Annotated in this window: 51 protein-coding genes and 6 pseudogenes (1 of these 57 cut by a window edge); 31 read left to right on the forward strand and 26 right to left on the reverse strand. The window is 66.7% G+C overall.

Annotation, left to right across the window (positions count from 1 at the left end; genetic code table 11):
- Positions 1–327: 327 nt before the first annotated feature.
- Positions 328–458: pseudogene (locus ACTWQO_RS25675) on the reverse strand (IS5/IS1182 family transposase); the annotation flags it as partial.
- Positions 459–608: 150 nt separating this feature from the next.
- On the opposite strand from ACTWQO_RS25675, the gene ACTWQO_RS25680 reads away from it, so the two are divergent.
- From ACTWQO_RS25680 to ACTWQO_RS25690, 3 genes are all read left to right on the forward strand, one after another.
- Entirely contained in the window at positions 609–2,396 is a 1,788-nt protein-coding gene (locus tag ACTWQO_RS25680) for a hypothetical protein (RefSeq protein WP_443239717.1), read from the forward strand.
- A 132-nt stretch (positions 2,397–2,528) separates the two neighbouring features.
- Positions 2,529–3,287, forward strand: a complete 759-nt coding sequence (locus ACTWQO_RS25685) for a hypothetical protein (protein WP_443239718.1) — start codon at positions 2,529–2,531, stop codon at positions 3,285–3,287.
- 656 nt (positions 3,288–3,943) lie between these two features.
- Positions 3,944–4,513: a hypothetical protein gene (locus tag ACTWQO_RS25690; protein WP_443239719.1), complete on the forward strand. Its 570-nt coding sequence runs from the start codon at positions 3,944–3,946 to the stop codon at positions 4,511–4,513.
- 109 nt (positions 4,514–4,622) lie between these two features.
- Here ACTWQO_RS25690 and ACTWQO_RS25695 read toward each other — a convergent pair whose 3' ends face one another.
- On the reverse strand, positions 4,623–5,927 hold the full coding sequence (locus ACTWQO_RS25695; protein WP_443239720.1) for a helix-turn-helix domain-containing protein: 1,305 nt from the start codon (positions 5,925–5,927) through the stop codon (positions 4,623–4,625).
- 7 nt (positions 5,928–5,934) lie between these two features.
- A complete protein-coding gene (locus tag ACTWQO_RS25700; protein ID WP_443239721.1) occupies positions 5,935–6,087 on the reverse strand; it encodes a hypothetical protein in 153 nt (50 codons plus the stop codon).
- Positions 6,088–6,864: 777 nt separating this feature from the next.
- On the opposite strand from ACTWQO_RS25700, the gene ACTWQO_RS25705 reads away from it, so the two are divergent.
- Positions 6,865–7,227, forward strand: coding sequence for a hypothetical protein (locus ACTWQO_RS25705; protein WP_443239722.1), 363 nt, complete (start codon positions 6,865–6,867; stop codon positions 7,225–7,227).
- Between the two features lie 146 nt (positions 7,228–7,373).
- On the opposite strand, the gene ACTWQO_RS25710 is transcribed toward ACTWQO_RS25705, so the two are convergent.
- Positions 7,374–7,958, reverse strand: coding sequence for a DUF4760 domain-containing protein (locus ACTWQO_RS25710; protein ID WP_443239723.1), 585 nt, complete (start codon positions 7,956–7,958; stop codon positions 7,374–7,376).
- A 239-nt stretch (positions 7,959–8,197) separates the two neighbouring features.
- Between ACTWQO_RS25710 and ACTWQO_RS25715 the strand changes: the two genes are divergently transcribed.
- Positions 8,198–8,389: a hypothetical protein gene (locus ACTWQO_RS25715; RefSeq protein ID WP_443239724.1), complete on the forward strand. Its 192-nt coding sequence runs from the start codon at positions 8,198–8,200 to the stop codon at positions 8,387–8,389.
- A gap of 186 nt (positions 8,390–8,575) precedes the next feature.
- Positions 8,576–8,689, forward strand: a pseudogene (locus ACTWQO_RS25720) (zinc finger domain-containing protein); the annotation flags it as partial.
- Between the two features lie 113 nt (positions 8,690–8,802).
- Here the strand turns inward: ACTWQO_RS25720 and ACTWQO_RS25725 are convergent.
- Positions 8,803–11,022: a hypothetical protein gene (locus tag ACTWQO_RS25725; protein ID WP_443239725.1), complete on the reverse strand. Its 2,220-nt coding sequence runs from the start codon at positions 11,020–11,022 to the stop codon at positions 8,803–8,805.
- Positions 11,023–11,175: 153 nt separating this feature from the next.
- On the opposite strand from ACTWQO_RS25725, the gene ACTWQO_RS25730 reads away from it, so the two are divergent.
- On the forward strand, positions 11,176–11,340 hold the full coding sequence (locus tag ACTWQO_RS25730) for a hypothetical protein (RefSeq protein ID WP_443239726.1): 165 nt from the start codon (positions 11,176–11,178) through the stop codon (positions 11,338–11,340).
- A 219-nt stretch (positions 11,341–11,559) separates the two neighbouring features.
- Positions 11,560–12,117 carry a telomere-protecting terminal protein Tpg gene (gene tpg, locus ACTWQO_RS25735; protein ID WP_443239727.1) on the forward strand — a complete coding sequence of 186 codons (558 nt, stop codon included), beginning with the start codon at positions 11,560–11,562 and terminating at the stop codon, positions 12,115–12,117.
- 97 nt (positions 12,118–12,214) lie between these two features.
- On the opposite strand, the gene ACTWQO_RS25740 is transcribed toward tpg, so the two are convergent.
- Positions 12,215–12,463: a hypothetical protein gene (locus ACTWQO_RS25740; protein WP_443239728.1), complete on the reverse strand. Its 249-nt coding sequence runs from the start codon at positions 12,461–12,463 to the stop codon at positions 12,215–12,217.
- A 654-nt stretch (positions 12,464–13,117) separates the two neighbouring features.
- Between ACTWQO_RS25740 and ACTWQO_RS25745 the strand changes: the two genes are divergently transcribed.
- From ACTWQO_RS25745 to ACTWQO_RS25770, 6 genes and pseudogenes are all read left to right on the forward strand, one after another.
- A complete protein-coding gene (locus ACTWQO_RS25745; protein ID WP_443239729.1) occupies positions 13,118–13,861 on the forward strand; it encodes a hypothetical protein in 744 nt (247 codons plus the stop codon).
- A gap of 452 nt (positions 13,862–14,313) precedes the next feature.
- Positions 14,314–15,089: pseudogene (locus ACTWQO_RS25750) on the forward strand (Stf0 family sulfotransferase).
- 102 nt (positions 15,090–15,191) lie between these two features.
- A complete protein-coding gene (locus ACTWQO_RS25755) occupies positions 15,192–15,863 on the forward strand; it encodes a DUF6192 family protein (RefSeq protein WP_443239730.1) in 672 nt (223 codons plus the stop codon).
- 3 nt (positions 15,864–15,866) lie between these two features.
- The gene (locus ACTWQO_RS25760; RefSeq protein WP_443239731.1) at positions 15,867–16,277 is read left to right on the forward strand and encodes a RacP protein; all 411 of its coding nucleotides are present in this window, start codon (positions 15,867–15,869) and stop codon (positions 16,275–16,277) included.
- Positions 16,278–16,352: 75 nt separating this feature from the next.
- Entirely contained in the window at positions 16,353–17,210 is an 858-nt protein-coding gene (locus tag ACTWQO_RS25765) for an IS5 family transposase (protein WP_443239732.1), read from the forward strand.
- A gap of 589 nt (positions 17,211–17,799) precedes the next feature.
- On the forward strand, positions 17,800–18,003 hold the full coding sequence (locus ACTWQO_RS25770) for a hypothetical protein (RefSeq protein ID WP_443239733.1): 204 nt from the start codon (positions 17,800–17,802) through the stop codon (positions 18,001–18,003).
- A 49-nt stretch (positions 18,004–18,052) separates the two neighbouring features.
- On the opposite strand, the gene ACTWQO_RS25775 is transcribed toward ACTWQO_RS25770, so the two are convergent.
- Positions 18,053–19,147, reverse strand: a complete 1,095-nt coding sequence (locus tag ACTWQO_RS25775) for a sugar transferase (protein ID WP_443239734.1) — start codon at positions 19,145–19,147, stop codon at positions 18,053–18,055.
- 110 nt (positions 19,148–19,257) lie between these two features.
- Positions 19,258–19,686, reverse strand: a complete 429-nt coding sequence (locus tag ACTWQO_RS25780) for an RNA polymerase sigma factor (protein WP_443239735.1) — start codon at positions 19,684–19,686, stop codon at positions 19,258–19,260.
- Between the two features lie 1,944 nt (positions 19,687–21,630).
- Here ACTWQO_RS25780 and ACTWQO_RS25785 point away from each other — a divergent pair.
- Positions 21,631–23,418 carry a helix-turn-helix domain-containing protein gene (locus ACTWQO_RS25785; protein WP_443239736.1) on the forward strand — a complete coding sequence of 596 codons (1,788 nt, stop codon included), beginning with the start codon at positions 21,631–21,633 and terminating at the stop codon, positions 23,416–23,418.
- A gap of 62 nt (positions 23,419–23,480) precedes the next feature.
- On the opposite strand, the gene ACTWQO_RS25790 is transcribed toward ACTWQO_RS25785, so the two are convergent.
- From ACTWQO_RS25790 to ACTWQO_RS25805, 4 genes are all read right to left on the reverse strand, one after another.
- The gene (locus ACTWQO_RS25790; RefSeq protein ID WP_443239737.1) at positions 23,481–25,667 is read right to left on the reverse strand and encodes a tetratricopeptide repeat protein; all 2,187 of its coding nucleotides are present in this window, start codon (positions 25,665–25,667) and stop codon (positions 23,481–23,483) included.
- A 38-nt stretch (positions 25,668–25,705) separates the two neighbouring features.
- A complete protein-coding gene (locus ACTWQO_RS25795; protein ID WP_443239738.1) occupies positions 25,706–25,948 on the reverse strand; it encodes a hypothetical protein in 243 nt (80 codons plus the stop codon).
- 565 nt (positions 25,949–26,513) lie between these two features.
- Positions 26,514–27,161 carry a hypothetical protein gene (locus tag ACTWQO_RS25800; RefSeq protein ID WP_443239739.1) on the reverse strand — a complete coding sequence of 216 codons (648 nt, stop codon included), beginning with the start codon at positions 27,159–27,161 and terminating at the stop codon, positions 26,514–26,516.
- 323 nt (positions 27,162–27,484) lie between these two features.
- The gene (locus tag ACTWQO_RS25805) at positions 27,485–27,628 is read right to left on the reverse strand and encodes a hypothetical protein (RefSeq protein WP_443239740.1); all 144 of its coding nucleotides are present in this window, start codon (positions 27,626–27,628) and stop codon (positions 27,485–27,487) included.
- A 385-nt stretch (positions 27,629–28,013) separates the two neighbouring features.
- Between ACTWQO_RS25805 and ACTWQO_RS25810 the strand changes: the two genes are divergently transcribed.
- Positions 28,014–29,024: an aldo/keto reductase gene (locus ACTWQO_RS25810; RefSeq protein ID WP_443239741.1), complete on the forward strand. Its 1,011-nt coding sequence runs from the start codon at positions 28,014–28,016 to the stop codon at positions 29,022–29,024.
- 449 nt (positions 29,025–29,473) lie between these two features.
- On the opposite strand, the gene ACTWQO_RS25815 is transcribed toward ACTWQO_RS25810, so the two are convergent.
- Positions 29,474–30,130: a response regulator gene (locus ACTWQO_RS25815; RefSeq protein WP_443239742.1), complete on the reverse strand. Its 657-nt coding sequence runs from the start codon at positions 30,128–30,130 to the stop codon at positions 29,474–29,476.
- The gene (locus ACTWQO_RS25820; protein ID WP_443239743.1) at positions 30,127–31,278 is read right to left on the reverse strand and encodes a sensor histidine kinase; all 1,152 of its coding nucleotides are present in this window, start codon (positions 31,276–31,278) and stop codon (positions 30,127–30,129) included. The genes ACTWQO_RS25815 and ACTWQO_RS25820 overlap by 4 nt, the downstream gene beginning before the upstream one ends.
- Positions 31,279–31,490: 212 nt before the next feature.
- Between ACTWQO_RS25820 and ACTWQO_RS25825 the strand changes: the two genes are divergently transcribed.
- From ACTWQO_RS25825 to ACTWQO_RS25840, 4 genes are all read left to right on the forward strand, one after another.
- Positions 31,491–32,021, forward strand: coding sequence for a peptidoglycan-binding domain-containing protein (locus ACTWQO_RS25825; RefSeq protein WP_443239744.1), 531 nt, complete (start codon positions 31,491–31,493; stop codon positions 32,019–32,021).
- Between the two features lie 73 nt (positions 32,022–32,094).
- Positions 32,095–32,283, forward strand: a complete 189-nt coding sequence (locus ACTWQO_RS25830) for a hypothetical protein (protein WP_443239745.1) — start codon at positions 32,095–32,097, stop codon at positions 32,281–32,283.
- 34 nt (positions 32,284–32,317) lie between these two features.
- Positions 32,318–33,022, forward strand: coding sequence for a peptidoglycan recognition protein family protein (locus ACTWQO_RS25835; protein ID WP_443239746.1), 705 nt, complete (start codon positions 32,318–32,320; stop codon positions 33,020–33,022).
- Between the two features lie 1,032 nt (positions 33,023–34,054).
- Positions 34,055–34,783 (forward strand): HNH endonuclease family protein, encoded by a 729-nt coding sequence (locus ACTWQO_RS25840; protein ID WP_443239747.1) that lies wholly within the window; start codon positions 34,055–34,057, stop codon positions 34,781–34,783.
- A gap of 187 nt (positions 34,784–34,970) precedes the next feature.
- Here the strand turns inward: ACTWQO_RS25840 and ACTWQO_RS25845 are convergent, their stop codons facing one another.
- Positions 34,971–35,213 (reverse strand): DUF6207 family protein, encoded by a 243-nt coding sequence (locus tag ACTWQO_RS25845; protein ID WP_443239748.1) that lies wholly within the window; start codon positions 35,211–35,213, stop codon positions 34,971–34,973.
- 649 nt (positions 35,214–35,862) lie between these two features.
- Here ACTWQO_RS25845 and ACTWQO_RS25850 point away from each other — a divergent pair.
- Positions 35,863–36,474 carry an SMI1/KNR4 family protein gene (locus tag ACTWQO_RS25850; RefSeq protein ID WP_443239749.1) on the forward strand — a complete coding sequence of 204 codons (612 nt, stop codon included), beginning with the start codon at positions 35,863–35,865 and terminating at the stop codon, positions 36,472–36,474.
- Between the two features lie 67 nt (positions 36,475–36,541).
- On the opposite strand, the gene ACTWQO_RS25855 is transcribed toward ACTWQO_RS25850, so the two are convergent.
- From ACTWQO_RS25855 to ACTWQO_RS25865, 3 genes are all read right to left on the reverse strand, one after another.
- Positions 36,542–41,041, reverse strand: coding sequence for a golvesin C-terminal-like domain-containing protein (locus tag ACTWQO_RS25855; RefSeq protein ID WP_443239750.1), 4,500 nt, complete (start codon positions 41,039–41,041; stop codon positions 36,542–36,544).
- 112 nt (positions 41,042–41,153) lie between these two features.
- Positions 41,154–41,663: a hypothetical protein gene (locus ACTWQO_RS25860; protein WP_443239751.1), complete on the reverse strand. Its 510-nt coding sequence runs from the start codon at positions 41,661–41,663 to the stop codon at positions 41,154–41,156.
- Positions 41,660–42,613, reverse strand: coding sequence for a hypothetical protein (locus ACTWQO_RS25865; RefSeq protein WP_443239752.1), 954 nt, complete (start codon positions 42,611–42,613; stop codon positions 41,660–41,662). The genes ACTWQO_RS25860 and ACTWQO_RS25865 overlap by 4 nt, the downstream gene beginning before the upstream one ends.
- Positions 42,614–42,820: 207 nt before the next feature.
- On the opposite strand from ACTWQO_RS25865, the gene ACTWQO_RS25870 reads away from it, so the two are divergent.
- Positions 42,821–43,309, forward strand: a complete 489-nt coding sequence (locus ACTWQO_RS25870) for a hypothetical protein (protein ID WP_443239753.1) — start codon at positions 42,821–42,823, stop codon at positions 43,307–43,309.
- A gap of 109 nt (positions 43,310–43,418) precedes the next feature.
- Here the strand turns inward: ACTWQO_RS25870 and ACTWQO_RS25875 are convergent, their stop codons facing one another.
- The 3 genes and pseudogenes from ACTWQO_RS25875 to ACTWQO_RS25885 all read right to left on the reverse strand — a co-directional run.
- Positions 43,419–43,790: a hypothetical protein gene (locus ACTWQO_RS25875; RefSeq protein ID WP_443239754.1), complete on the reverse strand. Its 372-nt coding sequence runs from the start codon at positions 43,788–43,790 to the stop codon at positions 43,419–43,421.
- 207 nt (positions 43,791–43,997) lie between these two features.
- Positions 43,998–44,780, reverse strand: coding sequence for an integrase core domain-containing protein (locus ACTWQO_RS25880; protein ID WP_443239822.1), 783 nt, complete (start codon positions 44,778–44,780; stop codon positions 43,998–44,000).
- A gap of 209 nt (positions 44,781–44,989) precedes the next feature.
- A pseudogene (locus tag ACTWQO_RS25885) lies at positions 44,990–45,199 on the reverse strand (tetratricopeptide repeat protein); the annotation flags it as partial.
- 423 nt (positions 45,200–45,622) lie between these two features.
- Between ACTWQO_RS25885 and ACTWQO_RS25890 the strand changes: the two are divergent.
- Entirely contained in the window at positions 45,623–45,778 is a 156-nt protein-coding gene (locus ACTWQO_RS25890; protein WP_443239755.1) for a hypothetical protein, read from the forward strand.
- A 229-nt stretch (positions 45,779–46,007) separates the two neighbouring features.
- Here ACTWQO_RS25890 and ACTWQO_RS25895 read toward each other — a convergent pair whose 3' ends face one another.
- Positions 46,008–46,982, reverse strand: a complete 975-nt coding sequence (locus ACTWQO_RS25895; RefSeq protein WP_443239756.1) for an ArsR/SmtB family transcription factor — start codon at positions 46,980–46,982, stop codon at positions 46,008–46,010.
- Between the two features lie 160 nt (positions 46,983–47,142).
- Here ACTWQO_RS25895 and ACTWQO_RS25900 point away from each other — a divergent pair, with 160 nt between their 5' ends.
- Both ACTWQO_RS25900 and ACTWQO_RS25905 read left to right on the forward strand, forming a co-directional pair.
- Positions 47,143–47,418: a hypothetical protein gene (locus tag ACTWQO_RS25900; protein WP_443239757.1), complete on the forward strand. Its 276-nt coding sequence runs from the start codon at positions 47,143–47,145 to the stop codon at positions 47,416–47,418.
- 396 nt (positions 47,419–47,814) lie between these two features.
- Complete coding sequence (locus ACTWQO_RS25905; RefSeq protein ID WP_443239758.1) at positions 47,815–48,186, forward strand: hypothetical protein; 372 nt, start codon at positions 47,815–47,817, stop codon at positions 48,184–48,186.
- Between the two features lie 28 nt (positions 48,187–48,214).
- Here the strand turns inward: ACTWQO_RS25905 and ACTWQO_RS25910 are convergent, their stop codons facing one another.
- A complete protein-coding gene (locus ACTWQO_RS25910; RefSeq protein WP_443239759.1) occupies positions 48,215–48,361 on the reverse strand; it encodes a hypothetical protein in 147 nt (48 codons plus the stop codon).
- 439 nt (positions 48,362–48,800) lie between these two features.
- Positions 48,801–49,151: pseudogene (locus ACTWQO_RS25915) on the reverse strand (BRCT domain-containing protein); the annotation flags it as partial.
- A 347-nt stretch (positions 49,152–49,498) separates the two neighbouring features.
- On the opposite strand from ACTWQO_RS25915, the gene ACTWQO_RS25920 reads away from it, so the two are divergent.
- Together ACTWQO_RS25920 and ACTWQO_RS25925 are read left to right on the forward strand one after the other, a co-directional pair.
- Entirely contained in the window at positions 49,499–51,655 is a 2,157-nt protein-coding gene (locus tag ACTWQO_RS25920; protein WP_443239760.1) for a DnaB-like helicase C-terminal domain-containing protein, read from the forward strand.
- On the forward strand, positions 51,655–52,227 hold the full coding sequence (locus ACTWQO_RS25925) for a hypothetical protein (RefSeq protein ID WP_443239761.1): 573 nt from the start codon (positions 51,655–51,657) through the stop codon (positions 52,225–52,227). The genes ACTWQO_RS25920 and ACTWQO_RS25925 overlap by 1 nt, the downstream gene beginning before the upstream one ends.
- A 550-nt stretch (positions 52,228–52,777) precedes the next feature.
- Here the strand turns inward: ACTWQO_RS25925 and ACTWQO_RS25930 are convergent.
- Positions 52,778–53,212 (reverse strand): Rrf2 family transcriptional regulator, encoded by a 435-nt coding sequence (locus ACTWQO_RS25930; RefSeq protein ID WP_443239762.1) that lies wholly within the window; start codon positions 53,210–53,212, stop codon positions 52,778–52,780.
- Between the two features lie 128 nt (positions 53,213–53,340).
- Here ACTWQO_RS25930 and ACTWQO_RS25935 point away from each other — a divergent pair, with 128 nt between their 5' ends.
- From ACTWQO_RS25935 to ACTWQO_RS25945, 3 genes and pseudogenes are all read left to right on the forward strand, one after another.
- Positions 53,341–54,090, forward strand: a complete 750-nt coding sequence (locus ACTWQO_RS25935; RefSeq protein ID WP_443239763.1) for an SDR family NAD(P)-dependent oxidoreductase — start codon at positions 53,341–53,343, stop codon at positions 54,088–54,090.
- 189 nt (positions 54,091–54,279) lie between these two features.
- Complete coding sequence (locus ACTWQO_RS25940) at positions 54,280–54,624, forward strand: transposase (RefSeq protein ID WP_443239764.1); 345 nt, start codon at positions 54,280–54,282, stop codon at positions 54,622–54,624.
- A gap of 123 nt (positions 54,625–54,747) precedes the next feature.
- A pseudogene (locus tag ACTWQO_RS25945) lies at positions 54,748–55,098 on the forward strand (transposase); the annotation flags it as partial.
- A 4-nt stretch (positions 55,099–55,102) separates the two neighbouring features.
- Here ACTWQO_RS25945 and ACTWQO_RS25950 read toward each other — a convergent pair.
- On the reverse strand, positions 55,103–56,083 hold the full coding sequence (locus ACTWQO_RS25950) for a winged helix-turn-helix domain-containing protein (RefSeq protein ID WP_443239765.1): 981 nt from the start codon (positions 56,081–56,083) through the stop codon (positions 55,103–55,105).
- Between the two features lie 89 nt (positions 56,084–56,172).
- Between ACTWQO_RS25950 and ACTWQO_RS25955 the strand changes: the two genes are divergently transcribed.
- On the forward strand, positions 56,173–56,479 hold the beginning of the coding sequence (locus ACTWQO_RS25955; RefSeq protein ID WP_443239766.1) for an MFS transporter. It continues 1,010 nt past the right edge of the window; only the first 307 of its 1,317 coding nucleotides appear in the window; it begins with the start codon at positions 56,173–56,175; the stop codon falls past the right edge of the window.

Here is a 56,479-nt window from a genome sequence, read left to right on the forward strand (position 1 = left end):
CGGCGGATCTCCGCCCAGTCCTCCACGCTGATCACCCATCCTCCCGGCCTGACTCAACGAGTCAGGCCGCCCAGGAGGGCCACAATTCATCCGGTGGAAGTGGTCTCAGATTGAGCCGTTGCCGACATGCGAGACCCCAGCGGGTTTTCACGGCCACCCAGTCGGTGGCATACGTGCAGCGGTAGCAACCGGCCGGCGGCTGCCAGGTGGCGGGGTCCTCATCGGCCTTCGAGCGATTGAAGGCGCGCAGGTTCCGAGAATCCTGGACGCCAGGCCACAGGAACTCGTACGCGAGTCCACTAATCATGGAGCCTCGCATGCGGGTTGGAGAGGCAGTCCGTTCGCGTCCGACAGCACGTTCATCTTGAAACCCGGCCTACTTCGGTCCACGGGGCTCGGATCCGTGTGTTTGCCTCCTTTGTCGCACTGACGTGCGTGGAGTCCCGCACCAGGCGAGTCGACGCAGTTCACCAGCGGCTGTGACCGGCACCGCCGCCATGCTCAGCCAAATGGATCTGTCGGCTGGCTTGGGTGACCGCAGCGAGACATGCTCAATAACGCTGCCCCGCCGTACCGGCTGGCTTTCTCGAGCGCCCTGGAGACGAAGAGTGATCGACTACTGCGCCCACGTTCTCTCAATTGCCGCGACAGTGGAGACCCTCGACTCCGTTGCTCCGTCCTCAGAGCATGGCGAAACATGGTCGGAGACGAAACAAGCTCTCCAGGAGGAATCCGGCTATGCGCTGCTGGGTGCTCTCTTCGACCACCTTCTTGAGCGCACCACCGAAGGCGAAAGCGAACACGAGATCTTGGAGGAGGCAGCTTCAATCTATGCTTTGGCCATCGAGGCCATGGCTAAGATGGATACGTTTAGGGCCGAGTTTGAAGCAATGGCGAAATCGCCCGCCAGTGCTACCCCGCAGCAGTTCACGAATCTGCTCGTACGCATGAAATCCCTCAAGAGCTTCATGGAGGGCCAAGTCGATCGCGTGAAGGCCCTCAAGAGCAAAGCGACACCCCCCTACTCGCATGTACCCGGGCACCGCGCAACATTCGACCAGACTGTCAGCGACTGGGCGTGGCGGGACGTCGTACTAGGGCGCAGGACCGATGCGCTCGTCCGGGAGTTGGCAGCCGCAGAGGACGGAACGTCCGCGACTCGAGCCTTTTCCTTCGGCGCTCTGACAAGCTATTCCTCCAACTGTATCGGCAGCAGCTATCTGGCTACGGCCGTGGGCGGACCCCGCCGCTCCCATCCTCTACGCGACCGGATCGCCCGGTACGCGGTAGGTGGATGGCTTCGGGTGAAAACCAAGGACGCCGCAATCTGGCCTACCTTCTCCACATTGAGGGAATCCTTGGCAGCGTTGGGTGGCCCGAACAGGCAATTGCCTGACGCAATCACGAACCAGATCTCGACAGCCCTTAGTAAGGCGTTCCCTTCGGGCAGCGGTGCGCCTGCCGCTCCCCCGGACCTCCAGGCCGGCTACGAGAGACTCCTGCGGCACCTGGAACTGCTCGATTCGTTCCCTGAAGCGCCGACTCCACCTGACATCGATGGGGATCTTCTTGTTCGCACGCTCGACGGATCCCTGAACGATGGTGTGCTCGGTCCAGGGGCATCCGGTGACCCCCTACACGACCCGGACACTGGCCCTCCCGTGAACGATCCCAACCTGGGGCCGCCGACTCCTGGCGGGGTTCCGGCAGTTCAGGGCCAGGTCTCCGACAATGGCTGTTTCGGCCTAGGCCTTCTCATCCTGTGTCTCGGGATCGTAGCTGTCGTCATCACCATCTTCATCCTCACGTCAGATGACGAGGATGAGCAGGGGAACCCCACGGTCACAATGGAGGCACTCACAGCGTTCCTAGAGTCCGACGATGCATGCAGAGTAGTAGCAAACACCTACAACGCGCGTGTCTACCTGCACGAGATCGCGTCGATTTGCCTTCAGTCCTTTAAGCGCATTGGCCTGCTCTACCCCGAGGAAGCCGACCTCGGCAATTGGCGTTTTGCGCAATTTACCGAGTTGCCGGCCGAACCAGGTCTCGCGCATCCGCACCGGCCCTCGAGCGATGAAAGCGCTGAGTACCTCTTGTGGCCGACTTCGCCGATCGAGGAGCCGACCACTAATCCGTCTCACTATCCGCCTTCATCTACGCCAGACGTGTTCCTTTCTGGAATTCCGAACGCCGCATCTCCCACGGTAGGGGAGTTCGGCGCGGAGGTATGGCTACGGCATCAGGACGGGGCAGTTCCCCAGGACTCGGACATCAACCTGAACGCCGACGCAGACCGTGGCTACGCCGCCGCCTGCTGGCGGGTGGCACCAGGGCAGTCCATCAACCACGACCCGATCCCAGTCGAAACACTCGGCTATCTCGACGTGACCTGACTGCGGCCGCCTCTACGACCTGAGGAGAATTCACCGATGCCAAATGGGCAAAACGAGCATATTTCTCGTCCCTTCCTCGTAATCCCTTACACGGCAACGGACGACGGAAGTAGGCCATCATCAGATCCTGGTGTGGTCTTCTATGAATGTCCTAGCATCCTCCTCGACGACAGCCCGTACGATCCGTCTAGTCCGCTGGACCCGGACGCGACGGTTAAGCTCTCAGTAAAAGTGAAGAATCGAGGTGACCTTGATTGCCTTGTGACCGCGCGCTTCTACTGCTCCAGCCCAGCGACAACCTGGATGCCGAAGGTCGTCGGGTCGATCACCTTCACCGTCAAGGCCGGTGCAACTATCAAGCCAGAGAAGGCTGTCGAATTCACCCCGGCGACGCACTTCGCCAAGTTCGGCCTTCCGACTCCGGATCACTTCTGCTTCTTCGTGGAAGCGACCACTTCCCTGGATCCTGCGTCCGGAACCTATCAGGCGAAGTATGACCGCCACTATGGGCAGCAGAATGTATCCTCCCACCAAGTCGCACCAGGGCAGCAGTTGGTAATCCCTTTCGACACCTCAGGTCTGCCCGGCAATGACGGGCATTACTTGATCAGCCTGCGGCAAATCGAGTGGCAACATGGAGAAGGAGAACCCTTCTCCATCCCGTCAGATTCCTTGCGAATCACGGATCCCACCACAGGTGATGGACATGTTGGATCCATTCCGCTCACGCTCCAGTGGGGCGAGATCAAAGCTTTCCAGGCTGTGATCGACGTACCTGACAACGCCCAACCGGGTAGCGTCGCGCGGCTGCTGATCGAGCAATCAAACCCAGAGCTGGAGAAGCCCGTTGGGGCAGTCGGCGTGAACGTTGTTGTGATTGGGCAAGAGTAGTAATCGGAACGCGCTGCCAGGCCTCCTGCAAGTCTTCGACGACGTCAACCCGCCGATGGTGCATCGTCTGGTCGGCCGCCGGCCCAGATTAGGCACTGCACTGGTACGGCTGTGCTTACCGTGGCCATTTCGCAGTGCGTTCGGAGAGGGCGGCGGTGCTGTACCGAATCGCGGTGTGCGCAGAGATGCCGAGCAGACGCATCAGGTGAAGTGGGTCATCGACCTCGACGGCATCATGTAGTCGATTGGTCGATGTCGAGGGCGCGGGCCACAGTGAGGTCGACGTTGTCGTACGGCGAGGTATCAAGTACCGCCGGTCAGCTGGAAGTTGGCGCCCTGGGCGGGGGCGGTGACGGCCTCCTCGAGGAGGACCTCGTTTCGGGTGCTGCATGAGTCCGCGCAGCCGTGGCAGACCGCGCCCGCTCCGAGGCCGAGCCGTCCCGCCGGAGCCGCAGCCTGACAAGCCCCGAAGGCGGCTCGGCAGCGGCCCCTTGCCCCGTGGGGGGTTCTGGGAAGGGCCCGGACGCGGCACTCGGAGCCCGACACGGCTGGCACGGAGTCCTACCGACTTGCCCACACCAAAGCCCAGGCCCAACCGGTCGACGCCAGCTGAAAAATACAGCTGAGCCAGAAGGGACGGCTGAGAACCTGTCCCCATGACAGACAAGGCAGGCGGGCTGGAGGGCCAGACGGTTCGCATTCGCCCGGGCAAGTACGCCCGGGTCGAGAGGGAGAGACGGTTCTTGCTGGCCAACCCGCCAGCGCCCTCGTCGGTCACCGTCACCCGCGTGATCACCGACCGGTATCTGCTGGGAACACGCCTGAGACTACGTCGTGCCGAATTCTCGGACGGCCGTTGCGAGATCAAGCTCACCCAGAAAGTCCCCGCCCCCCAGTCCGGCGCCGTCCAGGGCCTGATCACGAATACGTACTTGTCGCCGGCCGAGTATGAGGTGCTGGCCTCGCTGCCAGCCGCGCTGATGTCCAAGACCCGTCTCAGCGTCCCTCCTCTGGGCGTTGACGTCTTCGACGGGCACCTTCAGGGTCTGGTGCTCGCCGAGGCCGACTTCACCACCGACGAGGAAGCACAGTCGTTCAAGCCCCCTGCCGAGTGCGTGGCAGAGGTGACCGACGACGCCCGCTTCACTGGAGGACGCCTCGTCCATACCTCCCGCCAGGAGCTGCTCGGGTGGCTGACCGAGTACGGCCTCCGCCCAGCAGAGTGACGCCAAAAGTCATCGATGTCGATCAGACGGACACTGCTTGAGTGACTCCCGAAGTCGTCGACAAACGCCTTCCGAAGAAACAGACATAGCCAAGGCCTACCTCGTCGACTCATGACGCCTGCCAGGGATCGCTCTGAGGCTCAGTGCCGGCAGGCGTGGGCTGGCCTGCGGCTGGTTCGCGGACAACGATGGGCAGAATGGGCCTGGAACCAGGGATGTTGATGCGGATGCGCGTGGTCGGTGTGCCAGCTGACGGCTTCCGCGATGGTATGCCCAAGTTGCCCTGGCAGGACGCGCAATCACAGTCTGGAGGTATCTCAGGAGCGGCGGCAGGCGTCGCCGGCGGGTCCGTGACGGTCGCCAGACTGTCGGCGGTTTGTGAGGGAGTCAGGGACGGGCCTGTGGGAGCCGGCCAGCTGCGCGCGATGCGCTGCGGCAGTGGCTTGCGCTCGGCGGTGGCAGGTAGCCGGAGTGAGAGCGTTGGCGTGTCTCCTGCCCCGCCAGCGGTCTCAGACGGTGCACAGTCTGCGCACAGTTGTGAGGTCCAGCCCTTGGAGCCGTGATATCCGAGGGAGGGACGTCGGCATTGAGGACAGGCCAAGTCGCCGCGGCGCTGTGCCTGGTCCACCAGGAGCTCGCGGGTCATACGGGCTGACGCATGGGCTTCTGCGTCTTCGGGCTGGGGGATATGGACCAGGAGTTTCAGCGCGGGCTCATGGCGCGCGGAGGCTTCCATCTCACTCATGAGTACTTGTAGGTCGCGCGGCGTGAGGCGGTCATGCCTGATGAGGTGTGGGCTGAGGCCGTGCCTGCCCGACCGCTTCGATCGCACGCGCGTACTGCGGCGGTCCGCGTCGGCCCGGTCCCATGCCTTGGTCCACTCCGGCAGGTCCGCCTTGCGGACCTCGAAGGCCTCGGCGAAGGCGGCCACGAAGGTCCTGCTGGGTGTCGAGCGTCCTTTCAGGACGCGGCCGACGGTGCTGCGGGGCAGGCGGCCTAGCCCTCCCAGGCGGGCATCGAGGCTGCGCAGGGGAGGGCTTCCGTCGTCGTGGTAAAGGTCGACGATCGCGGAGTGGAGGTCAGCGAAGTCTTTGACGACGCTGATGTGGACGCCGCCGCGGTGCCCGCTCAACACGCCCTGGGCGCGGGCTTCGTCACGGCGGGCCTGTTTCCACAGCCGCTCGGCTTCTTTCACGCTGAGGCCGCAGGCCTTGGCGTAGGCGGTGACCACGTCAAGGTTCTGCGGCACACTGCGCCCGGATGCGGCACGCGCGAGAGTGTCCGCGCTGTACTCCGTACGGGAGGCAACCTGGTCGTACGTCAGGCCGGCCGTTTCGCGTCCCGCACGGAGCCAGGTCGCCAGCGCGTGCAGAGATCTGCTGCACTGCCCGATCGGGTTCTCGCGGCGTCCCATCAGCCGGTCAGGCCTCCGCGGTCCGCGCTCGCTCAGCGTCGTTTCGGCGCAGGCGAAGCAGCAGGCAGGTGCCGAGCGAGAGCGCCTCTGTGATCAGCACCAGAACGCTGAGAGTCGGCAGCCCAGCGGCAGCCAGGACCGCCGCGACGATGACGATCACGATGAGAACGCTGGCCTCCGGCGCTGTTATCGGACGGGACGTTCCGCAAAGCGGGTTTTTCAAGGGACTCTCCGAATGGGACGTACTGAAAGGGGACTTCGGACGTACTGCGGGCTAACTGGGTGTTGTGCACGAGGCGGTTGCCGCCACCTCATGGCTAGTGATGTTGCAGCATCCGGGCCCGCAGTACTAACCCTCCCCAGGCCGTAACCGCATCCATGTCCCTAGGCTGGTCTTGCCCCCTCAGCAGACCAGCCATCACAGACTGCCTGATCAGACGCCCTCCAGCGAGGCAATTCCCTCAAGTGCGTCCCACCTTCATTGCACCCCAGAACATCACGGTGCGTGATTATCCGCTTCTGCGTCCCAGAGCCCCACAACGCTTCCAGACATGACGGAACGCGCATTACCCCAGGTCAGTCCCAGGGCGACCAGAATGTTTTCCGCACCGGCGTCCCGGTGTTGACCTGGCAGCAAGGCATGCCTGATCTTTGATGATGCCGCAGTCCCCGAGGCCTGCGGCAGCTCTCCGAAGTACTGCGGGCAACACAGTCGCGGAGAAGAGCAGCATCCGTTGCCGCGGCTCTGCTCACCGTCCTGGCGCTGATCTGCAGCGCCAGGACGGGCCTCCGCGCGTGCGAACGAGTAGCTGCGGCACCGTCGAGTGCTTTGACTTGTCGCAGGGCCGCGATGAATGCCGCGGACCGGATGGTTCAGACACGTCCGGCCGATACGGTGCGGGGCTGTTGTCAGTTGCCGACCGCTACGGTCCGCACTATGACGTCGACTCCTCACTCCAACTCCGTGCGGTGGCTGCTGGAGGTCACCGCCGCCGCAGCACCCGCAGGGCCGGCCGCGTTCGAGGAACAGCGGCAACTGCTGCGCTCCGTCGCCCAGTTCGATCAGGCCTCGCGGACGTGGTGGGCGCGTATCGGCGCGCTGGATGTCCGGGCGCTCGAGCTCCTGCAGCGGCTGTATGAGGCGGCCCAGCGTTTCGGGACCGCTGTTCGTGTCGAGGCCGTCGCTGCTCCCGATGCCTGGAACGGGCCCTGTTTCACCGACGTCGGCGAGCTGGCGAGCCTGGCGGCGGCACAGGCTGATCGTGGTCGCCTGCTGGGGCAGCTCTCCTGCGCCGAGTGACTGCGGCCGCCACTCCCCAGAATCGGAGCAGACGTCCGGCCATGCTCGGTCCGTGCGATCGTCTTCGGTCAGGCTGGGGGTGCGGTGGGCGGGCCCTGGTCGGCGGGCTGGTCCAGTTGCTGCTGGCGGCGCCGCGATTGGAGAAGCTAGCGGCGAAGCTGCCCATTCAGCAGGCGCTGCCTGTCAACCGGGCAGCTGGCTTCCATCTTGGCGACGAAGGCTTCCAGGATGTGGAGGACTGCGCTGTCTCCGATCTCCAAGAGTTCGCGCTCCTTGCTGACGAATGGCTTCAGAGCAGTCCAGATCTCGATGTACCGGCGGCGCAGCAACGCGCTGACGAACCGCTCGTCCACGATGTCGAGGTAGGCCAGGATCGCGTAGAGCTGGAAGAAGTAGGCGACGTCGTAGATCCTTCGCTGCGCTTCGTCGCTAAGCCCTGATATGCCGTTGTCGCTCGACAAACCTGGCAGGTCATCGCGGATGAACGCGTAGTTGCGTTGGAATTCGAGCGAGCGGAACTCGGACAGGAGCTCCAGGATCGGACCCACGTGGTTCGCATGCCGCTGCGCTCGGAACTGGTTCTTCGCCAGCCATGAAGAGACGGCAAGAGCCGAAATCGACACGACCACAGCTCCGATGTTGATCAACGTTGAGGCGTCCAAGCTGCAGCTCTCCCTCCTCGGTGGTCGCGGGCAGTTGAGTGCGCGGACCACGGCGGTCTGCTGCGCCATGCCCGGCCTGGTGTCTCCCGGCACGTGGTGGTCTCCCCGCTAACTGGAGCGTGGCCTCGCAGTTTTGTGCCGCAAGCCGTGATCGTCTTGCGGAGGTCGGCTCCGCGGGGGAGGAGAATGGCCACCCCCAATCAAGATCAACAGCGAGGGGTTGCCGTGCCTGGCACATCAGATGAGCCCGATTTCTCTGGCGTGGAGGAAGGCGAGGGTCAGCAGGCGGTCGACATCTGCAGGCGGTGGTGCACTGGTACCTCGAGCAGATCGCCGTCGAGCGCAGGGCGCCGCTGCCGGATGAGGACCGGATCGCGCAGCTGACGGCCGACCGGACAGTCGCCTACCAGGATCTACAGCGGTTGGAGGAGGCCACCCGGGAGGAGGAGGACCGCCTGGCTGCGCTCGATGCCGCGCGGCTGAGGGAGCTTGAGTCGTAGCCCGGCCGCGGCACCGGCAGCAGCCGTACGGCGGGGTGGTGCACGCCGATCCGGGGCGGCTGCAGGTGCACGGGCATCAGCGGGTGGGCCAAGGCGGCGATGTCGTCCAGTTCGGTGCGGTGCGAGCGGATCGAGCCCATCCTGGCGGAGCGGTAGGCCGAGGCGGAGCGACGCCGACGCCGGACAGCGGGGGAGTACGACATCGCCTGCCCCGACTGCGGAAGGCCGCCCGGCGAGCGCTGTCGGCGACGGATGAGAAATGGACCAGCGGCGGCGTACAAGCGCTGGCCGAGTCCCTGAGCCGCTGCCCCAACGAGCCGATCACGGTCACACTCGCCCGGCAACGACGCGGTCCGGGAAGTCCGCACACGGGAAAACCCGTCTGGACGGGAGGAGGGGATCGGCTGCCGTTCCTACCGGGGGTCGGTCTCGATCACGCCGATGCGTTCAGCGGCGGTCTTGCCGCGCAAGGCTTTTCGCAGGGCCCGGATTACATCTTCCGGCGTGACGGGTGTCCTGCTGCCGTCGCCGCGGTGGATGAGGACGCCGTCGAACACCGAACCGTAAAGGCCGCGCAACACCGTGCGGTCGTAACTCTCCACGAGCTTGCCGCCGATGGGTTTCATGGAGATGACCTTCGACAGTGACACCTCCGGGTTGAACGAGACCTGGTGGACGGCGTCCGTCCGGACGATGACCTGGCCTGACATCGCCGGGTTCGCGAACTCCTCGAGCGCACGCTGGATCTCGGTGTCGTCGATCGTGGGCTGCCGGACGGCGACCGGCAGGGGGACGGGTGTGCTCTCCGTGGTCTCGGCCCGCTCACGGTATGCCGTGGTGACGGCGGTGGCCGCCTTGCCCAGGTTGAGAGCCTTGTGTGGCTTGCCCTGTACGGGGACGGCCTCGCCGGGGACGAACTTGATCCCGCCGTCGTGTCCTTCGGCCCTCTCCCGGGAGAGGGTCTCGAGCGCGGTTGTCAGCTTCTCCTCGTCGACCTCGAACTCCGGCTCCGCGATGCGGGCACCGCCGAAGAGCGAGCCGATGACGGAGACCGGGTTGTAGTCTCCGTCCGCGGCCTTGTGCACCGTCGCCTCGGTGTCGATGGCCAGGCCCGCCACAGAGGGCTTGAGTTCGTGCTGCTCGCCATCGACGGTCACCTTCAGCGGGGCCGTCGCACGCTCGCCGAGTGCGGCGTCGAGCTTGCGGACCGCCGCTTTTTTGCTCGTGCCGCCGATGTCGACGCCGAGGACGGTGGTGTCCCTCGGGACGTCCGCTGGGTTGATCAACAGGCCCGCTCCGTACAAGACGCCGAAGAGGGCGACAACGCCGACGAGTGCCGTTCCAACGAGGTGCAGTTTCGAGTGTCCTTCCGTCGCGGTAGGCGCGCTGGGCGCAGGTGCCTGCGTGTCAGCGGCGGCCGCAGGGTCGCCGCCGCCGAAGGGCGGAGGGGGCGGGAACGGCGTACGGCCAAGCGCTTCCCGGCCCCGGCGTCTCTTCCGGGCTCGGCGAATCTGTGGGCTCGGCCGGTCCCGCCACGTTCGTTTCCGTTGCGCCCGCAGTGCGGCCGCGAGCTCAGGCCAGTCCGCCTTGTGCGGGGGCTCCTGGCCAGGACTTTGATCGGGGTGGTCGAACAGGCCCCCGGCCGTCGACGACTCGGTCAGTGGGTTGTCTGCGTTGTCCGCTGCTTCGTCGCGGACAACGGTGGCCTGGAGCGCCTCGTCGTTGTCCGCGACGTGTCCGGAGACAATCACCGGGTTCCCGCCGGGTCGATCAGCACGGTCCAGTCCGACCTGCTCGCGCAGGTCTTCCAGCTCTCGGTCCTGCTCGGTCAACTGCTTCTCGGAAGCACACAGCACATCCGCGATCTGCTCCAGTGGCGGAAGGTCCAGCCCCGCCGCGTCCCGTGCCGCAGTCGCCTGTGGGAGGAACACCTCCTCCGCCGCACCCGCGGGGACATCTTCGACCTGCTGCTGCAGCTCGCTCTGCCCGCGCGCCACCTGCTGTTCGGCGGCCAGCCGGATCTCGTATGCCTCACGCTGAGCCCGGCGAGCATGCTCGAGCTGCTCGTCGGCCTGGCGGCGGTACTCGATCGACAACTCCAGCTCCCGCTGCAGCTCCGCCCGCGCTTCCTCTCGAGCCCGGCCCTGCTCCACCTCGAGCTGGGTGCACCGGTTCTCCAGGACGGAGACCATGTCCTGCAGCTGTGCACACCGCTTCTCGGAAGCCGCGAGCTTCTGCATGGCTTCTATCTGGCGCAGCCGCGCGTCGTCGAGTCGCAAGAACGCCTCCGCCACAGTGCCCCCGCGCTGACGGGCTACGGCCGCTTGCGGCAGCTTCTTCCCGGCCTCCAGCAGCGCGGCGGCTCCTCGGGCCTCCCGTAGCAGCAGCCGACCCTCCTGCAACTCGCGGGCACGCAGGCCGGGTTCATGGATGTACCGGTCGACGACCTGCTCCAACAAGTCCTGCGGGATCAGGCTGCTGCCATTGCGAAATCCGGTCCAGGCACTCTTGCCATAGGGGAAGTCAACTTCCAGCTGCCGTACCTTCACTCCTTCGGTGACCTTCCGCAGCCAGATCGCGAGCTTGTTTGCCTGCTCGGTACGCCCCCGCAAGTCGCCCAGCGGCCGCCCCATCCAACCCGCCACCCCACTTGTCCAGGGGACAACCGCCTCGTTGTCCCCGATTTCAACCGGCCACCTGCGATGACGCCGATGCCCCAAGGCGAACAATCACACCACCTATGAATGTTGAGTCTCCAATCGATCACCGAGTGCCGGGAGACCCACATGCCTACGCCCCGCCAGCCCCGCCGTTCGTGGCCCTACGTTGTCGCAGCGGTTCTGGTTCTCGCCGTCCAGCAGGGTTGGGACGCCGCCGCCGTTACCAAGCTCGCTGCCGTACTCCTCGTCCTGGTCGCCCTGATCCATGCCGCAGGCCCCGGAAACCAGTGAGAGGCCGGGAGGAGCGCTAAGAGCATGGGGTGTCGCCTCCGGCCGAACCGTCGGAGGCGGTCACGCTCCCGCCCGCCTCCGGTTTGAGCAACGAACGTGGGCACCCAGAGCGTGCTGTGGGGCGAGGGCGTGCGGGAGCAGTTCCCGGAGCTCAACCTCGCCCGGTACATCAAGGACGGCACCGCCACCGACGTCGACAACGGAGAGTAGGAGAAGGCGATGCCCCTGTTCGGGGACGGCCTGGACGCCGCGGTGCAGAAGGAGTTCACCCGCCCGGCGCCCAAGAGCGCCGGCGCGCAGATGCGGTACCTGGTCAAGCAGCTCAAGGGCACGAAGGCCGTTGCCCAGATGCTGCGGGTCTCCCAGCGCACCGTGGAGCGGTACGTGAAGGACCAGATCAAGAAGCCGCGCCCGGACCTCGCCGCGCGCCTGGAGCGCGAGGTGAGGGCCCGGTGGCAGCCGCAGATCCGGGCGAAGGCCCGCGAGAGGGCGGCGACCACCGGCGGCATCGTCATCGACACCCGCGCCCGCCTCGGCTACACCTCGCCGATCGGGTCGACGGACCAGGACCGCATCCGGCACCTGACCGTCGCACTGCCGCCCCGCCACGCCGCCCGCCTCTTCGACGCCAAGGAGGCCGGCGCCACCGACCAGGAGCTCAAGGAGCTCGCGGCCGAAGCGCTCAAGGAGGTGTACTTCCAGGACAACGGCCGCCGCGCCGGCCAGCTGGAGGAAGTGCGCTTCACCGACATCGAGCACCTGGAGTTCGAGCTGTAGAGGCCGCTCCCCGAACAGCCTGCGAGCCCGGACTGTGACTGAGCGCTTCAGTTGGCCGGTGCGCGGTCAAGTTGGCCGGTTGAGCGTCCGAGGATGATCACGATGCCCAATAGGGCAGGTCGCCGCGCTCGCGGGCGTCGTCCTTGGCGATGCGGACCTGGGCAACGGCCCACTGGTTGGCGCCGCTTTCGACGTCGCGCAGATACGTCGCTCGGGTGCCGAGCGACGCGGGGCCGGGCGAGTTGAGGCCGCACCCCCAGCAGATGACCCGGTCGGCATCGGCAGGACACGCGGTGTGGTGGTCACAGCGGGGGGCAGGCGTGTTCGGCCTGGCGTTCGAGGACATCGGACGGACCGATTTGGGAGGTGGCGCGGCAGGAGCCGCACCTCACGGTCATGGGCCCGGTCCAGTCAACGTGCTGACGATCAAGGGTGAGGCGGTAGTCGGCGGAGTCCGGTTCCCCGATCAGTCCGCACGCGGTGCACTTGAAGTATGGGCAGCGTTCCTCACGGGGCACCTCATCCATGGTGGCAGTCTCCAGCATGGCCTCCAGGCCCACAGCCGTATTGCTCAACTGGCCAAGTGAAGGGTTCTGACCGCGCTTCCGTGACAGCTACGACAGATGCACTGCCAGTCGTACGGCACTGAGTCGATCGTTCACGGATGCACTGGCCAGCACCCCGCAGATGCCCAGCCTGAGGGATGTGGTTAGCCATTGCGGTACAGCACTGCATTCGAGGTGCTGCGCGCCGCAGGGACTAGTTCGAGATTTATTGCCGGAACAGTCTCCTGTGGGGACCGAGGAGAGAAGCTACCTTCGCCCAACGAGACGAGGAGGTCCGTTTGATGACTGTCGTTCCCCGCTCTGCTTCCCCCTACTCAGTCGACCCCACAGGAGAGGACCCCGTTAGCATCCGGGCCTTTGCTTTCTGACGTACAGCACAGCATCAGGTCCGAATTGATCTGCGCACTGGGAAGGTCGAGCCGGTCGCGGCCTCCGTGGAGACGCCGTACGTCCTTACCGTGGCCGTCAGGTCCACCCCCCACTTGAAGGACAGCTGCGACATCCTCCCGAGCGGCGGCGGCGTGTCCTGGACCGACCCTGTGGCGGTAGTGCAGGCCGGATCGTTTTCGTACGACGTCCTTCTCCCCGACATCGTGAAAGCGTTGGAAGCCCGCATGGCGGCGCTGAACGGCCAGGAACGAACCGTGCGGGCTTTCACTACCGAGGTGCTGGGCCTGAGGTGGGAGGCCCGATGGGCAGAAGCAGTGTCCACGGCACTTCTCGGCGGCTGGGCCGACCCGCTGCACGCCGGCCGCCCCCTCATGCCCGCGGCCCTGGGCGTCCTACAGGCCGAGGCCCGGGTCATCCACCGGCAGCTGACACCACTGTGGCGGCGCCGAACCAATGGAACGCGGATCCTGCTACTGGACACTCCGTTGGGCGATGACCTCACACTGTACGACCTGGTGGCTGACAGCCTCGATCCGCAGGAGACCGCAGTAGTTGTCGAACCCGCCGACGTCCGACTGGTCCGGATTCTCAATGCGCTCCAGCCGCTCGAAAGGGAGGTCGCTCTGGCTCGGACCTATCCGGGGGTCGCCACCTGGACCGAGGCTGCGCTCTACCTCGGGGCTGCAGACCCGGTCGCTTTCGGCGAGCGGGTCCGCCGCAAACTCAAGCGCCTCGGTCAGCAGCACACTGACCGCGCCCGGGCCGTCGCAGCTAGGGGTACCTCATGAGCAGGGGGAAAGCTCACGCGACTGAGCCCGCTCGGCGTGCCGTTGTGATCCGGGTGCCCAGCGGACCAGCCGTCTCAGCCATGCTCACCACCGGCTCCGTAACCACCCTCCTCGCCGGCGGCACCGTGCCGCCTGACTCACCTCTGGCTTGGCCTCTGGTCATCCTCGCTCTCGGGGCTATGTCCTATGACGTCGGAGTCCGCGCCTTGCGCCGCCGCTGACTCGTCCGGGGAGCACTCACCGGCCAACTGCGAGGTCCTGGCCACGTGTCTGTGAACGGTCGACTCAGTGACGTACGGCGGACAGGGGATCTGCCGTAGTTGTCACGGAAGCGCGGCCAGAACCAAGTGAAGCGCTCAGAAGCTGTGTCTGATCCGTACACGACAGTCGCGTGTCGATCAGTAATCAGGTTGCGTGCCGTGATCGAGGCGGTCTTACCTTGCGTTGTGACGATGCGAACGGACGCTGCGGAACAGGTCGACTCGTACTTCATCTGTGCCACTCCTCGTACCGGTAGTTCGTTGCTACTTGGGCTGTTGGAGTCGACTGGGGTTGCCGGTCGGCCGCAGGCGTTTTCCGTGCTCCTGACGAGTCGCTGTGGGCTGACAGGTGGCAGATCCCGCGCTCTGATCAGCGCGGCTTTGACTACGCGGACTATGTGCAGGCAGCCCTTGCCGCTGGTCGGACCGAGAATGGAGTGTTCGGGGCGAAGTTCATGTGGGGGACCCTGGACGAGGTGGTCGACAAGCTGGCGAGGGTCTATCCGGACCTTGGCGGCCAGGACATGGCCTTGCTGAACAGGGCTTTCGGCCGCACGCGGTTCGTCTATCTGCGGCGTGAGGATGTCCTGGCGCAGGCCGTGTCCTGGCTGCGAGCAGAGCAGACCGATACCTGGTACATCGGCGGCAACGGAGAAATCGGCGGTAACGGCGGCAGAGGGCAGCTGCCCGGTTTCGACGCGGCCCGTATCGGCGAGCTGGTACAGATCATCGATGAGCACAACGTGGCGTGGGATGCATGGTTCGCCTCGTGCGGGATCAATCCGCTCCGGGTTCGCTACGAGGAACTCGATGCCGACATGGCCGGTGTCACGGAAGGCATCCTTACCTTCCTTGGGCTCAGGTCACCTGAGGGGCGCGCGATCGCGCCCAGGCACAAGCGGCAGGCAGACGAACTCAACAATCAGTGGATCGAACGCTATCGGGCGGAGTCGGCACAGCACTGGTGAGTGCCCTGCTGAGGGGCGATCTGCCCCGCGGCAGGGGGCGTCGGCCGCTCGGGTGACGTGATCACGCGCTGACGCTTAGCGTGGCCTCCATGGGCAGGAACGGTGTTCCCCGGCTACGGCTGGTTGTCCTCGCGCTGGCCGAAGGAGCGACGGCGGGCGGACGTCTCGCACACCATCCACAAGGTGCTGGCCAGCATTCCCGATGAGCAGGAGCGTTTCGAGGCGGTCAGCAACCCCCCGCCCAACCCGCGCGGAGGTCCGCCACGCTGGACGCACGACAGCGCGAAGCGGGTGGTGGGCTGGAAGGTCGACTCCCCGGAGAGTGTCCAGGAGAAGGTGGAGGCGATCCACGACCTGGCCAGCGACGACGCGGTCGCGGCGGTGGTGACCACCGACTTCCTGCGCCGCCCGGCGATCGCCTCGAAGGCCATGGCCGACGACACGGCCAGGCACGCCGTTAATGAAGCTCAGTTCGACCGGTTCCGCCAGCAGGCCCAGTTCGTGCACCAGGAGGCCGCCCCGCAGTTGCAGCGCATGGAGCATAGTGCGCAGTTCATGGACCTGGTCGCGGCCTGCGCGCAGTTCGTTGCGACGGCGGGGCGGATCGTGCCGAACCTGCGCGGCGAGCACTACGACGACGGTGAGCGCGAGACGATCGGGCGGGGGCTTTCGCGGGTACGCGCCGCGGCCGACTGGATCGAGAACGCTGTGACCCGCGGAGAGGTCGACCTGGACGAGCAGCTGGAGAAGCTGCTGAAAGGCTCGGGTGAGTAGGCGATGGGGCGGGGTGTCCCCGCTCACGTCCACGCCGAAGCGATCCTCAGCGCTCTGCTGGAAGCCCGTCCCGCCGGCCTGACCATCGCCCAGCTGATGTCCGCCACCGAACGCACCCGCGCCCAGGTCCACACCGGGCTCGCGCATCTGCGCAAGGTCGCGGTCGCCAAGGGCCTTCCGCCCGTGACCTGGGACAAACGATGGGGATACCGCATGCTGGACGACGCGCCGGAGGTGTGGATCGGCTACGAACGGGCGTTCTTCGAGACCGTCCACCACCGGGTGGAGAACTTTATCGCCGGGACCCTCCTCCCGCACCAGAAGAAGACCCCGAACGACCCCTACATCCGAACGGTCATGGCGCAGATGGGTGCGATCGAGTCCACCCTTCAGCTGCTGGCCAGCCTGGAGTGAACCGGAGCACGAGAGGCAACGGGCCGCGACCGCCCCGAAGTTGGCCCCATCCACCGGTCGCGGCCCGGCACCGTCATGCTGCTGCCCCGCTACCGCTATCCCTCCGACACCAGCGACGTCGAATGGGTCCTGCTCAAGGCGCTCCTCCCGACCCCCGCCTGCCAGACCCCGAAGGGCGGAGCCCCGGAGAAGTGGCCCCGGCGTCGCGTGGTCGACGCCATCCGCTACATCACCGACAACGGGGCCAAATGGCGCGCGCTGCCCGCCGACTTCGGCATCCCGTGGCGCACCGTGTTCGGTTACTTCGCCCGCTGGGCGAAGGCCGGCGCGCTCAAGCGGATCCTCGACCAACTCCGCCGACGGTTGCGGCTGCACCGTCGGCGCTGTCCCTGGCCGGTCCGGGTGATCGTGGACTCCCAGTCCGTCAAAGGCGCGGAGACCGTATCGAACGCGACGCGCGGATACGACGCGAACAAGCACATCAACGGCAGGAAGCGGCATCTTCTTGTTGACCAGGACGGCCTGCTCGTCGACCTGCTTGTCACCCCCGCCGATGTCCAGGACCGCGACGCGGCCCGCATCCTGCTGACCCGCCTCCACGCCGAACACCCTGAAATCGTCCTGGTCTGGGCGGACAACGGCTACGGAGGCGAGGAGTTCAGCGCCTGGGCCCAGGATGCGCTGGGCATCACGATCAAGGTCGTACCCCGCCCCAAGGACGCCAAGGGCTTCGTACTACTGCCGAAGAGGTGGGTGGTGGAACGGAGCAACTCTTGGACGATGCGGGCCCGGCGCAACGCAAGGGACTACGAACGCCTGATGTCCCACGCCGAAGCCCACATCCAGTGGGCCTTCATCACCCTCATGTCCCGACGCCTTGCCCGCCCCCGCCGCGGGACCGAGGCGTCGACCGTCACCCTCGCAACCACCTGAAGGCCAACACGCTGCCGCTGCTCGTTCGGAACAACGACCATCGACGCCCAACCGAACGGCAAACGGGATCCCTACCATCCTTCACACCCCCGTGACCTGCGAAAAGGAGATGTGACACAGCTTCTGAGCACGGGCGGGCCTTCCCGACCCGCGCTGCGAACGCGGGCCTCTACTCGGTGACTTGTAGATCATTCGGGAAGGTACGCCCTTCGCGTCCCGTCCCGAAGGCCGATCCACAAGTCCTGAGCATTGCTCCTCCACGTGGCCCCTGGAGACGGTCACGGAGCCCGTACGCGCGCCTTGGTACTGCGCTCAGGGCCGCAACGCCCTTCTCCGAACCCCAAGGTGGTGGCCTTGGACGGCTTCGCGGGCGCCTCCTGCTCGCTGTGTGGTTGAGAGCGACTGTGATGCCTTCTGGCCCTGTCTTGGTGCAGTTGATCGCAACACTGCATCATGCTGATCGGTTGGCCTGGGGTTGACGGAGCGTGTTGCACGCCGAGAGGGCCGAGATGCTCTACATGACGCGGGCCACGCCGGGCGGCTGTGGGCCCGCGCTTGATCTACTCCTGAACAGTCAGAAGGGGCCGCCTTGCAGAGGGACAGCGAAGATCAGGAGACTCCCTCCGGCTCACCGGCGAAGATGAGTACGTCGGAGAAGGTCGCAGCGTTCAACTCCGCTGCGGTGACCGGACTGGGCTCATACGTGACCAGCGGGTCGTACTTCGTGATGTGCACGGCCGGTGCGCTGACCCTGATCCTGCTAGCCGTGGTGTTCGTCGTAGCGGGGAGGTGACAAGGGGGTTGGTGCCTGCCCCAGGCAGGCACCAACCCCCTTTGTTTTCCTAGGCCGTTGCGGTCTCGTGCAGGGACCAGCGCTCAAGACGGACCCGCTCCGTGGTTACCTGCGGCGCCGGACCTTCTCCGCGTTCTTCGTCCGCCACCGACGTACCGGAATCAGGACGGAGGGGAATGCCCAGCTGAGGGCCGGAGCCAGGCCGGAAGACGAGCATGGCGAAGGCTGCATTGCTCAACAGGCGGGGCCCGAGCCGTTTGTTGAAGAGCACGCGCTCACACAAGACCTTCACCTGGGCTGGAACCACCTCGGCCAGGTAGCGGTCTGCATCCGTCTCCAGGTGCCAGGTGTCCTCGTACACGGCCCCGATGAGCCCCGGCCGGTGCTGGAAGACCCAGCGGCAGTCCTGCGGATAGCGTGCTGCCACCTCCGGCGGTTCGGGCTTGGGGCCGACGAGCGTGAGGTCACCGCGCAGCAGATTCCACAGACGCGGAAAATGCTCGACGACCTGGAGCCATCTGCTGGGGCGGGACGATGTCTTCGCACGGTGGTGCCTCAGCAGGCGAATCGGGTAACCGCCCTGGCCGACCCTGATGTTGCGTTCGATCACCGGCCGGTCGCCCCGCGCTGCGATCGCCGCGGCAGTCAGTGCCATCAACGGCGCCGTCATCAGCAGCGCGGCCATGGCCACGGCCACGTCCACGATTCTGCGACTGCGGGACAACGGGATGGGTTCACAACCCAGACCGCTGATCGCGCGGCGCTCCACGGGCCGCCGAAGCAGCATCACCGCGGTCAGGGCGAAGGAAGCGATCATGGCGGCGATGGTGACGGTGTTAGAAGCCGCACTCCTGCCGGCGGTGCCGGCGGGAAGCTGCACAAGCACCAGGCCGGTCGCCGTCAACTGCGCGGCCAGCGCCCACCGCAGACCCCACTTCGCCCGCCTGCGGCGCTGGGGCGGGCAGGCATCGTCGGCCGACTCCAGCAGATCACGCTGAATCACCAGGTTGGTGAGCGTGTCGTCCCCGGACTCGTGGCTTTCCACCGCCGCCTGCGTGAATGCGCTGACCTTGATCTTCAGCAGAAGCTCGTCCGTCTTCTGGGCAGTGACGATCTGATCGGCAGCCTCGTCCACCTCGGCCATGTATCCGGCGATGAGAGCCTCACCTACCGGATCGTTCTCCTCGGAGAGAATGACCCGGTAGCTCTGCTGCGGGATCTTCCTGTTGTCCCAGCTGTTGAATTCCTCCACTTTCACTTACCCCCCAGGTGACGCTTCGGTTCCAACTGAGCGCCGGCCTCGCTCAGTTCGAGTGCCTGTTCGTCGGCGATGGCTTTCATCAGCCGATTGCGCGCGTGCCGGATGTTCGAACGAACCGTGTCGGGCTTCTTGTCCAGCAATTTGGCGATCTCTTTGGGCGTATAGCCGTCGTAGAGGAACGCCATCACACGGCGCTGTTCCTGGTCCAACCGCCGCAGATGACGCAGTGCGTCATCACGCTCGAGGCCTTCATACGCATCTGTCGCGCTCTGCTGGGCGGGCCCCCAAAACCCGCGCGCGGCTGCGTCGGGCGCCTTACGCAGCCGGACCTCAGTGTTGACGTAGGCGCGTTCCGCGGCCAGACGGCAGTAGGCGCGCGGGCTTCGGATCTTATTCCAGCGGGGCAGGAGTTCGGTCAGCACCTCCGAGACGGCGTCCTCTGCCTCCTCCCATGTGGCTCCGAGGGTGGCGACGAACCGTACGAGCTGCTTGTGCTCTGCTCGTACGAACTTGGCGAACTCGTCGTATCCCTCTCGTCCCTGACCCTGCATGGACGATGCTGGTTCATCGGCGCGCCCTACCATCGGGCTGCCCTGGCCGCGTTGCTCATGACCGTGAGGGGAGCAAGATGGCTGAGGCGTGCAACGCCTGCGCTGGATTTCTTGTCCTGCTTTGGCGCGGTGCTTTGATAACGGCGGGTCAGCGGCAGATGCCGTCACGATGGCATCTCCTTCGGTTTCGGGCGGAGGCATCGGAGCAGGACGCGCGGGGCGGGCCCTGCATCGGCTGCACGACGCGCCGTCTGCCGCCGTCGGGTTGTCCCGGCCGCCACGGGCGATGCTTTCCTCGGCCGGGCGGAGACCGCCCGGTCATGGGCGCCTTTGGCCTGGAGGGAGGAGTGAAGGGGAACTGGCGTCGGTTCTCCCTCCGCCGACGCCACGGCACTGACTGCCAAGTTGACCACCATTGTGAGCAGCGGACCGACGAACGCGAGTGAAGTAAGCAGGCCGTGCCCCAATGCCTCCCACTGGGCGTCGCCTGCCGGCTGATTCACACGACTCCACCTACCTCATCCGATCTCTGCGGCAGGCCGGAGCTCAGCGTCATGGGCAACGCCAAGACGATCTCGGGGATGGAAGGATGGCACGCAGGTCCCCCTGCCCCGCACAGGTCGTGGCCCACCCTCATTTCGGCTCCGCCGGCGTGGCGTCGAGGGCTTGCAGCCGAGGGGCGGGCACATAGCAGATATCGAACAACGGTCGCAGATAGAGACCGATGTGCGGCAGGCCGCGTGATGACGGTGTATGGCTCTGCTGGACTGGGCAAGGGCCGAGGCGCGATACCTGGCTGACAACTGCCGGTGATCATCGAGGCCTTGTGTCGGTGCCTGTCCATGCGTTCCCGGTGAGTTGGTGCTCCCGTACGGCGGTGACACCCGTAGCGCGGTCGACTGAGCCCCATATGGCGCGGTACGTCACCGACACCTTTAAATGATCTTGGGGGGTGGTTGCACGCGGGTGCTCCTGTGATGCCCCTGGGGTATATGAGCACAACGTCGGCCAGCGCCCTGCGACGTGACGTCTTCGCGAGCGCCTGGCCCGCGTGTGTCGGATGGGGCGCGCCTCGCGCGCGATATCTGAGTGCTTGCTGCTCAAGCGACACTTCACATAAGTGGGAAAGTATGAAAGTGATAGGTGTTCAAGAATCGCCGTCTGGCGCCTCTTTGGGAAAGGCGGCAGTCCGCCCGAAGTTGGCGACTTGCATAGGGTCAGCCCGAGCAGATCAGATAGCTCTTCCTGTCAACTGCAGTCTCTGCTCGCAATGGCCTCGAAGTGCGACCGCGTTCACGCCTGTCACAGGTGCGTTATAGGGTGATCCTCGCCTCTGGCTGATTGACGATCTCCGTGCCATCAGCGAAGGGAGGTGCATTAAGAGGATGAAGTGTTCCCCGCCTGACGGGCCGCCTACGGGTACGCAAGGGCCCAGAGACGGGGACCAACGCACCACTAGCGCATAGGGCTTTGCCGCTCGGCAACCGGGGCCCCGGGAGCCGATGAACCGGATCCTGCTGCAATCAGGACGGTTCGGGGTGTTGCTTGGTTCCGCTTCTGTCGTGAGACCTCATGATCCCGCTCCGCATCCAGCGGTGCGGGGTTATGAGACTCGGTGCGCGCAACACTCCACGGCCTGGCTGGCGGCCAGCCCGCGGAGAGTCAATTTCCCCGGTCTGCGTACTCATCACGCCTGAGTGCAGAGGCGAAATCCGCAAGGAGCCAGCTCACGTGCCATGTGGGTGTGCAAGTTGGCCCCTTGGTGCCTGTCGACTTGCTTCTAAACTGTACCCCGATGTCGGAGGGGGAGTCGTCATGGCACGCGGAGCACAGACACCATTTGACGGGCCGTCATTGCGCAGGGCGCGGGCCCGCGCCAATCGGGGCCAAGGGCTCAGCGCCGAGGAACTGGCCCGGAGGGTGAAGGCCACCAAGGCGCAGATCCTCGCCTACGAAAACGGCCGGTACAGTCCCGATCCCCCTCGCATTCAGCTGCTGGCAGACGCCTTGGGTGTGTCTCCGCTGGACCTGGCCGATGGTGACTCGGCGCAGCGGTGGACTCTGGCGGAGCTTCGCAGGGCCAGCGGCCTTCGAGTCACTGACGTCGTTGATCAGCTGGCCGTCTCCTATGCCAACTACAGGCGCCTGGAATGCGAAGGGCTCGTTACCCCGCGCAGTTATGCCTTGGTACCGGCGGTCGCCGAACTGTTCGGCGTCTCTGTGTCCGGGCTGGAGACCTACCTGGCCAATATCCCGGCGTCGAAGGAGCGGGTTGCCCGGGCACACCCGCTGCTGGCCGCTGTGCAGCACACCTATGTGATTCCGGGAGAGCTGTCCCTTCCAGGCCCGGACGATCCCTCAGTCCAGCAACTTGCCGACGTCTTCCGCAGGCCGCCGCTGGTTGTCGCCCGCCTGGTAGGGCAGGAGATCGGACGCGTCCGTGCGGTCAAGCGCCGGCTGGCGGGCTACGAGGCGAGCGCACACTACGGCGCCTCGGCTGACGAGCAGGCCGCTGCCCGCCATGCCGCAGAAACCGAACGGCGCCGGCTAACGCACATGACGTCGACGCTCCCCGGCCGGCTGGATGCGTTCTTCCGCTGTGCACTGCCCAGCGACTCCTGGCGCGCTCTGGCCCTGCTCCACCTTGTCGGTCGCTTCGGTTTATGGCTGTCGCCTACCCAGCTGCAGGAGAGCGAGGCGAGTGTGTTGAACATTCCCTCCAGCATGCGCCGCTCGCTTCCGAGTCCGGGAGGCACCTTGGGCGTCCACCAGATCTCTGATGCGGGAGACGAACACTGTCAGGCCTACCGCTCGTGGTACGACGCCCTGCACCCCGGAGTGAGCAGGCTCCTGCGCGAGAGGGAGTCGCAGCTGTCCGGACATGTTCCAGCCAGGGAACTGCGCGAGTACTTTGCCTCGGCCCATGCCGTGCTGTTCAGCTTCGATGGCCTGCTGTGCCGACTGTTTGCCACGAACCTGGAAGCGGTCTCTCAAAGCCTTGTCCACGCGGCGCACTCCTTGCGTCTGTCGACGGGACCGCGCACGCCCACGGATCCGGTCGGCCTGCTGCGTGCCCTGGTCCCCTCCGGCAGCCCCTCCCAGATCCGCCGCCTGGACCACATACTGACCGCGCACGAGACCGAAGCCGCGCGGCAGGTCCCCCCGCTGCCGGGCGTCCAGCAGTTGTTCCGCGTCCTGACCGCGGGCAGCTGGCGGCTCGGGGTGGTGACCGACCACTCTGCAAGCGCGGTCAAGGCGTTCCTGGAAACTCTGGCGCCCTTGGTCGACAGCCAGCGGCTCAGCGTCTTCGGACGGCCCAAGGATCCCCGCCTGATGAAGCCCAACCCCCACGGCGTGGCTCTGGCGTCCGCTTCCCTGGGATCGTCGAAGGACCACACTATTCTGTTAGGCGAGTCAGTAGCCGATGCCCTGGCCGCCCAGGCGGCCGGCGTACGCTTCATCGGCGTGGCCAGCACACCTGATCAGGCAACGATGCTCAAGCGGGCAGGAGCGAAGACCACGGTCCGCTCTCTGCGTGAAGTCACCGCAGTGGTGAGGTCCTTGAACAGTCACCCGCGTGTGCCCGTCCGCTCACCCGAGTAGGACTGCCCGCAGTGGACCCCCAGCCCTCCTTGCGTACCGTGGCGTGACCGGGTCGGCCGGCGTCAGGAGTCGGCCGGCGACGTCGGCACCGGGTCAGATCCCCAGGCGCGCAGGGCATCTTCGGCACGAGCCGTCTGTGGATGCGATGCGCCGAGAACCAGCATGCTCAGGCGCAGCGTAGCGGTCATCAACTCCACCGCCCCTGCGTCGTTGCCCAGGTCACGAAGAACCAGCGCGGTCTTGTACTGGGTGTGCAGGGTCCGCGGATGCCTTTCTCCCAGCACACTCCGGCGTCCCGCGAGTGCTGCCTGATACTCCTCCAGGGCCCGCCGCAGTTGGCCTTGATCGTGCAGCACGGCCGCCAGGTTGTGCTGCGCCGTGAGCGTTCCCGGGTGGGCGGCACCGAACTCCTGGCGTCTGATCGCGCGGATCGCCTCGTACTCGGACCGTGCCTGCGGCAACTGGCCCCGATGGTGCAGAACACGGGCCACCTCATGGCGGGCTGTCAGCGTGTAGGGATGCCCCGGGCCGTGCAGTCGGCTGCACGCGGCAAATACACGCGACAGGTGCTCGTGGGCCTCTTCCAGGTGCCCCTGATCGTGCAGGACCCGGCCCAGCTCGTGGCGGGCGGTGAGGGTGTCCGTGTGCTCCTCACCGCGCACTCGGCTGCTGATCTCCCACACCGCCTGGTAGCCGGCGCGAGCCAGGGGAAGGTCGCCCAGGTCATGCATGGCACTGGCCAGCAAGTGGCGGCAGTCCAGCGTGGCAGGATGCTCATCGCCCTGCAGGGCCCGGCGCACGGCGAGTACCGCTTCGTACCGCTGCTGGGCCTGTTCGAACAGGCCCAGCGCCTGTAGATGGCGTGCTGCCATCTCGGCCACATCGGCGCCGGACAGTTGCGTCTGCGTGTTCATCTCCGCGCAGACTGCGATCTGATCAGCCAGCTCCAGAGCGTGTGGGGTCAGCGCCTGCCATGCCGCCCAGCGCTCGGGATCCTCCGGTGAACCGAGATCGTCGAGCTCCAAGGCCGCCGACACGAGCTGGACGGCCGCGCTCAAAGCGGCAGGAGTACGGCTGAGATCACGAATGAGCGGATGCAGCCGAACGGCCACGACGTCGTCCGGCGCGCGGGTCGACGACACCAGATCGAGCAGCCCCAGGGCCGCCAGTTCCTTCAGCATGCGCCACAGCGTCGGCCCGCTGATCTGAGTGAAGTCGTCGACGGCCGAAGCGAGAGCAGCGGGACGCAGCAGCAACGTATGGGGGACAGGGGCATCGGAGAACGCCGCGAGGACCTCTAGCAGACGATCAGTCCCGGTGAAACCGCGCCGCCGCATCAGCTCGATCGACATACGCCACGTCTCGGCGACCGCCTGCCGCGCGTCAGCCGGAGCCGATCCCCCTTCCATCGCCTGCACGTACGCGGCAAAGCTGTCGGGAGTCTCCGGGCCCTTGAAGGCATCCGGCATCCCCATCACCTCAGCTAGATACGAACCCGCCACATGCAGCGCCAGCGGCAGCCCGCCCAGCCGCTGGGCCAGCCTGCGGGCATCCGCAGCCAGCCCAGCAGCATCACCGGTATGGTCGAGTAACACCTCGGCGGCCTTGTCGGCCTGCAGCGATCGCACCGGCAACAGAGCAGCCTCAGTGCCCCAGGACGGATCTCCGCCATTGCGAGTCGTAACGATGACAACTCCACTTGGGCACGCCTGCGGCCGGACCCACCCTGTACCCGAAGCCAGGTGCCCCGGACCGTCCAGCAGGGCCGGGTCGTCAACCCCATCCAGTACCAAGAGCCATCTCTTCGCCAGCAGACTCAGCCGGTTCCACAGCACATCGGCCGCATCAGCACCCCAGGCACTGCTCGACTGCAGGCCGGTCTGCCGCGCCACGGCCCGCAGGCCTGCCAGCAGACCTTCCTCGTGCCGCCCGTCGATCCACCACACCGTTCTCCGGCATGCGGGGCAGCATTCCTGAGTGCGCGCGATCGCTTCCAGGACCACGGCTGTCTTGCCGCTCCCGCCCAGGCCGTGCAGGACAAGCAGCTTTCCGCCGCCGCCGGTGTGGCACACGCTCACCACGTGCTCCAGCAGCGCCTCACGCCCGCGCAGCGGGTAGCGCGGGTCCCGCTCGCCCATCGGCGGGGCGAGCGTCACCAGAATTCCCCGGTCGGGGAGGTCCGGAGCCCTCAGCACCAGTTGCCCGATCTCCATCCGGCCTGCCGCCACACCGCCCAGCTGGGCCGACACGTTACGCACCGGTCGTCCAGCCGGGGGAGTCTGCTTGCCTACTGGGGCCGTGAGGGGCCTTCGAAAGGGTTTGCCAGTTCGATGCCCCCTTCCACGGTCACCACGCCGCCGGCCAGCGAGCCGGATTCCGCGTTGATGGAGACATCACCGCCGACCGCCATGCCATGATCGTCGGCTGAGATGCCGGTGGGGCTGGCATGGTGAGCGGCAAGGCGAATCACCTGTGCCAATTCGTCGGCTGCCGTGCGGAGTTCTGCATCTGCGAGGGAATCCAGCAGCATTTCCCACCGGGCCCGCCAAGAAGACTCCCACCGGACCAGGGCAGTACCCGCGCCTTGCTGGTCTGCCAGGTCCCGGGCTGTTCCCTCCAACCGTGCTACTTCCGCCGTGTGCCTGTCTGCGTCGCCTCGGGCAAACAGCCGAGCGGTGCGATCGCGGACTGCCCCCCACGCGTCTGTACCTACAGCCTGGACCACCGCGGTGCCTCCCGCCGCGGCAAGAGCCACTAGCGACTCCGACAGCATCATCGTCCCCCGAGATTGTGCTGCGTCTGCTCGCCGTACCCGGCCCGCGATAGACCGGTTTGGTTACTGTGCCCGGAGCAAGCGCATGGCACAGCCTGCCGGTTGGCTTTGGCTTGTTACTGACCGTGCATAAGCCAAAAACATAGAGGTGCCGTGCCTGCGTCGGTCACCTGTGTGGCCCGGGGGACGGTCCTGGTCCTGCACTGCTTGCTCGGCCACATCAGCAGCGACGCAGGTGAAGCGATGGGACGGGTCCCAGGAAGATCCGCTACCTGGTCTGCTCCGCGTCCGCCGCCTCGCGGCATGGCACACCGCGGCGCTGTCAGGCGTCTGCTGGGGCGGACTGCTCCTCAGAGTGCGTGGGTGCGGCCTGCTCCGGCAGATCAGGAGCAGTGTAGAAGACCGAGGCGCCCTGCTTGGTGCGCTGAGCCTGGCTTTTGGCAACGAGCCCCTCGAGCGTGACGCGCACGACCTTGGTCTTGATTCCGCGCTCGGGATGGGCCTGGCTGAGAGCGGTGGAAATTTCCGCCGCGGAGCGGGGTTCGCCCTGCTCGGTGAGGTGGCTGCGGATGAGTTCCACCAGGGTGGGCTGTGTTGTCTTCGCGGCTGCAGCCTTGGCCGGGGGCTTCTTGGCGGCGGACTTCCTGGCCGTCGGGCTTCCCTGCGCGGCTGTGGTCTTCCTGGCTTGCCGCTTGCCGCTCTGCCCGGCGTCGGTCTTCTGCCGGGGAGAGGGTACTGCGGCGCTCTCGGGGGGCGCAGTTGCGGGCGAAGCCTGTGTTTCCGGGATGCCGAGTGCCTGTTGCATGTTCACCAGCACGGTGTGGTCCTGCTGCAGGGCGGACAACTGCTCCTGCAGGGCGGTGATTTCCGCACCGATGCGTTCCTGCTCCTTGAGGTTGCGCTCAAGGTCGCCGGTCACCTGGGCGATGTAGTGCGATGTCAGTTCAGTGGTGGTCGTGCTCTCGGACATGGTGTTGACCTTTCCTCGGTTTGCGGCCGTGGTGCAGGCTCTGCGGGGCGGCTTCGGGCCGGGCCGCATCCCTCTTGGGTTGTGCTGGCGACGGTCAGTGGCGCCGTTACTGCCGCAAGGTGTCTGACGTTGAGATAGTACGGACAGGCGGAGCCGGTTGTTCCTCTCGCGTGAATGCCCTCTGTCCGGGGCCAGCCTCAAAGCCGCGGGTCTGATACCTGCGGGGCCCTACCGCAGGGCCGGTTCGTACACGGGGCTGGGGCACTTGCCAGAACGCTTCGTCGGTCTCCCGGTTGTGATGCCAGGCCTAAGCGTGCGTGTGGTCACCAGCCGGTCGAGAAGTTCTCCCCTCTGCTGGGGTGAGTGCCGCACAGGCAGGTGAGGATGTCCATCTCGGTGCTGTGTTCGGCATCGGCGGACGTGGGTACGGTCAGCCGCAGGGTGGGTGGTGTGGTCGGCAGGTTCAACGGCGCGGGGTGCAGGGCTCAGTGGGCGGCGCGGCAGCGGGCACGGCGACCGGTGCCTGGTCCAGGACTGCGGCATCAAGCAGCTGCACCTGCGCGGGGGCGGGCCTGACGGCCGACGGCTCCAGCCGGCTTCCGAAAGGTTGGTTTCGTAAGCGAGAGCGAGCAACGTTTGTCGGCCGCTTTGGGCAGCACTTAGCGATCAGACGGCTCGAAAATGTCGGCGAGAACTGACAACGCCGCAGGGCGAGGTCGTTCCCCGATGCCTGTGATGGTGGCCGGCCGCAGACGGGCCACGACATCTGCTTAAGGAAGCGAGCTCTCGCGCTGCCGAACGCCGGTTGTCAGCAGCTCGCCTGGGCAGGCCGGCCCTCTCTAGGCTGCCTTCATGGCGAACACATCCGGAGCCGCACGGCAACCGTCCATGCCGCTCCGTCGGCTCGGATCTGACGGCCCTGAACTGCCGGTCATCTCCCTCAGCCTGGGATCGTACTTCGGGCCCGGTGGCACCTTCGAGCATCAGCGCGAGACGCTGTGCCGCGCGTTCGAACTGGGCCTCACCCATTTCGACGTGGCTGACCACTACGGGCCTCCGGACGGTGCGGCCGAGCAGACGCTGGGACGGGTGCTCGCGCACGACCTCGCGCCGCACCGTGACGAACTGATCATCTCCACCAAGTCCGGGCACCCGCTGGACGATGGACCCCAAAGCACGTCGCTGGTCGACGCACTGGACAAGTCCTTGCGCCGCTTGGGGCTCGACTATGTCGACATCTTCTACCACTACGATCTGGCAGACCCTACTCACCGGCCGCCGATCAACGTCACCGACCAACTCGACGAGATAACGCGATCGGGCCGGGCCCGATTCGTCGGTCTGTGGAACTACGACGCGGATTGGCTCCCGTGGGTCGCGCGGCACCTGCGTGAGCGGGGCATCCCGCTCGTCGGTGCCCAGTCGTCCTACTCGATGTTCGACCGGCGAGCGGAACACAACGGGCTCCTGAGCACCCTCAGCGGAACCGACCTCGGATGCGTCGCGAGTGATCCGCTCGCGGAGGGGCTGCTGATCCACCCGTACCGGGGCGGACTCCCGGCTACGGGCATCAAGACCGTCACCGACTACTGGATAGACTTTCACCGCCGCATGAATGAGACCACCATGGGGCGCATCGATCAGCTGTGGGGGGTTGCCCGGGAACGCGGACAGGATCTGGCCCAGATGGCGCTGTCCTGGGTGTTGCGCGATTCGTGGATGACCAGTGCCATCGTCCCGGCTCAGCTTCCACGGACGCTGGAAGGTTACGTCGCTGCGGTCGACCGGCTCGATTTCACCGAAGACGAACTGGAAGTCATCGAGGACGCCACCGACCTCTTCACAGGCGACGACGACAGTTGAGAGCAAGCCTACGCATCGCAGTCCCTGCCTCTCACCCGATGAACCGGCCGGTGAATCGGCGGTCCCGGGACGTCATGGCACTCGATGGGACCCGCGCCCGTCGCTCTGCGGGACGGCCACTCAGCCGGTGGCGGCGTCCTGTGCCCAGGCTGCCCGGGTGCTGGCGAGTCGGTAGGACTCGGTGGCGCTATCGCTGCCTCATCCCGCAGAGCACTTCGATGCTCCCACCGCAAGCCCCCAAGCGTTGCCAGAACTCACGGACATCGCTCTCCGGCAGAGCCGGGTGTTCTCGGCCCTGAACGACAAGCGGTGTCAGCTTCCACCTACAAAGCCAGAAAGGTGGCTGAGATTCACCCTCTGCCCAGTTGAGGGTAAGGCGCTGTCCTGTTGGAGTGGTGCATCCGTAGGATCACGTCATGACTGCCGATGCCCCGCTCAGCACTCGGCCGCTATCCGCCCGGAGTGACGAGCCCCGATTCGTACGCCACCACTACCGCTTGTGCCCTGCTGTCCAGGTCTAGCTTGGTCATCGTGCGGTTGAGGTGGGTTTTGACGGTGGCCTCGCTGATGTAGAGGCGGTCGGCGATCTCGAGGTTGGACAGGCCTCGTGCGATCAGTTTCAGGACTTCGAGCTCGCGGGAGGTCAAAGCATCCAGGTCCGCGGGCTGTTCGTCGGCGGTCTGGCGGGCGTACGCCTCGACCAGGCGGCGGGTGACGCTGGGTGCAAAGAGCGCGTCACCACTGGCGACCGCGATGACTGCGGCGAGTAGCCGTTCCGGGCCGGAGTCCTTGAGGAGAAACCCGCAGGCTCCGGCGCGCAGCGCCCCGTACACGTACTCGTCGAGGTCGAAGGTGGTCAGCACCAGGATCCGGGGCGTGGGCTCGGCGGCCTGGGCGAGGATGCGTTCGGTCGCTTCAATGCCGCTCATGCCGGGCATCCGGATGTCCATCAGGATCACCTCGGGAGCCGTCTCGGCGGCGAGCGCCACGGCCTCCGCGCCATCGCTGGCCTCACCGACCACCTCGATACCGGGTGCGGCGCGCAGCAGCCCGACCAGTCCGGCCCGGATGAGGAACTGGTCGTCCACGACGAGCACGGTGGTCATCTGGTGGCGTCGTCCCCCCGCCCTGCTGCCCGCGCGGAGGTCGGCAGGGTCAGCCGCACGGCGAAGCCCCCTTGCTCCTGCGGGCCGATGCTGATCTGCCCGCCGTAGAGCTTGGCCCGCTCGCGCATGCCAAGCAAGCCATGCCCGCCGTCGCTGCGTACTCTGTCCAAATTCACCCCCTCTCCATCGTCCGTGACCGAAACGGTCACCTGATGCGGTTCATACCTCAGCCGTACCTCCGCACTCGCGCCGGGCGCGTGTTTCAGGACGTTGGTGAGCGCCTCCTGCACCACCCGGTAGGCACACAGTTCCACGCCGGGAGCCACGGGGCGCGGGGTGCCCTCGACGGTCACGGCGACCGGGACCCCGCCGGCGCGAACGCGTTCGGCCATCTCCTCGAGGCGGGCCAGACCCGGCATCGGGCCGACCGGGGCACCGTCGTCGGCGGCGCGCAGCACCATGAGCATGCGGCGCAGCTCGTCGAGAGCCTCCTTGCCGCTGGCGTCGATGGTGTCGAGCGCGGTACGCGCGGTCTGACGGTCGGTGTCGAAGACGAATCGGGCGAGACCGGTCTGCACGGAGATCACGGACATGTGGTGGGCGACCACATCGTGCAGTTCGCGGGCGATCCGGCCGCGTTCCTCGGCCACCTCGCGCCGGGCTCGCTCGGCCTGTTCCCGGCGCAGCTGCCGGGTCAGGTCGGTCGTTCGGCGGGCGACGACGCCGAACCGCCACAGCACCGCCGGATAGACCACGGCCTGCCCGACGACGGACGGCCACGAGTCGGTGTGACTCACCGCGCCCGCATAGATCCAGACCCCGCCCATCAGCGCGGCGCAGGGGACAGAGACGCGCAGCGCTTGCAAGGAGGCGACGGTGTAGACGGCGAGCATGGGGCCGAAGCTGCACACCACAGGCCAGTAACCGGCGCTGATGTAGACCAGCCAGGTCGCGTGCACGAGGCAGCAGACCACGACAGGGGCCCGGCCGCGGAGCACGAGCGGCAGATGGACCAGGACCACCAGCGCATAGGCGGTCGCGTCGAGCGGGTCCTGCCCCTGGCGCGCGGCCTCCGGTCCCAGCAGCACGGCCACACTGGTCAGCGCCGCCGCGATCAGCGCGTCAACGGCGAGGGGGCGGATCCGCATCGCAGCAGCGTAAGGCCGGTTCCGGCGGATGGGCGTCAAACTCCTGCGGTACCACGGAAGTTGCAGGAACCGGACGGCTACCGCGCTGGTCTGCACGGGAGTTCAACCCCGCGTGGGACGCGGGTCGTACGGGGCGGACCGTACGTTCTGGGAACACAAGGGTCCACCAGGGACGGGTTCCACAGCCCTTCCTCTTTCCGCACGGGGGAATCATGCATGCACGAATCCCATGGCGTCGTACGACCGCGCTGACGGCCGCCGCGGCAGCGGTGGCGATCAGCGGCCTGACGGCCGCGCCCGCATCCGCCGCCAACGGCTACGCCGCAGCTGCCTACGTAAGCGGCAAAGGCGGCTTCGCCGACGACTGGTACGACGAGGGCATCCTGTCGACCAGCACGAACACGAACTCCAACGCGACGTGTCTGTGGCAGAAGGTCCTGTGGGCGGATGGACTCCTCGCGTGGGAGGACATCGACGGGATATTCGGCCCGAAGACCCGCGACGCCACCCGGACGTTCCAGGCCAGGCACCATTTGGACGACGACGGTGTGGTGGGCGAGGACACGTTCGGCTGGGCGGGCAGCTACGGCAAGCTCGAGGACATCGATGGTGACACGACCGTCGACAGGTACATCGGCCCCCGGCACCGCTTCACCATCTGGCGGGACGGGGACGGGCACTACGGATTCTACGACGACGGCGTCAAGCGGAGCGCGGGATACAACTACCGCACCTGCAGCTGACGAAGCCGGCTGAGTACTGCGGTCATCAGCTGGCACGTGAACCGCTGCACCGGCCCGGGACCGGGATCCAACGGTGTCTCACGACGCCCCGTACCGCTGGTCGCTCCCCAAGTCGGCTGAAGGGGCTCGCACGCTGGCGGTGGTCCGCACCACCGCCATCCAGAGCCCGACGGTGACCGCCAGGGGTTCAGAAACAGGGGCGCGCGCCATCAACCACCTGCCGGTCCTGATCGCGGACACCATCGCTGAGGTGAGCGCCTGACCGCAATGATCAAAATCCATCAAAGAGGGACAAGATGAGTGCAGGAAAGTCTCACTGGCAGTCAACCGAACGGGAGTGGGCGCAGCGGACCGAGGCAGTCGGAGGGCAGAAGCTGACCAGGCCATCCGGTGAGCAGGTGCGTGAGGCCTTCGACGCGGAACCGCTCTCAACGCCGCGGATACCGAGGTTCATCTCCCGCTCGGAGTGGAGGGCCGCAGCGCCCACACAGATCGACACCACCCACTTCTGGCCGGAATGGGGTGGCGTAGCAATCCACTACGAGGGCGGTGGGAAGGAGATGCGTCCGCAGCACACCCCCGACACAGCTCTGCCTCATTTCGACGACTGCTACTTCCAGGTGCGGCGCATCCAGCACGTGCACCAGCATCCCCTGCCGCTCGTCGGCGGCGAGCGGTACTGGGACATCGCCTACAACTACCTGGTCTGCCACCATGGGTACACCTTCGTCGGGCGCGGCATCGGCTCTCAGCCGGGGGCCAACGGCAACCAGTGGCACAACGAGCGCTACTACGCCATCTGCGGCCTGATCGGGTCCGATGACCCTCAGCCGTCGCAGGCGATGCTGGACGAGATCAAGGCCGTTGCCGACTGGGTCCGGACCTACGACCAGGCAGGTGCCAACGTCAAAGGGCGCCACGTCAAGGGGCATCGGGACTTCATCAAGACGGAATGCCCAGGCCAGCTCTACTCGTATATAGGCAAAGGCACCTTCGACTGACTCCGCTTTGAAACCCTGCTTCAGGGCTGGCGAGGAGTCCGCAGGACGAGCGCTGATGCCCCTCTGTACTGCGGGTATCTGGATGTATGTCGGTGGCCGGCAGCGGTCATCCTGGCCACGCGGTTCACCGGGAATCTTCCCACCTCTATGTGGGATCCTCACCCGTCGGCGGTTGCGTTTCAGCAGGTCGGCGCATTCCGTCGGTTGGTCGAACCCGGGGGGTCGCAGTCGGGTGTGGATGGGCTGCGGGCGCCGGTGTGGCGGGAGGTGGAGGCGCCGTCCGTTGCGGGGTGCTCAGCCAGTGCGGCCACGAGCCGCCGTCCCCAGCTTCTGGGAGTCTCGGCGGGGGGAGGTGCGGCGGCCAGCGCCTGTGCGAGTCGGCCCATGAGGCTGGCGGCGCGGATCATCCGTACTTCGGGTCTTGGCGGTGGCTTGCGGAGGTTCGGGCTACGGCGGCGAATTGACGGTAGAGGGTGGTTTCGAGGTGACTTCGCCTGATCGTGCGAAGTTGCTGGACCGGCGTGCAGTGGAACGGCACGGGCTGATGGGGAGGCGCCGAGGCGGGGCTTTCGGCGGGCTTGTGCGGGAGTCTTGCACGTGCCAGGTATCGGACAGGAGGTACCTGCCCGAGTCCGTTGAGGCCCGGGGAAGTCGCTGCGCTACCGGCCGTACCCGGCGGCGCAGCCGCCGTCTGGGCGCGCAGAGCGTGTGGGGCTGCAGTCGGGCACGGCGGGGGAGTTGGGTCGTGCCCGTCAGCCGGCGGGGGTGTAGGTGACGGGTGTGTTGGGGCAGTCGGCGGCGAGGTCGCTCAAGGTGGGCTGATGGGCCGCCGTGAGGCTGCGTCCCTGCGAGGCGCCTGCTTCACGAGTCCCAGCCGCCCCGGCGACCGGATGCAGACGCAGGCAGCCGGAGGGCGCGGGGGAGGCGGGTGCGCACCTGACAGTGAGGCAGTGAGCCGCAAGTGCACCGTGCCCAACAGCTTGGGGTGCTTGGGACGATGAGTCGCCATCAGAACTCGAGCATGGAGCTCAAGTGTCGCTACGCCGCCATGTATTCGTCAGTGCCGGCCTGCTCCTGGCCACCGTCACCGGCTGCGGCACCGCCGTGACATCCGAGGATGCAAAGCCAACCACCCCGACTACCACCACCACGCCGGCCGGCCGGTCCGCCGCGCCGGGCGGCACTCTCGGCGCTACCCCGCTTGCCGAGGCCGTCGCCCAGCTCCGTGCGGCGGAGGAAGTCGACCGCGATGGATATGCCCGCGCCCGGTTCAAGCACTGGGTCGACGCTGATGACGATGCGTGCGATACCCGGTCCGAGGTGTTGATCGACGAGGCGGTCAAGGCCGTCCAGCAGGGTGAGGACTGTGAACTGACGGGTGGTGAGTGGTTGTCGTACTACGACGAGGTCACCGTCACCGAAGCCTCCGGGCTCGACATCGACCATATGGTGCCGTTGGAGGAGGCGTGGGCGTCGGGTGCCACGGGTTGGACGGACGAGCGGCGTGAGGCGTACGCCAACGACCTCGGCGCTGAGCGGTCGCTGGTCGCGGTCACCGCGAGGACCAACCGGTCCAAGGGCGGGAAGGATCCGGCGCGGTGGCTGCCGCCGGCCCCATCGGCGCGCTGCGCCTACGCCGTGGACTGGACCGTCACGAAACTCCGGTGGGGCCTGGCGGCGGACGACAAGGAACTCGCGGTGCTGAACAAGCTGGTGGAGGACTGCCCGGACGCCGCTGTGTCCATCAAGCCCGCAGCCTGAGCCGTGCGGTGTTCGGTTTCCTGAGAGCGGACGGTCGCACGTCCCGGCACTGCGCCGGGCCGGGTGGCTGAGGACCGACCGGGGTGTCAGTGCCACTTCACCAGCCCACCGCACGCGTCGGGGGCAAGTGTGGCACCGTGGACTTCGGGCCTGGTCCGTCACTCCCCCCGTGGTGGCGGACCAGGCCTCACTGCGTGCCGGTGACCGGCTCCGGCGGGGAGGCTTGGGCGAGGACCTGCCGCAGATCGGTGTACATACGCAGCCGCACGCCGGGCTGGCCGACGTCCCGGGTGGTGCGCTCGGCGATCGACGTCCCCCACATTCGGGCGATCGCGTCCTGGAAGGCGAACACGGTGTCGTCGTCCAGGCCTGCCACGTCAACAACGAGCAGGCCGGGTTCGGTTAGATGCGTCTCTCGGATCGGATCCACGTCTGTCAGTACGTGCTCGGGCACGGCAGAGTTCTGTACCGGCCCCGGATTCACCCGACCGGAGGAGTTGTCAGCGGCGGGGTTTACCGTCACCGACATGACCACTTCGCTGAACTCCTGTGCCAACGCGTGGGTGTTGGAGGCCACCATCCGGACAGCGCCCGCCGCCGATCCTCAATAGCAGGAGCAGAAACGCCCCCGGATCAGCTCCGCACGATTGCAACGTACGACCCAGCAACCCAGACGTGGTGTGCCCGCGTGGGTGCGCTCAAACTGGCGGGCGTGCAGGTGCTGCAGTGCCTCTTCGACACCGCGCGCGTCCGCCGACCAGGTCCATCTGCCTGGCTGACCTCACCGATCGGAGACCCGCCGAGCACCTCGCGGACAGCCCGGTAGCGGTACTCGGCCAACTGCTGTACGTCCACGACCACTGAGCGAAGCAGCGGCCTCAGCGGGGGACGGGAGTTGACGGACGTTCAGCCGAACGTGTCAACCATGTCCAGGGCGCAAACGGTCAAGCATCTCCTGAGACCTCACGCCGACATCTTTGGGTACATGTCAATGAAAACTAGCGGAAGCCACCTGAAATCCATGCCCTGTAGAGGCCTCCGGCATCACCACGCGCCGGAACAGACGATATACATGCCTCATGCCTCGCCCAACACATGACACAGTCCAACTGTGGGAGCGGTTCGAACACTGGCTGTCCGAGCATGCCCCCGGCGAACACGCGGCCCTGCGCGCCAGGGCCACGGAGGCGGACATCGCACGTCTGGAGGAGGAGCTCGGCTTCTCTCTCCATCCGGAGCTGAAAGCGCTCCTGGCGCGTCACGACGGCGTGGCTCCGCTACGCGGAAGCGCTGATCCGGGGGCGTTTCTGCTGAACTACGCGCTGCTGGACACCAAGGGGATCCTGGAACAGCAGCGCCACCTCGCCTCGATGGCTCAGGACGCCATTGAGGAGGGTGAGGAGGATCTGGTGGTTGGCAGGATCGCCCACAGCATGTGGGTTCCGTTCGCCCAGGCCTTCTCGGGCGACATGCTGTTCGTGGACCACCGGGAGGGCGCCCACTACGGTGAGGTCGGCGAGATCTCCTTCGGCGACCCCGACTACCGGGTCCTGTGGTCGAGCCAGAACATGATGCTGGAAGACCTGTGCGCGGGCGTAGAGAACGGTACTCCGGTCACTTCGCTGCCCCGGGTTCCCTCGGTGCACGAAGGACGCAAGCTGGAATGGCTCGTCTCCCGGGTACAGGGCTGAGGAGCTTGGCGATGGCCTGCCGGATCCCTGTGTGGATCCGGCAGGCCATCGCCTGTTCGGGATTGGGTCAGCCGAGGTCGCAGACCGAGTCGATGTCGCAGCCTTCCAGACCTGTCTGAACGTAGTACGCGTCGTTGTCCAGCAGTCTTACCTCCGAAGTGAAGCGGCCCAGATCACCGCCGGCCGCGGTGTTCTGGGGGGCAGTGATCGCGGCGCGACCGCAGAGCTCGTGCCAGGTTGGGTAGTCGTAGTTCTCGTCGAGCTTCAGCGTGTACGTCCCGTCGCTGTTCTGCACGGCGTACATCTGCGCGCAGAACTTGCCCGAGGTGAGCTTCATGCCGCCGCTCTCGCGAGACTTGGCGAACGGGTACTCGTCGCAGCTCGTGCCGATCGCCTTCGGGTTCGGTTTCCATTCGGCGACCGCGAGCTCGCACATCTTGTCGCGGTTGTCCTTCGCCGTCGCGTCGTCCGCCAGCCGGTGCAGCGGTGACTTGTGCTCCTCGCTTCCGGGGTGGGAGTTCAGCATTTCCATCAGCACCCAGTAATAGGCGGCCGCCGCCGGGTACTTGTGCTTGTTGAGGGGCAGAGTCGGGGTTGCCTTGTAGAAGACACAGCCCGTGTTGCCGCCGACCTTGTTGTCGCAGCGGATGTCGAAGGAGTCGGCGGCCCACTTCTGGTTCGCCGGGATGACCGCGTTGGGAGTGGTCCACGTGGTGGTCCAGTCCAGGTCGAGCTTCGACTCGCCGCCCGCGACCTTGTTCCAGCTGTGTGTGTTGGTGCGGGTGGCAGTGTGCGTGTCGCCGGTCGTCCAGGTGAGGCTGCCGATCCACGAGCCGGTGGATTCTGTGCAGGCGGTCGTGGGCCAGCAGTCCTCCGTCATGCTCGCGAGGCTCGTGGAGCTGATCCCCGTCATGCTGATGAGAGAGAGTTCGGTCCAGGTGGTGAACTGCTGGGATTTGGTGTCCAGCTTGATCTCCTGGACGACCTTCATGGTCGCACTGCCGATGGGTGCGCCGTCTCGCGTGGCCTGAAGGGCGATGGCACCCTTCAAACAGCCCTCGATACGGGTGTACTGGTAACTGGTTCCGGAGGCGTCCTTGCACCACCCGACAGGGCCCGCCGCCGCTGCGGCGAGCGTCCGGGATTGCCGCAGAGCAGTCGGATCAGTCGTGGCCGTGTCCACTTCGTCCAGCGACAGGTAGGTCGCACACAGCTCGGTGCCGTCGTTGCCTGTGGCACAGTTGGTCGGCCCGGCGTCCGATCCAGCGGGCTGCTGACCGGACTTGGCCAGGCCGGACGCGGTGAGACCGGACGTGGGCGGGTCAGCGGGGCGAGCCGTCTGCGCGGCCAGGATGTCGATGTCGGGGGCGTTGGGATCGGCTGCCCCGAAGACGACGTCCGGCATGGTCTCGTAGTCGCCGGGGACAAACGCGATCGCGTCCCAGGCGATGTCCTTGTCGCCGGTGCCGTCGCTCGTGAAGTTGGACAGGCTCACTTCCGGGACAGTGTCGTTGAAGCGGTAGAAGCCTAGGTCCACCCACTTGTTGGATTGGTTGGCGTCCTGGGAGATCGTCTTCGTCCTGGTGCCGAACGCAGTCTTGATCTCGTATGTGGCCTGGGTTGTCTGCGCCCCGTGGTCCGGGATGTGCGCGTAGACCCTGGCCTGGCCGCCATCGGGGATTTTCTGACCAAGCTTCCAGACGCCGATGGCCCGCATGCGGTTGGCGGTGCCCATCGTGGACTCCGGCTGGCGAGTGTGGGCGAAGTAGAAGTGGTTGCCGTATCCGGCGCCGATCTGGTGGGTGTCGATCTTGCCGGGGTAAGTGCCGTTCCACATGCTGTAGTTGAGCGTGAAGGATCCGTCGGACTGGGAGGCTCCGCAACTGCGCGCGCCGGAGCCGGCCGGGGTGGTGCCGTTGGGCACGTCGTCGACGATCAGGGCGTTGCTCGCCAGCCCGCTGGAGCAGCGCGGCGGGTAGGAGTTGGCGTCGGGCTGCTCGGGGTAGGTCGTGTTGAACCGGTGGACCTGGTTGCCGCACTGGGCGTAGGTCGTGCAGTTCTTCCACTCCACCGACTTGTTCCACCAGCAGTGCAGCCAGTGCGGGTTGCTGCCGCTGTTGCCGGAGTCGAGGGTGCAGGCGCCCAGACCCGGGTCGTTGGAGTCGTTGTCGCCGATCTTCGACTCGTCGCAGGAGTTGGAGGCGTCGCAGAACAGGTCGATCGGCGGCTTGGCCGTGGTGCGGTACGCGTTGTCGTTCCACCATGCGTATACGTAACCGGCCCTGATATCGCCGGGTCCGAACAGGGCGGCGATGGGACGTGCGGCCCAGCCGATAACCTTCTCCTCGTAGGGCCAGTCCTGCGGGTGCGCGGCGTCCGCGTAGTTGTCGCCGCCGGACGCGTTCTCCAGGAACGGCAGCCGGTTGGCCTTCCACAGCGGGTTGGCGGGGTTGTTGGTCCAGCCCACGCCCCAGTGTCCGGCGGAGTCGGCTGTGTCGTAGAAGCCGGAGTTGTAGGCCCACAGGGCGAAGAACCAGTTCTCGATCCACTTGGGGTGGCCGTCGTTGACCTTCATCCCGGCTTTGCGGGTCTGATTCCACTTGTCCGACAGGATCTGCGCGCCATAGGCGATGTTGGCGGTGTAGTCCAGGGCGACGGCCTCCTGCTTGGGGGTGCTCATCGCCGTCTCGCCCGGCTTCTCCTTGCCGGCCAGCCGCATGCCGTCGGTAGCCTGCGTGATGCCGTAACCGCAGTCCGCCTCGGACCAGTCGATGGCCCATGGGTCCTGCTGCTCGCCGGACGCGCTGTAGTCCACGCCGTAGTAGTTGCCGATGAGACTGTTGGACGTCACGCCGGGCACGGCAACCCGGGATGCCTGCCACATGTTGGACTCCTGGGCGGTGACGCCGAGGAGGATCTGCGAGGGGATGTGCCAGCGGTCGTTGTCACCGTCTTCGGTGTCCAACTTCCCGTTGGGGTCACCCTCCAGAAGAATCGGCGGGAACAGACCCTGCGGCTGGTAGCCGCCCATGCCGGTGTTCTTCCAGTTCGCGGACCGGTAGAAGTCGAGCTTGCCGACGACCGCTTGGTCCACCGCCCACTCCACCTGACGCGGGGTCGGCTGGAACGCCTGCTTTTTAACGTCGTTCCGAGCGACGGCACAGGTGCGCTCGGCTGCGTCCTCGCTTGGGTCGGAGGGCGAGGCGGCAGCGAGTTGTGTACGCGCGGTCTGCGTCGACATCCCTCCCCTGTCGGACGCACCGTCCTGGGAAGCAGGCGTCTTCGCAGGCTGCGGCAGCGCCGGGGAGGTTGCTGCCCCCTGTCGTTCGGCCTTCGCACCTCCGATACGGTCCTTGCCAGGTACGGCATCCAGGGTCACGGTCTTATTCGCGTCCAGCAGACGCAGGCTGATGCGCGCGGTGCGCTCGGTCAAGGCCTCCTCGGCCCGGATGCGGGTGTCCTTGCCGTCCGCCCAGGCGGTGGTGACCGCGGCGCTGCCATGGCTGGAGACGAGCGCGCTCTTGGTGATGCCGCCGGGGTTCTTCACCGTCATTGGCAGCGTGCCCTTGCTGGTGGCCCTGCCGGTGATGTAGACGGTGCCGTCGGCCGAGGAGGTCAGGTCCCAGTCGGTGAGCTTGCCGGTAGCCACCGTGGCGGCCTGGGCGTCGCGCTTGGCGATCTGGCCGGCCGTCAGGCGCTTGGCGTAACTGGTGGACGCCTTCTTCGTGCTGGTGCTCTTTGTGCGGTCGATGTAGGTGACACCGCCCATGGCGTCGACCGTGAGCTGAAACGGTACCGACTCTGCGCGCGTGATCTCCCTGAGCCTGCCCCTGGCCTGGGCGGCGACCAGCCGGTTGCCGTTGGCAGCGATGATGCCGCTCCTCGTCGGCACGGCGGAGGTTACCTGACCTGGATAGGTAGCCGGGGTGCTCGCCTTGCCTGTAACGGCGTCCACAGTGACCAGCCGGGTCTGCTGTTTGGCGTCGCCCTCGTACGAGAGCTGGGTGAACACGGCCTGCTCACCGTCACCGCAGCCCGGGCTGAAGTAGGCCAGCGACGCCTGGAAGGGCAGCTTGGTGACCGTGCCGGTGGTCAGGTCCACGAGAGCCGTGAAGGCCCCCCGCGCCATGAGTTCAGGCTTGTTGGTGAACGTACGTGGTGCGTAGGCGACAGCTGCCCGCTTGCCGGAGGCGGTCAGACACGCGTTACCGATCCAAGTATCGGTGTCGAAACCGGGCTCGGAGAGAGTGGCGGCGGTCTTCCAGGCGTAACCGTTGTTCTGGTCGGCGACCAGGAGGTGGAATCCGGTGCCGTCTCCTGAGGTGGTGAAGGCAGTGTCGGTGGACTTCTTGTAGCCCTTGCCCAGGAGTTCGGCACGGTCCTTGGCGGGGACGTCGGCAGGCTTGTCGACATCCCGGGTGTCCGGGGCCTGCCCTTGGATGACGTTCCTCGGTGGCGTCGGTTCGGATGCCTGCGCGGGCAGGCTCAGTGGTAGGGCCAGCGCCGTGGCCACAGCGACAGAGATCGGCGCCAGGAACCGCTTTCTTGTTTGCACTGTGTGTCTCACGCTTGTCCTTGATCGGTGTTGGTCGTGCACCGTCGGGATTTCCACGGAAAGGCGGTACCGCCGCGTGTCACCGCACAGTTGAGTGTGGTGACACGCGGATAGGGCTGAGGGCCTAGTACCTCTTATGGGAAGCGTTGTCGTTCTTCAGCTCAGGCACGAGATTTTCCGCCAAGCCGCCGTAACCGCCGCAGGAGCCGTAGATGGCCTGGGAGATGCTCTGGTAGCCGGACCCCCAGTAGACGCGGTTGTAGACACCGCATTCGGCATTCGCCATGGAGGCGGCGTTGTTCTTGAGAGGTGTCCCGTCTCCGCTGTCCGTGGTGCAAGTGCCGGGAAGCATTCCGTAGTGAAACACCAGGCGGACCAGGGTCGCCCCATTCGGGGAGTAGCCGTAGTGGTCGGGGACGCTCCTGTTCGAAATGTAACAGGAGCCCTGCCCGGAGTTGGTAGTCGAGCCACGGCTGTTGTAGTAGAGCGCGAAGCAGTACTTGTTGCCGCTGGAGGTACAAGCGTCTGACTCATAGGAGGTGGCGGCTTGCGCGGGCTGGGCGCAGAAAATGCTCGCGGCGATGAGCGCGGCGGCGGGGACCGAACGGATCAGGTTGCGTATGGCCTGGGTCACTTGTCACTGCCTTCCGAGATCACTCCTTGCGCGGCCGCCTTCACGGTGTTCTTTTCGGCGAGTTCGGCGTCGAGAGAGCTCTTCTTGGCAGCAATCTGCTGCTTCTGGATGGAGGTCTCCTCCGCGTACCAGACCGAGATGACGCCGGTCTCGCCCTTGCAGGCCACGTCGGCGGTGGCCACCTCGATCTCCTCCGCCGACGCCGCCGGCGTCGACAGGTTGAAACTTTCAGCGGGCTTGTACGGATCGTCGAACGCGTAGCCCTTGGTCTTCATGCACGCTGCCCAACGCGCGATGACGTTCTGGACAGCGGGCCGCTGCAAAGACTCCGTCATACTCGACGCGTTTACTTCCGACACACTCTCGCCCTGGGTGAGATGCCCGAGTTGGCGTTCAGCCTCTGCACGACACCCTCCCTCGGGAACCGTTACTCCGTTGTATGTGCCACCCGAAAGCTCCGGCCCGTCTCCGAGGAACACGGCCTCCTCTGGGCCGGCGGCCGGCTCCCATGCTGGCGGCTCATCCATCTGCTCCGGCGGCAGGTGGTACCCGTATTTCGCCGCTTGTGTCGCGTCTGAAGCCCCGTACCTTCTGGGCATGTTGGCGTCGTTGAACTCAACCGGCGGGTTGACCCCCGGAATCGGCGGGTTGAACTTTTCAAAGCCGAACTGGACCATACAGCTGACCCAGAGGTCGCGCTGAGCGCGCTGCCACTGCACGACGTCCGTGTACCCGACAAGGTACTTCTCCACGGGCAAGGACAGCCCCTTGGCCAGCCCACGCTCAGGCGTAGGACTCGGCCACTTACTCTCATCGACAGCGTTTGCTGCGACCGTCTGCGGTGAAGGCTCATCCGGTGCCTCACCCACGCCGCCGGTCGCGCTCACCGCCACGCAAGCAACGAGTGCCGCTGCCGCGAATAATCCGGTAAGCGCGTGCCTCTTGCGCATGCATTACCCCCTCACTGATTGTTACATGTGCATGACATGTGGAAACTTATCCCGAGCCGCTTCACGGCGGCTACACAGACGTGATCACGGAAGGGCAACGACTGGTCTGGACCCTTGCGTGGCCTAAAGGGGCAGCCGACGATGGTACGGGCCAAGCAAGTTCGCTGGGCTGGAGGCGCTAAGTGAAGGCGCAAGGAGGAGCGTTCCGTGTCGAGGACCACAACGTGGAGCGCGGTCGTTGCCTCCGTGGCCCTGGCTACGTTCGGTGTGTCCTGCAGCACAGGCTCAGACACCAACCTGCCCGGTGGTGGCCGTGCCGTCGAAAGTCAGGTCGACAGTAGTGCGCCCACCGCTGAGCCTTCAGCGCCACCAGTACCGACTGCAACACCGGTCGAGAAGGTCCGTGACGCCTTCGCCGGACTGCAGGCGACCTTGGATGATTCCTGCACGCCTGACAGCTGCGCCTACTTCCTGAACCGCGTCTTCGATGAACTCCAGCGCTTGGACGGTGCCATGAAGGCGTCCGAGAAGGGGCCCAGCCACTTCGCCGAGCCGATCAGGTTGATCGAGGAGCTAGACACGGAAGTCGGCACCGACGAATCCTTCGGAAACCTCAAGAAACACCAGACCACATTGATCACCACTCGCAACAAGATCAACGCATGGATGCAGGGCCACCCAGACGACTACAGCTGATGCAAGACCTCAGCTCCCGCCAATGACGCAAGGCAGCGTGGCTGTGTGAGGTCTCGGGACATGTTTGACGGTTCGTCATCAGTAGGTGCTTGACGTACTGATGTGCGTCTCAGGAGATGCTTGACGCCTTCTGCCTGTCCTCGTGTTTGGATACGACTCGGATCTTGCTGATGGGGCCGGGGTTCCTCCGCTCCTTGACGGCGATCTCTTCGCCTTCGTGGAGGATGCGGAAGTGGGTGTCCTCGATGATGACCGTGACCAGCTTGCCGGCGTTCTTCTTTCCGAGCTTCAGGCGCTGGCTGGTGACCATGATCCCGCCGCTGTCGCTCACGCGTCGCTGCACCCGCGCGGCTCCGGTCGGCAATGCCGGTGCGGGTAGGCGCCCACCGGCGGTTCTGACTCCGCGCAAGGTGGGCAGCTGGTCGCGGCTCACGGGGCAGGGCCACGTGCCGATGAGCGTCTCGTCGGCGATGGCGTGCATGAGGTGTCCATCGAGCCGCAGGGTGATTCGGCGTCTCGCGAAGCTGTTGCTGACCTGGTAGGCCTCGCCTTTGAGGCTGATCAGGCCGTCGCGGTGGACGAGTCGGTCGACCTCGACGGTCTTGGCCAGCCGGGACGGTCAGTCCTCCGATCTTTCCGTAGCGCCGGGGCGGCTGGAGGCGGTCCGGCAGGTCGGCATCGCGCATGGTCAGCCAGCGAGATTTTCCTCGGTCAGCCGTGAGGGGACCGTCTTGACGAGGTGGCCGTCCAGGGTGAGATGGATACTGCGCTGGTCGCCCCAGATCGTGAGGGTGCGGGCCGGCCGTCGCGGGCGGGACTGCGGTTTTCTGGACGCCGGGCACCAGGGTGAGGTGTGGCCTGGGCGGGACCCGGGCCTCGAATTCGACGGCACCGTACCCGCTGGGGGTGGTGGAGGCGCCTCCATCACACGAACAGCGAACGGCTCAGTCTCGTCGCCCAAGTCGGCGTCTATGGGCGGCGGTGTGGGCCCGGTGCGGGCCGGGCCGTTGGGCCGAAACGAGCTGGCTGGGACTGCCATGTCCAGGGATTGGTGAGGCCGCTGATGGTTGTAGGCGGCGACCCATTCGTCGATCGCCTGCTGGGCCGCTTCCTGGGACGCGAATGGCGCGACCTGGTCGAGGAACTCCTCCCGCAGGGGCCTGTGAAACCGCTCGATCTTGCCGGTCGTCGTCGGCGAGCGTGGCTTGGTCCGCCGCGCTGTGATGCCGTTCTCGCGGCAGACCCGCTCGAACAGCACCTCGGCCGGTTCCGGCTTGTTGTGCCGTCCCGTGAACTGTTTGCCATTGTCCGTCAGGACCTCCGACGGGACGCCGTAGCGGCGCATCGCCGCGGCGAACGCCTCACAGACCACACGGCCGCTCGGCACGGCCACCACGGCGGCGATCACCACGAAGCGGAAGTGGTCGTCGATCCCGGTGACCATCTTGCACTCACGGCCGTCCGCGAGCATCACGCCGCCGACTAGGTTGACCGCTGAACTGCTGTACCACGGGGGAACTACGTGAACTCCTGGGTGGGAAACACGCGACCGTTCACATTCCGAAGGTGGCACAAGGTTCCCGGAAATGATCTTTGAGTGGTGCGGGTGGGAACTGGCGGAAGTGGGCCTCTGAACCGTCCGGCGTCACATGGCGTGCTGGTGTTCGGCGGCAGCGGTACTCAGCGGCGCCACCGGTGTCGTTTCCGGTTGGCCCGAAGGGCTTTGAGGTTGTCGGCCGCGACCGGGTTACCCGCTTCGGCCGAGCGCTGGAACCATCGTTCTGCCTCGTCGAGGTCGCCGCGTTCGGCGAGGAGGCGGCCGAGGTTGTTGGCGGCGTCGTGGTTTCCGGCTTCAGCCGCTCGGCGGAACAGGCTCTCCGCTGCGCTGAGATCCCCGCGGTCGCGGACCGTGGCGCACGGGACCGTCGTTTTCCCCGTGGCGACGGGCCCTTCCTGTGGTCACGCGCAAGGAAGAACCACCGCCCCGCTGACGAGCTTTACCACATTTGCGACGGGGCCGTGGCGGGATCTGCAGGGCAGCCCGCCCGGCAAGTGACATGTCGTAGCGTGAGGCGTGCAGGCGCAGGTCCTGGCGAGCCGACACGTCGTCAGTCCCTGCGTGATCCGTGAACCACGACCCGGACCCCTGCCCGAAGCCATCCGCCCCGTGGCAGAGCCTTGCCTCGCCACCTGACCCTCCTTCTCTGCTGTACCTGAGCTTTACTGTCGGCGTGAACTCAGTTCTGACCATTCTGGTCGAACTGAGCAAACAACCGGCGCCGGTTCGACCGCTGTTGCGAAGGTGTCGAATCGGTGGACGCGCTCACGTTGTCGATCCTGACCGTCTCAGGTGTCGTAACCATCCTTTTGTTCACAGTGCGGGGCATTCTGGATCAGCTCCCCGACCTGTTGGCTGCATGGCACCGGGTGAAGAGAGCCTTTAGGGATCAAGAGCCGAACGGCGAGTGACGGCGGATTTGCCCAGTCAGTCCCCACGGTCCAAGACCTGCTGCAGACCGAGCACTCAACTGGCTCTCCCCGCTGCATCGTCCAGACTTACGCACACCCAGGCCGCGGTGTCGTCGGGGTGAGTAGGTGTTGTGATCGCTGGTTGTGAGGTGACCACCCCGTGATGCAGGCAAGCCCGGCGACCCGGGACCTGCATCGCGAACGACCTGGCATCTTGCCAATGCGGTGGTCATCTTGCGGCGGTGTCGCTGCGGAGGAGGGCTGCCCCCAGCGGAGTGAGGGTATGCAGGACCGCGATGCCGGTGCGTGTGGTGGCGATGAGGCCGGCATTGCGCAGGACGGCGGCGTGCTGGCTGGCTGAGGGCAGCGAGATGCCCACGCGGTCGGCTGTCTCGCTGGTGGTGGCCGGGTGCTGCAGGGCGGCCAGGACGGCGGCGCGAGTGCGACCCAGCAGTGGCCCCAGGGCATCGGCGACATCAGCGGGCCGTTCGCCGGCGTGCAACGGATAGGACAGCGTCCAGGGCTCACCGCAGCGGCGCCCGTACATCGGGCCGCGGGCGAAGTAGGACGGGATGAGCATCAGTCCGTGGCCGCCCAGGTGTACGTCGGTCGGATCGCACGGCGAGGGGATGTGCCAGGTCGGGGATTGCCAGCGCCAGCCGGGGACGAGGGTAGCCAGCATGGCGTCGACACCGCCGCGCAGAAGGGTCTCGGCGCGTAGTGTCCGGTCGGCGGCAGCGGCGGCCTGCACCTGCGGCCACAGGGGTGCGAGGCAGGAGTTGAAGTAGCGCAGTGAGTCGCGGGCGAAGAGCTGTCGGCCCGTGGTGGTGCCCTCGGCGAGCTCCCGCAACCGGGGCCTGTCGCGGGTGAGGCGGGGCAGGAGGCCGATTTCGTCCGCCAGTTCCTGGGCCGGCGTCCCGGCTGCCAGGTCCACTCCGGCGTGCAGGTCGGAGGTGAACGCGTGCAAGTAGAAGTCGAACAAGCCCCCTTGCGGGGGGTCCAGCTCCAGAAGGATCCCCGCCCGGGGAACCACACTGCCGATGATTCGCTGCTGCCATCGTCTCAGGCCGGGACGTAACCGGTCCGTGCTGGTCGGCCGGGTGCGTAAGTAGCGCACGCTGAGACCGATCTCCAGCAGGGCGTTGGGGACGGGAGCGACGGTGATCTGACGCAGGTCCGCCTCGGTGAAATGTATGCGCAACACGGGCCCGATTCTTCTGTCCGTCAGACCCTTTTGGCCACAACTGAAAGGCATGGCGACCGGAACTGGCCCACGGCAGGCTCCTTCTCACCCGCTTCCTCCGCCGCGAGGCAGGTGGAACCGGCTCGATCACCACCATGGGACGACAGACAAGGAGCCACTCATGCGGATACGTCATGCCCTCATCGGCACGGGCCTGGGGGCGTTGCTCGCCATCGGCGCCGTAGCCGCCCCCGCCCAGGCCGCCGCCCCCACGCAGCAGACCGCCGCGTCGGTCACCGCCTCCGCCGACACCCCGATCCGCGCGCAAGGGTGGACGTATTGGGGCAGCTACGTCTTCTACGTCCAGTGCAAGGACGCCGGCTACCAGACGCACCTGCCGTACTACTGCTACCAGTCCCCCCACTCCGGTCTGTGGGACCTCTTCGTCTGGCGCTGAGCAGAGGGCGACCGGTAGTCCGGTCGCCCCCCTCGCGCCTCGCTCTGATGCGGGGGGCCGCGGCCGCACAAACGACGTGCGCAACACCCGGTCACGTCGGCCGGCGAAACAACGAACGGGCCGATCCGGTCGGCGGGGACGAGTTGCCCGTAGGCGGCATCGCCTGCTGCCACCAACGCCCCTTGGACGTCCCCGGAACTCTCAACCTCTGTCCCGGGGACAGAAGCCGGACAACATGCTGAGCAGCTCGGACACAACCTCGGCTGTCCGGGACAGCCCGATGTTGTTGCCCGGATGGGTCCAGGCCAGCAAGCCCGGTACGGCCGGGTGCTGTTCATGCAAGAAATAGCAACCAACGGTTTGCAACACCACAACTCTCATGTCCAAGGAGACGACATGCGTAGCAACATCACGCGAGCAGCCACCGTGGTCGGCGCCCTGACGGCTGCTTTCGCCATGCTGGGACAGGGCATCGCACAGGCCGCCCCTATCAGCCGCACGAGTGCCTGCGCCAGGTTCACCGGCGACTACACCTACTGGAGCACCGGCAACGGCTGGTACGGCTTCAGCCTGACCGGCAGCGTCACGCGAACCTGCTCGGGGAGCGGGTGGCACACCATCGAGGTGACCGGCGACAAGAACTGGGGCGACGGGGATTTCTACGGCTTCCATTCCATGCTCTTGACGCGAGGCGAGACGCGGCCCATCGAGAACGTTGGTGCATCTGGCGGTGTCAAGAACATACGCATCGCGCTCATCGATCGCTGACGACGTGCAGAAGAGTGCCAGGAGCACGCTAGCCAGTGGAGCGTCGGGCAAGGCGGCGGGTCATCAGGATGATGGCCGCGAGGCTGAGCATGGCCTCGGAGTGCTGCGGCCCGGTTTCGTAGTCCCTGGTGTTCCGGCGGGCGGGCAGCAGCCACGCGAGACGTCTCTGGATCAACGCAGTCGATGATGAGGTTCTTGATCTTCAGATGCACAAGGTGAGGCAGTGGTACCCCAGCCGCCAGGAACACCGGGTGATCTGGCGCGGCCCTTACATCAAAGGGCCTGCCGATGCGCCACTGATGATGGGGGAGAAGGCCCACCTCGTGGATTCGTAGCTGCGCCCTGAAGGCTGGCGCCGGTGATCAGCACGTGAGAGGCCCCGGCTGGACGGGGGAGACCAGCCGGGGCCGTGTGCGGTGGGTCTGCGGAGGGCGGTCGCCTCTCGGCGGATGGCTCCATGGGGCTTCAGCCGGACGATCGTCCCCATGGGCTGTAGGTGAGGCCCGGGGACACTGTCCCCTCCGCAGCCACATATTGATGAACGGTCAACCGTCTCGGGTTGTTCCTTGCGTTGCCCTGACTCCGCTGTGAGGTGGGGCACCGGCCGTCACGGGTCACTCGAGGAAGCTGGCGATGAGGGGGGCGAATTCGTCGGGGGTGGCCAGGCGGATACCGAGGTCTTCGGCCTTGGCCCGCTTGGACCCGGCGCCGTCTCCGGCGACGATCAGGGTGGTCTTCTTGGAGACGCTGGAGGAGGAGCGGCCGCCGGCACGTTCGATGAGTTCGTTCATCTGGTTACGGCTGGGCTTTTCCAAGAGGCCGGTCATCGCACCGGTCACGACCACCGTCATCCCGGCCAGCGGCAGGTCCGCTCCCTCAGGGCCGTCGCCTTCCGCGGCGCCGCCGGCAGCGAAGGCGGGTGGGGTGGCGCCGGGCTCGGTCATGTTGACCCCGGCCGCGGCGAGTAAGTATCGGGTCGGGGTATTCAGGTCAGCCTGCCGACTCCACGCCCATGGTCCACCCTTCTCACGCCCTGGCCGGGGCAAACGCTATCCCCTTGGCTGCCGGCTCCGGACCCCACATGGGACGATCTTGATGTGGCTGGTGTGATTACTGTGTCCGAGCCGTCTGGATATACCGTTCGGCGCAGAGGGACTTCGGGGACCTCATCACACGGGCGGCTCAGGGGCAGCCGCAGGTGCTCCGGCGGAACACCACGCCGGTCGCGATACTGCTCCCCGTCGACACCGCCTCAGGTGTCCTTTCGTCCGACACGGCCGCGCACACCGGCGCGGCGCCCGCAGGAGGTGCGGTGAACAGCCAAGGCAACCCGGACCGCGACAGGACGCCCCGCAGGCTCGCCACGCTCGGCGACGCCATCGGCTCCGTGCTCACCTCCAGCCCGGGCGGCCCCACGTTCGGGCTGCCCGGACTGGACGCCGCGACGGGCGGTCTGCAGCCGGGCCGGCTGATGCTCATCGCGGCCGCTCCGAACGTGGGCGGCAGCCTGCTGGGGCTGGCTGCCGCACGCCAGACCGCGCTGGTCGACCACCGCAAGGTCCTGTATGCGGCGTCGGGTCCGAACCGGGCCGACATCTTCCGCCGGGTCCTCGCCGCGGAGACCGGCGGCGACTACCCGCGCCTGAAGCAGGGACACCTCACCGAGCACGAGCAGCAGGTTGCCCAGCAGCTCCGACAGAAGGCCTCCGTGCTGCTGATCGACGACGGCAGCGACCTGACCGCTGAGGCCATCGCGGAGACCGCCCCGCACGTCCAGGACCTGGCTCTCGTAGTCGTGGACCGGTTCCAGGCCGCCCACAACGCCCGCCTGCCGCTGTCCGGGAACCGCCTTCCCGACGCCTCCCAGGTCCTGGCGGGACTCGCGCGCTCCCTGCACGTCCCGGTACTCGCCATTGTGGACAGCGACGATCCCACGCTCCTGAGCCTGTTGGACGCCGACATCCTGGTGACGCTCGCGTCGGCCGAGGACCCCTCCACGGTCCAGGTGACGGTCGCGGAACGCGACTTCGGCGCGATCGGCTCGGCGTACCTGCGGCCCGACCTGCTGCACGCCCGCTTCCTCGACGCCGGCACCGCCTCCGCCGGCGCTACGGGCGGCGAAGGCCCTGCGCAGGGCCTGGGCAGTGCGGTGGAGCAGGAGTTGGCCGAGGCGGCGCTTCCCTACACGTCCGGTGCCCAGCAGGGGCTGCCGGCCTCCGTCACGCATGTGCTGGCCGCGCTGCGCACCGCACTGACCGATGGTGACCAGGAAGCCCGTGCGGAACTCGGGCCCTCCCTGGCCCAAGTGGCTGCGGCGCCGCTGCAGCTGCCGGACACCGCCGAGGGACGCCGCCTCGCCGCCGCGCTGCGCGCCTATGCCACCGCCGGACAGCCCGCCGCTGCCGCTGCCCAGTCCGGCGCGAGCACCGGGCACGTCCCGGATGACGCCGACGTAGAAGATGCCGAGGAAGGCGACGAGGACGGCCTGGCACCGGGGGACGAGGAAGACGAGCCCGAGGGCGCGGTCTTCCCCGCCCTCAGGATCCTCAAGGACGCGGTGGACCGCTCGAAGATGCACCCGATCAAGGTCATTCGCCGTGAGGAGCGGGACAGCGGCCCGTGGCCGCTGATCAGCGAGGACATGGACGGCGAGCCCCGCTGGGTCCACCCCGACGTCACCAGCACGCGCGTCGCCCACACCAGGGCAAACGGCAAGCGCGTCCGGCGGGACACACTCGGCGTGCCCGACTCCTTCGGCGATGGCGTGATGTGCCTGATCGACCGCAACGGCAGCTACCCGTCGGCCTGTTCGGCCGTCCCCCTCGCCCCGAACAAGCTCCTGCACACCGGCCCCCTCGACGCGTTCGACAAGACCCAGGCCGGCATCTACCTCATCGACATCCCGCAGTGGACCCGCACCGACATGCCGCACCCCCTGGGGCGGCTCATCGAGCGGCCCGACGAACAGGGCCGCGTGTGGGTCACCACCCCCCACATCAAGCAGCTCGAGAAACTCGTCCGCGACGGCCACCTCGACGCCGCGCCGACCATCCACGACTCATGGACCGGGAAGGCCAACGAGTCCCTCTTCAAGCCCTTCTACGAGGCCACCCGTAAGGCACGGACCGAACTCGTCCAGGTCGGTGGTGACCCCTACAAGACGTACAAGACCCGGCTGTCCATCGCGCTGCGCCTGCTGTGGCCCAAGCGCGCGGAACAGCGCTCCCCGTTCTGGCGGCCCGACTGGCGCATGAGCATGGTCGCCGAGGCGTCCGTGCGTCACTGGGCGGTAGCCTTCCGGGCCGTCCAGGACGGGCACACGCTCATCGCCCTGCGCAACGTCGACGCGGCCGTCTTCTGGACCCCTGACGGCACGCCGCCCGCCACGTACCGGATCGGGACCGGCTTTGGCGAAGTGAAGGCCAAGTACATCCAGCCCGGCGAGATCATTCCCGAAGGTGACGACTGATGGCCGGTCCCACCGGCCGCGGAGGCTTGCTGGGCTCCGCCCTCAACGACCTCCTGCGCTCCCAGGTCACGCCCCGCCACCGGCTGTCGTCGTACACCGCCAAGCACTGGCACGCCCAGCTCAGCCAGCTCACCGGAACCCACCGCGGATACCAGGCCCTTCAAGAGGCCGGCCTCGACGTGACCGTCAAGACCCTGCTCAACTGGCTGTCCGATCCCGAGTACAACGTCCGCCGCAGCTACATCGACATCATCCACACCGCGTACGAGAACGCCGCCATCGTCCCCGCGGACCCAATCCCCGACCACGTCAAGAGGGGCCAGTTCGAGATCAGCGGCATCGTCAAGACAGGCGACGACGAACGCGAGCGCGGCAACCGACGGGCCGCACCCCTGCGTATCGACGGCAGCAGGGGCGACTGGGACGAGATCGAGGAACTCTGGCTGGCCGGCGAGCTCACCGACGACGAATTCGAGGATCACTTCGTCGACGACGTCATCGTGGCGGACATCGGCGAAGGCACCGACGGATGGGAGTTCCCCGGCGCCTCGTACTCCGTCGAACTCAGGTAACAGCTGCGTCCGACGCTGGACTACAGGGCCGCACGCGGGGCTACACCCACGCTGCGTTGAGGTCGGGGTACTCGGTCACCGCTGGCCAGAGCGACGCGGAGGCCGCCGCATCTGCGCCCCATAGGACGTTGACGCTGCCCCAGCCCCGTAGCTGCCCCGATGTCGCCGGGCTGTCTGTCCGGAGCCGAACCCCAGCTCCAGTGGCAGGAGTTGCCAGGCTATGTCGTTGTAGAGGACGTCGAGGATGCCCTGGAGACAGGGCCGATCTGCCACCGGCCGCGTCCCGGTGTCCGCTTGGGCCAGGACGGCAGCGGTTCGATCAGCGCCCACAAGTCGTCGTCCACGATCCATGGCCGGGTGCTCGCATCCTCCCGAACGGCGGAATCGGCACATCGGTCACGCCGGACCAGGGAACTTCAACAAGATCAAGTTACGAGCTCGTAGGACACGGTCTGATACTGCAACGGTCTTCGGCGTGACTGGTTGCCAGGCTGTTCGCCGGCCTGGGCATGGATGGGGGTCTTGGTGATGTCAGGGCGTAACGGGGAGGCTAGCGAGGTGCCGCGAGTACGTCCCGGAGTACGTTCTCGAGCGTGACGCGGGCCAGCTCGTGTCTCAGGGTCTCCTCGATGCCCTCGTAGATGCTCTGCATCGCCGGCTGGATGCCGTGACCCACCACGCATTCCTGGTCCGGGGTGGTGCGGTGCATCGCGAACAGCGGGCCGGGTTCCACTGCCTCGTACACGTCGAGCAGGGTCATCGACTCCAGCTCGCGTGCCAGCGACCAGCCCGCGCCCACGCCCCGCCGGGACTCCACGAGCCCGGCCCTGCGCAGCTCGCCGAGCAGCCGCCTGATCACCACGGCGTTGGTGTTCGCGCTGGACGCGATCTGCTCGGAGGTGGCGACCTCATGGCCCTGGCGCTGGTAGAGGCCGATCCAGGCCAGCGCGTGGGCGGCGATGGTCAGCCTGCTGTTGGCGCTCATGGACTCCTCCTCTCGGCCGCAACGCTTCATGTTACGACAGCTCAGTCGTAACAGCGAAGGTTGCAACAGTCTGTCGTAACAATTAACGTTGCGACAGTCGGGAAGGATCAATCAACGAGGTGAGAAGAATGAACAAGCCACTCACGGGCAAGGTCGCCCTGGTCACCGGGGGGTCGCGCGGACTGGGAGCCGCGACCGTACGACTGCTGGCCGAGCAGGGCGCCGACGTCGCCTTCACCTACGTCAGCTCCCAGAAGCAGGCACAGGCCGTCGTCGACGAGGTGCACGGCAAGGGAGCCAAGGCCGTCGCCTTCCAGTCCGACCAGGCGGACACGAGCCGGGCGCCGGCGCTGATCGACGACGTGGTCGCACACTTCGGCGGCCTGGACATCCTCGTCAACAACGCGGCGATCCCCGCGGCCGGCACGGTAGACGACCCGGACGCCGACATCGCCGCACTGGACCGGATGCACGCCACCAACTACCTCGGCGTGATCGCCGTCATCCGGGCCGCCTCCCGAGTGCTGCGCACGGGCGGCCGCATCATCACGGTGAGTTCCGGACTGGGCTCCCGCGTCGGCGCCCCCGGCCTCGCCGACTACGCGGCGACCAAGTCCGGGATCGAGAGGTACACCATGGGCGCCGCACGCGACCTCGGGCCCCGGAACATCACGGCCAACGTCGTGGAGGCCGGACTGATGGAGGGCGGCATGCAAGCACCGGACCCCGAGACCCTCAAGGTCCTGCTCAGCTCGCTGTCCCTGCAACGCATGGGGCACCCCGACGAAATCGCCGCAGCGATCGCCTTCCTGGCGAGCCCCGCCGCGTCGTACGTCACGGGCGCGGTACTGGACGCCCACGGCGGCTACAACGCCTGAACCCGAACCCCTGCCGCACGCCCCGAAGGACATCGCGCCTTCGGGGCACGCACCGCCAACGACCCGCGTGTGCGTGGACACGCCTCAAGAAGCCCGGATCGTGATCGTGTTGCGAGCTCTAAGAACTCCTAACGAAATGATCTTCGAGGTGGTTGGATCACTCCGGGACTGTTGATCCGGGGGTGCGGAGTGGCGCGGCCGAAGCGGTGGGAAGTCGACGACGAACTGTGGACGGTGATCGAGCCGCTGCTGCCGAAGGTGGAGCGCCGAGCCCGCCATCCCGGGCGGAAGCGGCATCCGGACCGGCTGGTGTTCCAGGGCATCCTGTTCGTGCTGCATACCGGGATCGCCTGGGAACACCTGCCGCAGGAGCTCGGCTTCGGTTCGGGGATGACGTGCTGGAGGCGCCTGGCCCAGTGGACCGAGGCCGGTGTGTGGCCCCGGCTGCACGAGGTCCTCCTCGCCAAGCTTCGCAGCGCGGACGCCCTGGACTCTCCCGGGCCGCAGTCGACGGCTCCCACATCCGCGCGCTAAAAGGGGCTCCAAGACGGGACGAAGCCCTGTTGACCGGGGCAGAAGCGGCAGCAAGCACCACCTGGTTACCGACGCCACCGGCATCCCGCTCGCGGTCACCCTGACCGGCGGCAACCGCAACAACGTACCCAGCTCATCCCGCTGCTTCAAGCGGTACCACCCGTGCGCGGCAAGCGCGGTCGACCGCGCCGCCGCCCGGACGTCGTACTCGGAGACCGCGGTTACGACCACGACAAGTACCGCCGGCTCGTCTGGGACCTCGGCGTGAAGCCGGTCATCGCCCGCCGCGGCACCGAGCACGGCTCTGGCCTCGGAACCCAACGCTGGGTCGTGGAGCGCGCGTTCGCCCACCTGCACTGGTTTCGCCGCCTGCGGATCCGCTGGGAGATACGGGACGACATCCACGAGGCTTTCCTCACCCTCGGCTGCGCAATCATCTGCTGGCGGCGCCTCAAGAAAGCAGTGCTGATCTGAGCCCTCAGCCTGTACCGGCGACCAGTGCCTCGCCGAGCGGGGTGCGGCGGTAGAGCACGGACCGTCCGGACCGGGCGCGGGCGAGCAGCCCCGCGCCTCGCAGGATGGCGAGGTGGTCGCCTACCGCGCCGGGTGTCATGGCGAGGCTTCGGGCGAGGTGGCTGGTACTGGCCGGGGCGTCCAGCGCCAACAGCAGCCGGGCTCGGGCCCGGCCGACCAGAGCGGTCAGGGCGTCCGGTTGGGGGACGGTCGCCTGTTCGCCCCACAGGGCGGCGGTGCCGCGGGCACGATAGATCAAGGTTCTGGGCCAGGGGTCTTCCAGGCTGGCGGCGATATTCGCGACGAAGACCGAAGGGATCAGCAGGAGCCCGTTGCCGGCGAGGCGGACTGTTCCGACTTGGGGGAAGTGGCCGATCTCGATACCGGCGGCCTTCCAGGCGATGCTCGGGTGCAGGCTCTCGATGGTCGTGACCCATCCGTGTTCGCCGATCACACCCACCCGGTGCACGACGTCGCGCTCACAGATCGCGCGCAGTTGCGGCCAGTCCGGGGCGAGCAGTTCGTGCCACGCATGGTCCATCGCCTCGGCGATCCTGGAGACGGCATCTGTCGAGTCCAGCACTGCGCGTACGCGGGGCTCGCGGGCGGACGGGCCGGTCGCGTTGGTGGCGATTTCGTGGCGGGCCACTTCCAGCGGTGTGGCCCGGATCACGGCCAGGTCGTCTGCCCAGGTCTGGTTGAGGCCGCGCGGGGGCGGGGCGACGAAGTTCGGTCCGGATTGCGTGGTGTGCAGGGCGAGGGCGGCGTTCAGTTCGGTCTCGCGGCGAAGCCGTTCGAAGGCCGGCAGGAGCCGGGTGGCCCAGGCTCGCGGCAGCGGCTGGTCCTGGCCGGCGAGCGAGCGCAGCAGGAAGCAGAGGTCCATCGCGGGCGACAGCGCGAAGCGGCTGCGCAGCAGGTCCTCGACGGAGACTTCGAAGCGCAGCACCCTGCGAGGCTACCGCGGCCCGTCTGTTCCGATTCGTCGAGCGACGAATCATTGGTGGGTGGCGTGGGCGCACGGCGAGGCTGCGCGTCATGACCCCAACCGCCGAGCCCGCGCAGGGCAACCACCGTGCCACCTACCGGGAGGTGCTGGCCGAGCCACGATTCCGGCTGCTCTTCTCGACCCGCACCGTCGCGATCACTGCGGACGCGCTGCGGATCACCACGTTCTCGGTGCTGGTCTTCTCGGCCACCGGCTCCGCGCTGCTGAGCGCACTGGCCTTCGGCATCGGCTTCATCCCGCAGCTGTTCGGCTCGCTGCTGCTGGGCTCACTGGCCGACCGACTGCCGCCCCGCGCGCTCATCACCGGCGGCTACGCCTTGACGTGCGCCGCCGCTC

The organism is Streptomyces sp. 4N124, assembly GCF_052245395.1.
Lineage (GTDB): Bacteria > Actinomycetota > Actinomycetes > Streptomycetales > Streptomycetaceae > Streptomyces.

Excerpts from the sequence above, each read along its gene's own strand:
- ACTWQO_RS25815 (WP_443239742.1), bottom strand. The coding sequence starts at position 30,130 with ATGACCACCGTGCTCGTCGTGGACGACCAGTTCCTCATCCGGGCCGGA.
- ACTWQO_RS25765 (WP_443239732.1), top strand. The coding sequence starts at position 16,353 with ATGCTGCTGCCCCGCTACCGCTATCCCTCCGACACCAGCGACGTCGAA.
- tpg (WP_443239727.1), top strand. The coding sequence starts at position 11,560 with ATGCCCCTGTTCGGGGACGGCCTGGACGCCGCGGTGCAGAAGGAGTTC.
- ACTWQO_RS25795 (WP_443239738.1), bottom strand. The coding sequence starts at position 25,948 with ATGCTGCTGGATTCCCTCGCAGATGCAGAACTCCGCACGGCAGCCGAC.
- ACTWQO_RS25820 (WP_443239743.1), bottom strand. The coding sequence starts at position 31,278 with ATGCGGATCCGCCCCCTCGCCGTTGACGCGCTGATCGCGGCGGCGCTG.
- ACTWQO_RS25875 (WP_443239754.1), bottom strand. The coding sequence starts at position 43,790 with ATGCACGCCATCGCCGACGAGACGCTCATCGGCACGTGGCCCTGCCCC.
- ACTWQO_RS25730 (WP_443239726.1), top strand. The coding sequence starts at position 11,176 with ATGCCTACGCCCCGCCAGCCCCGCCGTTCGTGGCCCTACGTTGTCGCA.
- ACTWQO_RS25865 (WP_443239752.1), bottom strand. The coding sequence starts at position 42,613 with ATGCGCAAGAGGCACGCGCTTACCGGATTATTCGCGGCAGCGGCACTC.
- ACTWQO_RS25850 (WP_443239749.1), top strand. The coding sequence starts at position 35,863 with ATGCCTCGCCCAACACATGACACAGTCCAACTGTGGGAGCGGTTCGAA.
- ACTWQO_RS25810 (WP_443239741.1), top strand. The coding sequence starts at position 28,014 with ATGGCGAACACATCCGGAGCCGCACGGCAACCGTCCATGCCGCTCCGT.
- ACTWQO_RS25900 (WP_443239757.1), top strand. The coding sequence starts at position 47,143 with ATGCGGATACGTCATGCCCTCATCGGCACGGGCCTGGGGGCGTTGCTC.
- ACTWQO_RS25835 (WP_443239746.1), top strand. The coding sequence starts at position 32,318 with ATGAGTGCAGGAAAGTCTCACTGGCAGTCAACCGAACGGGAGTGGGCG.
- ACTWQO_RS25705 (WP_443239722.1), top strand. The coding sequence starts at position 6,865 with ATGACGTCGACTCCTCACTCCAACTCCGTGCGGTGGCTGCTGGAGGTC.
- ACTWQO_RS25930 (WP_443239762.1), bottom strand. The coding sequence starts at position 53,212 with ATGAGCGCCAACAGCAGGCTGACCATCGCCGCCCACGCGCTGGCCTGG.
- ACTWQO_RS25785 (WP_443239736.1), top strand. The coding sequence starts at position 21,631 with ATGGCACGCGGAGCACAGACACCATTTGACGGGCCGTCATTGCGCAGG.
- ACTWQO_RS25880 (WP_443239822.1), bottom strand. The coding sequence starts at position 44,780 with ATGCTCGCGGACGGCCGTGAGTGCAAGATGGTCACCGGGATCGACGAC.
- ACTWQO_RS25740 (WP_443239728.1), bottom strand. The coding sequence starts at position 12,463 with ATGTCCTCGAACGCCAGGCCGAACACGCCTGCCCCCCGCTGTGACCAC.
- ACTWQO_RS25725 (WP_443239725.1), bottom strand. The coding sequence starts at position 11,022 with ATGGGGCGGCCGCTGGGCGACTTGCGGGGGCGTACCGAGCAGGCAAAC.
- ACTWQO_RS25905 (WP_443239758.1), top strand. The coding sequence starts at position 47,815 with ATGCGTAGCAACATCACGCGAGCAGCCACCGTGGTCGGCGCCCTGACG.
- ACTWQO_RS25825 (WP_443239744.1), top strand. The coding sequence starts at position 31,491 with ATGCATGCACGAATCCCATGGCGTCGTACGACCGCGCTGACGGCCGCC.
- ACTWQO_RS25690 (WP_443239719.1), top strand. The coding sequence starts at position 3,944 with ATGACAGACAAGGCAGGCGGGCTGGAGGGCCAGACGGTTCGCATTCGC.
- ACTWQO_RS25800 (WP_443239739.1), bottom strand. The coding sequence starts at position 27,161 with ATGTCCGAGAGCACGACCACCACTGAACTGACATCGCACTACATCGCC.
- ACTWQO_RS25760 (WP_443239731.1), top strand. The coding sequence starts at position 15,867 with ATGGGGCGGGGTGTCCCCGCTCACGTCCACGCCGAAGCGATCCTCAGC.
- ACTWQO_RS25925 (WP_443239761.1), top strand. The coding sequence starts at position 51,655 with ATGGCCGGTCCCACCGGCCGCGGAGGCTTGCTGGGCTCCGCCCTCAAC.
- ACTWQO_RS25695 (WP_443239720.1), bottom strand. The coding sequence starts at position 5,927 with ATGGGACGCCGCGAGAACCCGATCGGGCAGTGCAGCAGATCTCTGCAC.
- ACTWQO_RS25935 (WP_443239763.1), top strand. The coding sequence starts at position 53,341 with ATGAACAAGCCACTCACGGGCAAGGTCGCCCTGGTCACCGGGGGGTCG.
- ACTWQO_RS25710 (WP_443239723.1), bottom strand. The coding sequence starts at position 7,958 with ATGGCGCAGCAGACCGCCGTGGTCCGCGCACTCAACTGCCCGCGACCA.
- ACTWQO_RS25775 (WP_443239734.1), bottom strand. The coding sequence starts at position 19,147 with ATGGCCGAGGTGGACGAGGCTGCCGATCAGATCGTCACTGCCCAGAAG.